General features: G+C 39.3%; 43 protein-coding genes, 2 pseudogenes and 1 riboswitch (1 of these 46 running past the window's edge). Of the genes and pseudogenes, 12 read left to right on the top strand and 33 right to left on the bottom strand.

All coding sequences use genetic code 11. The annotated features are described in order from the left end of the window. The 6 genes from K6V43_RS03835 to K6V43_RS03810 form a co-directional block, all read right to left on the bottom strand. A protein-coding gene (locus K6V43_RS03835; RefSeq protein ID WP_024391769.1) for a type IV secretory system conjugative DNA transfer family protein crosses the window boundary here: on the bottom strand, positions 1–348 show its 5' portion. Its footprint begins 1,140 nt before the window's first position; only the first 348 of its 1,488 coding nucleotides appear in the window; the start codon lies at positions 346–348; the stop codon falls past the left edge of the window. Between the two features lie 2 nt (positions 349–350). Further along, positions 351–2,444 (bottom strand): GAP1-M domain-containing protein, encoded by a 2,094-nt coding sequence (locus tag K6V43_RS03830; RefSeq protein WP_024391768.1) that lies wholly within the window; start codon positions 2,442–2,444, stop codon positions 351–353. After that, positions 2,444–3,652, bottom strand: a complete 1,209-nt coding sequence (locus K6V43_RS03825) for a hypothetical protein (RefSeq protein WP_024391767.1) — start codon at positions 3,650–3,652, stop codon at positions 2,444–2,446. The genes K6V43_RS03830 and K6V43_RS03825 overlap by 1 nt, the downstream gene beginning before the upstream one ends. A gap of 40 nt (positions 3,653–3,692) precedes the next feature. Then, complete coding sequence (locus tag K6V43_RS03820; protein WP_222381776.1) at positions 3,693–5,426, bottom strand: hypothetical protein; 1,734 nt, start codon at positions 5,424–5,426, stop codon at positions 3,693–3,695. Positions 5,427–5,663: 237 nt separating this feature from the next. Continuing rightward, positions 5,664–7,349: an Hsp70 family protein gene (locus K6V43_RS03815; protein WP_172089583.1), complete on the bottom strand. Its 1,686-nt coding sequence runs from the start codon at positions 7,347–7,349 to the stop codon at positions 5,664–5,666. Then, positions 7,350–8,141: a hypothetical protein gene (locus K6V43_RS03810; RefSeq protein WP_222381775.1), complete on the bottom strand. Its 792-nt coding sequence runs from the start codon at positions 8,139–8,141 to the stop codon at positions 7,350–7,352. It lies immediately after the preceding gene. 322 nt (positions 8,142–8,463) lie between these two features. Between K6V43_RS03810 and K6V43_RS03805 the strand changes: the two genes are divergently transcribed. Then, positions 8,464–9,669 carry a hypothetical protein gene (locus K6V43_RS03805; protein ID WP_222381774.1) on the top strand — a complete coding sequence of 402 codons (1,206 nt, stop codon included), beginning with the start codon at positions 8,464–8,466 and terminating at the stop codon, positions 9,667–9,669. A gap of 56 nt (positions 9,670–9,725) precedes the next feature. Here the strand turns inward: K6V43_RS03805 and K6V43_RS03800 are convergent, their stop codons facing one another. After that, the gene (locus K6V43_RS03800) at positions 9,726–12,374 is read right to left on the bottom strand and encodes an LPXTG cell wall anchor domain-containing protein (protein WP_222381772.1); all 2,649 of its coding nucleotides are present in this window, start codon (positions 12,372–12,374) and stop codon (positions 9,726–9,728) included. A gap of 395 nt (positions 12,375–12,769) precedes the next feature. Next, positions 12,770–13,150, bottom strand: a complete 381-nt coding sequence (locus tag K6V43_RS03795; RefSeq protein ID WP_261311770.1) for a GNAT family N-acetyltransferase — start codon at positions 13,148–13,150, stop codon at positions 12,770–12,772. A gap of 185 nt (positions 13,151–13,335) precedes the next feature. Here K6V43_RS03795 and K6V43_RS03790 point away from each other — a divergent pair, with 185 nt between their 5' ends. After that, positions 13,336–13,791 carry a R3H domain-containing nucleic acid-binding protein gene (locus K6V43_RS03790; RefSeq protein ID WP_222381770.1) on the top strand — a complete coding sequence of 152 codons (456 nt, stop codon included), beginning with the start codon at positions 13,336–13,338 and terminating at the stop codon, positions 13,789–13,791. A gap of 49 nt (positions 13,792–13,840) precedes the next feature. Here the strand turns inward: K6V43_RS03790 and K6V43_RS03785 are convergent, their stop codons facing one another. The 9 genes and pseudogenes from K6V43_RS03785 to treR all read right to left on the bottom strand — a co-directional run bounded on the left by K6V43_RS03785 (position 13,841) and on the right by treR (position 23,173). Continuing rightward, complete coding sequence (locus tag K6V43_RS03785; protein WP_222381768.1) at positions 13,841–14,443, bottom strand: hypothetical protein; 603 nt, start codon at positions 14,441–14,443, stop codon at positions 13,841–13,843. A gap of 415 nt (positions 14,444–14,858) precedes the next feature. After that, a complete protein-coding gene (locus K6V43_RS03780; protein ID WP_222381766.1) occupies positions 14,859–16,211 on the bottom strand; it encodes an alanine/glycine:cation symporter family protein in 1,353 nt (450 codons plus the stop codon). Between the two features lie 106 nt (positions 16,212–16,317). Continuing rightward, positions 16,318–16,407, bottom strand: a riboswitch (glycine riboswitch). Positions 16,408–16,514: 107 nt separating this feature from the next. After that, a complete protein-coding gene (gene msrB, locus K6V43_RS03775; RefSeq protein ID WP_222381764.1) occupies positions 16,515–17,453 on the bottom strand; it encodes a peptide-methionine (R)-S-oxide reductase MsrB in 939 nt (312 codons plus the stop codon). A 51-nt stretch (positions 17,454–17,504) separates the two neighbouring features. Then, positions 17,505–17,819, bottom strand: a complete 315-nt coding sequence (gene trxA, locus K6V43_RS03770; protein WP_024391759.1) for a thioredoxin — start codon at positions 17,817–17,819, stop codon at positions 17,505–17,507. A 200-nt stretch (positions 17,820–18,019) separates the two neighbouring features. Further along, positions 18,020–18,791, bottom strand: a pseudogene (locus K6V43_RS03765) (GNAT family N-acetyltransferase). A gap of 23 nt (positions 18,792–18,814) precedes the next feature. Beyond that, positions 18,815–21,148: an endonuclease MutS2 gene (locus K6V43_RS03760; protein WP_222381763.1), complete on the bottom strand. Its 2,334-nt coding sequence runs from the start codon at positions 21,146–21,148 to the stop codon at positions 18,815–18,817. A 394-nt stretch (positions 21,149–21,542) separates the two neighbouring features. Next, positions 21,543–22,091 carry a CvpA family protein gene (locus tag K6V43_RS03755; RefSeq protein WP_105127257.1) on the bottom strand — a complete coding sequence of 183 codons (549 nt, stop codon included), beginning with the start codon at positions 22,089–22,091 and terminating at the stop codon, positions 21,543–21,545. Then, positions 22,088–22,405 carry a hypothetical protein gene (locus K6V43_RS03750; protein ID WP_024404041.1) on the bottom strand — a complete coding sequence of 106 codons (318 nt, stop codon included), beginning with the start codon at positions 22,403–22,405 and terminating at the stop codon, positions 22,088–22,090. The genes K6V43_RS03755 and K6V43_RS03750 overlap by 4 nt, the downstream gene beginning before the upstream one ends. A gap of 54 nt (positions 22,406–22,459) precedes the next feature. Next, complete coding sequence (treR, locus tag K6V43_RS03745) at positions 22,460–23,173, bottom strand: trehalose operon repressor (RefSeq protein ID WP_105127256.1); 714 nt, start codon at positions 23,171–23,173, stop codon at positions 22,460–22,462. A gap of 233 nt (positions 23,174–23,406) precedes the next feature. Here treR and treP point away from each other — a divergent pair, with 233 nt between their 5' ends. The 4 genes from treP to K6V43_RS03725 all read left to right on the top strand — a co-directional run bounded on the left by treP (position 23,407) and on the right by K6V43_RS03725 (position 28,594). Next, complete coding sequence (treP, locus tag K6V43_RS03740) at positions 23,407–25,407, top strand: PTS system trehalose-specific EIIBC component (RefSeq protein WP_222381760.1); 2,001 nt, start codon at positions 23,407–23,409, stop codon at positions 25,405–25,407. 78 nt (positions 25,408–25,485) lie between these two features. Continuing rightward, positions 25,486–27,111 (top strand): alpha,alpha-phosphotrehalase, encoded by a 1,626-nt coding sequence (gene treC / locus K6V43_RS03735; RefSeq protein WP_222381758.1) that lies wholly within the window; start codon positions 25,486–25,488, stop codon positions 27,109–27,111. An 84-nt stretch (positions 27,112–27,195) separates the two neighbouring features. After that, complete coding sequence (locus tag K6V43_RS03730) at positions 27,196–27,846, top strand: TetR/AcrR family transcriptional regulator (protein ID WP_222381756.1); 651 nt, start codon at positions 27,196–27,198, stop codon at positions 27,844–27,846. Beyond that, positions 27,830–28,594, top strand: a complete 765-nt coding sequence (locus K6V43_RS03725; RefSeq protein ID WP_222381754.1) for a CPBP family intramembrane glutamic endopeptidase — start codon at positions 27,830–27,832, stop codon at positions 28,592–28,594. Before K6V43_RS03730 ends, K6V43_RS03725 begins: the two co-directional genes overlap by 17 nt. 162 nt (positions 28,595–28,756) lie before the next feature. Here K6V43_RS03725 and K6V43_RS03720 read toward each other — a convergent pair whose 3' ends face one another. The 3 genes from K6V43_RS03720 to K6V43_RS03710 all read right to left on the bottom strand — a co-directional run bounded on the left by K6V43_RS03720 (position 28,757) and on the right by K6V43_RS03710 (position 33,385). After that, a complete protein-coding gene (locus tag K6V43_RS03720; RefSeq protein WP_496108335.1) occupies positions 28,757–29,875 on the bottom strand; it encodes a LysM peptidoglycan-binding domain-containing protein in 1,119 nt (372 codons plus the stop codon). Between the two features lie 427 nt (positions 29,876–30,302). Beyond that, positions 30,303–32,021 carry an alkaline phosphatase gene (locus K6V43_RS03715; protein WP_222381750.1) on the bottom strand — a complete coding sequence of 573 codons (1,719 nt, stop codon included), beginning with the start codon at positions 32,019–32,021 and terminating at the stop codon, positions 30,303–30,305. Between the two features lie 380 nt (positions 32,022–32,401). Beyond that, positions 32,402–33,385 carry a Gfo/Idh/MocA family protein gene (locus tag K6V43_RS03710; protein WP_222381747.1) on the bottom strand — a complete coding sequence of 328 codons (984 nt, stop codon included), beginning with the start codon at positions 33,383–33,385 and terminating at the stop codon, positions 32,402–32,404. Positions 33,386–33,470: 85 nt separating this feature from the next. Between K6V43_RS03710 and rnhC the strand changes: the two genes are divergently transcribed. The 4 genes from rnhC to K6V43_RS03690 all read left to right on the top strand — a co-directional run bounded on the left by rnhC (position 33,471) and on the right by K6V43_RS03690 (position 38,780). Beyond that, positions 33,471–34,361 (top strand): ribonuclease HIII, encoded by an 891-nt coding sequence (gene rnhC / locus K6V43_RS03705; RefSeq protein ID WP_222381744.1) that lies wholly within the window; start codon positions 33,471–33,473, stop codon positions 34,359–34,361. 13 nt (positions 34,362–34,374) lie between these two features. Then, positions 34,375–35,004: a signal peptidase I gene (gene lepB, locus K6V43_RS03700; RefSeq protein WP_222381741.1), complete on the top strand. Its 630-nt coding sequence runs from the start codon at positions 34,375–34,377 to the stop codon at positions 35,002–35,004. A gap of 470 nt (positions 35,005–35,474) precedes the next feature. Then, a complete protein-coding gene (gene recD2 / locus K6V43_RS03695) occupies positions 35,475–37,967 on the top strand; it encodes an SF1B family DNA helicase RecD2 (protein WP_222381738.1) in 2,493 nt (830 codons plus the stop codon). 117 nt (positions 37,968–38,084) lie between these two features. Then, complete coding sequence (locus tag K6V43_RS03690) at positions 38,085–38,780, top strand: hypothetical protein (RefSeq protein ID WP_024404023.1); 696 nt, start codon at positions 38,085–38,087, stop codon at positions 38,778–38,780. A 737-nt stretch (positions 38,781–39,517) separates the two neighbouring features. Here the strand turns inward: K6V43_RS03690 and K6V43_RS03685 are convergent. The 5 genes from K6V43_RS03685 to dinB all read right to left on the bottom strand — a co-directional run bounded on the left by K6V43_RS03685 (position 39,518) and on the right by dinB (position 44,293). Beyond that, positions 39,518–40,402, bottom strand: a complete 885-nt coding sequence (locus K6V43_RS03685; protein WP_222381735.1) for an LPXTG cell wall anchor domain-containing protein — start codon at positions 40,400–40,402, stop codon at positions 39,518–39,520. 451 nt (positions 40,403–40,853) lie between these two features. Beyond that, entirely contained in the window at positions 40,854–41,774 is a 921-nt protein-coding gene (locus K6V43_RS03680; protein ID WP_222381732.1) for a PfkB family carbohydrate kinase, read from the bottom strand. A 97-nt stretch (positions 41,775–41,871) separates the two neighbouring features. Beyond that, positions 41,872–42,498 carry an NAD(P)-dependent oxidoreductase gene (locus K6V43_RS03675; protein WP_222381730.1) on the bottom strand — a complete coding sequence of 209 codons (627 nt, stop codon included), beginning with the start codon at positions 42,496–42,498 and terminating at the stop codon, positions 41,872–41,874. 265 nt (positions 42,499–42,763) lie between these two features. Next, positions 42,764–43,183, bottom strand: a complete 420-nt coding sequence (locus K6V43_RS03670) for an Rrf2 family transcriptional regulator (RefSeq protein ID WP_222381727.1) — start codon at positions 43,181–43,183, stop codon at positions 42,764–42,766. A gap of 42 nt (positions 43,184–43,225) precedes the next feature. After that, complete coding sequence (dinB, locus tag K6V43_RS03665) at positions 43,226–44,293, bottom strand: DNA polymerase IV (RefSeq protein WP_024391744.1); 1,068 nt, start codon at positions 44,291–44,293, stop codon at positions 43,226–43,228. 237 nt (positions 44,294–44,530) lie between these two features. On the opposite strand from dinB, the gene pflB reads away from it, so the two are divergent. After that, entirely contained in the window at positions 44,531–46,876 is a 2,346-nt protein-coding gene (pflB, locus tag K6V43_RS03660) for a formate C-acetyltransferase (RefSeq protein ID WP_024396948.1), read from the top strand. Positions 46,877–47,038: 162 nt separating this feature from the next. Here pflB and K6V43_RS03655 read toward each other — a convergent pair whose 3' ends face one another. Together K6V43_RS03655 and K6V43_RS03650 are read right to left on the bottom strand one after the other, a co-directional pair. Beyond that, on the bottom strand, positions 47,039–50,008 hold the full coding sequence (locus K6V43_RS03655; RefSeq protein ID WP_222381724.1) for a DEAD/DEAH box helicase family protein: 2,970 nt from the start codon (positions 50,006–50,008) through the stop codon (positions 47,039–47,041). A 25-nt stretch (positions 50,009–50,033) separates the two neighbouring features. After that, on the bottom strand, positions 50,034–50,939 hold the full coding sequence (locus tag K6V43_RS03650) for a DNA-binding protein (RefSeq protein ID WP_222381722.1): 906 nt from the start codon (positions 50,937–50,939) through the stop codon (positions 50,034–50,036). 318 nt (positions 50,940–51,257) lie between these two features. Here K6V43_RS03650 and K6V43_RS03645 point away from each other — a divergent pair. Further along, positions 51,258–51,377: pseudogene (locus tag K6V43_RS03645) on the top strand (putative holin-like toxin); the annotation flags it as partial. Positions 51,378–51,615: 238 nt separating this feature from the next. Here K6V43_RS03645 and K6V43_RS03640 read toward each other — a convergent pair. The 6 genes from K6V43_RS03640 to K6V43_RS03615 form a co-directional block, all read right to left on the bottom strand. Further along, positions 51,616–52,413, bottom strand: a complete 798-nt coding sequence (locus tag K6V43_RS03640; RefSeq protein WP_222381719.1) for a DUF2971 domain-containing protein — start codon at positions 52,411–52,413, stop codon at positions 51,616–51,618. Positions 52,414–52,437: 24 nt separating this feature from the next. Further along, positions 52,438–52,863, bottom strand: a complete 426-nt coding sequence (locus K6V43_RS03635; RefSeq protein WP_222381717.1) for a hypothetical protein — start codon at positions 52,861–52,863, stop codon at positions 52,438–52,440. A gap of 2 nt (positions 52,864–52,865) precedes the next feature. Further along, a complete protein-coding gene (locus tag K6V43_RS03630) occupies positions 52,866–54,092 on the bottom strand; it encodes a restriction endonuclease subunit S (RefSeq protein WP_222381714.1) in 1,227 nt (408 codons plus the stop codon). Further along, positions 54,085–56,190, bottom strand: coding sequence for an HsdM family class I SAM-dependent methyltransferase (locus K6V43_RS03625; RefSeq protein ID WP_222381711.1), 2,106 nt, complete (start codon positions 56,188–56,190; stop codon positions 54,085–54,087). Before K6V43_RS03625 ends, K6V43_RS03630 begins: the two co-directional genes overlap by 8 nt. 221 nt (positions 56,191–56,411) lie before the next feature. Then, entirely contained in the window at positions 56,412–57,221 is an 810-nt protein-coding gene (locus K6V43_RS03620) for a LysM peptidoglycan-binding domain-containing protein (protein WP_222381708.1), read from the bottom strand. Between the two features lie 84 nt (positions 57,222–57,305). Next, positions 57,306–57,518, bottom strand: coding sequence for a phosphopentomutase (locus K6V43_RS03615; protein ID WP_261311768.1), 213 nt, complete (start codon positions 57,516–57,518; stop codon positions 57,306–57,308). Positions 57,519–57,671: the final 153 nt, after the last annotated feature.

Below are 57,671 nucleotides of genomic sequence, written 5' to 3'. Positions count from 1 at the left end.
GCTCCCAGACGGTGCAATTAATAATTGATGAGTGAATATATGTTCTCCAAAAATTGAAAAAGGGATTTTTTCCTGAGTTCGTGGATTTTTTATCTTCCCCAGCTGGTATTCTCCTTGTGCTAAGATTTGCTTATCATTATTTGAAACGTACTTGGGTAGTAATAGTGCTCTATAATCTCGCACCCCTTCGCTATCATAACCAATTTTATCTCCAAATAAAGCATATCCAGATTTCTTAGCACTAAAAGAAGTCTTAGATTTTAAGTCATTAATATTATCATTTAACTTATGGGCTAGTGAACTACTTAATTTTGCTGTCCCCCATAACAAACCCCATCCAAGCCCCATTCTTACCTCCCAAAGATTGAAAAAAGTTTGAATTTATTCGCTTCAGAATTAATATTTTTCAAGGAAACAAAATACCTATAAAATTTATTTGAAACCTGAATTTTATCTTGCTTAATTTTTCTATCTATTTCTTCAAAGTTTCTTTTGAGTTTTTTATTACTTACAAAAGCCAATGTTTGTTCCTCTGAAAAGTCCTTATTTTTATGGAAAAATTGTAAATATACAAAAAAAAGTTCATTGTGCCCTCTATTAATTTGGTCTAAAAGACAAGTCACCAAGTGAGAATCAACATTACAAATAGTAGATATAATTTTATAATAGCTTTCAATATCAGCAGGTGATTTTACATCCTTAATCAAACAATCTAAAATATCCGTGCAAAATTTATCAAGTATTTCATGCGGTAGAGTCTCACTTTGTAATTTCTGAATTGTTTTTCTTAAAATAGAAAGCCTTTCTTTTTGAGATTTTGCTAGTAACAAAGCTTTCCTCACATATGATAAATATAGCTGAGTTGGCAACTCGAAATGTACATGTGTAGAGTACCAATTTATTATTAAAGTAATCAAACTGTCATTATTTATTTCACATAGTTGATCAACATATGCATGAATAAGTTTATTAGTTAAACTAGAGTCCCACTGATCATTAATTGCTTGTTCAACGAATATTAAATTGTATTCATCAAACTGCATTAAGATAGTTTCTATTTTTTTCTGGCGTGTAACATCTAAATATTTAACCGATAATAATGCCTCGTTAATATTAGAAATTAAATACGACTTAAACAGGTTTTGAAATAACTCAATGTCATTTACATTATTTAGTATCTTTAACTTTAACTGTTGACTAAACAATATAAAGTCGTCACAAAGTTCCTTTATTAAATAGGAGTCATATTGATCATCCCTCTCAGATGATTTCAACAATAATAAATAATCATTAAAAAGAGAGATTTTTGACTCTTTATTCTTATTTCTAATATGAGATACTATATCTTTCCGATAATTCGTAGTCAAAACGTCTGATAATATAGGACTTGCTAAGAGTTGCTCAAAAAATTTAAATTGTGTATGTGGCTTTCCATAAACAGAAATCGCTGACATTGAGTCTTTAAAAGTAGCCAGATTAGGTTTATTGTTTAGGTATTCATAGTAGGATAAAATGGTATCAATATCTTTATTCATACTTAGATAGTTGAAATTTTCGATTAGTAATTTTTCGAAACTCGCCAAGCCATTCGTGTTATCTAGCAAAGTAGCAACAGCCCAATCAGAATATCTGTAATTTGCACGAGAGGTAGTCGGAAATACTTCTTTCTGCATATCAAAAACATGAAAAAACATTGAATTATTTGGACGAAAGTCAGTTCCTTCAGGAATTACTCCTACAATATCAAAACGTTTATTCTGAATAAAAGATTCATTTGGAGAGTATTCGAAAGTCGAAAAACTGAGCTGTTTTGCCAAAGTTAATGGAAGTGAATAGAGAATAGCTGCAATCCAAAGTGGAATATTCTCAAATTCATCTATGATAATAACTGTTTTGTTTTGATTATTTATTTGCTCATCCAATACAGCGGATAGTAACCGTGACAGTATCTCTTTATTATTCTCTAATTTAATAAACTCTCTTACAATATCTAATTGAAGTGAACCATTTAGCAACTCTATATTATCAGATAAATAATCTGGAATTTTTGTATTATCAACCTCTTCAACGTCCATTGAAGTCCGAAAAGTTGGACTTTCAAATTTTTCGATAGGATATTGTCTTAGTTCATCAAGGATTACCCAATGATTCAAAAAATTACCTGGTCTTGCATTACTAATTAAGTACTCTTTTCCTAAATATCTCTTTGAAAAGAAGTTATACTTCCCATCAAAAAAATATGCAAAACTGTACGGTAATGATACCTCTTCTTTCGAAGCATCTGTAATATCCGATACATTTACAGTATTCGGTAATTTAAACTTGGAAAAATAACTCGTATCTCTTAGCTTATCCTGTGGAAAATGTTTATCATAACTATAAATACAATGACCTTGGCCTTTGACTCCAAATCTTGCAACTGTATAGATTAACTGATGCCCCATCACTGTCCTCCTAACCATGCCATAAATCTTGATTTCAGACTGTTGTGTTCATTGCCTTTCATAAGCCATATTAGTGGCAACTCCACAAGAAAAGAGTCAATATCCTCATCTTCTCCAACCTCAAAATTCAATCCTCTGGAAGATAGAATAAAAAACTTAATATTGCTATACTCACTTCTTAATTGACTCAAAAGTGCTACTTCTCCAATATTATTCAAAAAATTCTCTGTAACGTTATTAATGAGTTCAATTCTCTCAATACTTTTATCTTTTGTGAAACCGATTTTTATAAACTCTTCATCAAAAATATCTGAAAAGTCTTTCAAAATAACATCCACTTTTGTCAGTATGACGGCTATCGGTATCGAAATTTTTGCACCTTGAGAAATACTTCTTGATGAGCGAATTATTTTTGTCAAATTCGAAACAATCGAGGTCACATCTTGATTTCGAATTCCCGAATACTCAGATCTAAGTTCGGGACTAACTCGCGACTTTACCCCTGAGAGTTGTAAAATATCAATTAGAAGAAAAATCCCTTTTGCATTATTAAAGTAAGCATGACTTGCGAGTGTACTACTTGAGTAGTCATCAAATTTTTCTCCTGCTGCATCATAAATTGAATAAACCTCCTCTTTGGATGAAGAACGCTTTACTTTAAATATAATACTCTCTCTGCTATCATTTGCAGTTCCATCTAATCGACCATTCCTTTTCAAACTTTCTATTCGTTGCCTACGCTTTGATTTTTCTTCACTTGATTCAATATAACTGACAGCATCTCCTTCAAAATACTTATGACCATATCTTTGAATATCATCTGTCATTAATGTAAACAACTCGGTTTTTCCCACACCTTTGCTTCCTGCAATAACAAAAGTCTTATAATTCCCTCTAAATATTTCTTCAGGGATTTCTGTATGTTCGCTATTTTCAAAACAATTTTTACAAATTGCAATCAAAGGCTTCCCGTCTTCAGAGAAAATTCCCATAGAATTGATATTGTTTTCACTCACCACTGTAGAAAATTTAATACTTTCACCTTCACAAAGCTGATCAGTTACTACATCTTTTAATGGAAACTCTATACCTGCCCCAACAATTACAGGCCTAAATACTCTCATCTTTGAAGGGGAGTAGTAAGTAATATCTTTAATCCTATTTTCACAGTAACATTTTGGACAAATAAACTGTACTTTATCTTTCATATGATTCTCTTTCTTAAAATATTATCTAAAAAATTAGGTCTTACGTTACTTCGAAGTACTTGGGACTTGAATAAGATTCCCCATTGCTAAAGAATAATGTATATTCTTTAGATTGAATTTCAGAAGATAATAATCTAATTTTCTTTTTAAATAATTCCTGTGAACTATCTAAATAAAACGGTCGTAATCGTTTACCATCTTCTGGACTACTCACATTACCTTCAACTAAAATTACTTGAAAATTTTGTATTCTAGAAATTTCAGACAATATCTCTGTATCTAATTTCAGCCTTAAATCGTAACCCATTCCAAATCTATCCGTTAATACCACGCTCAGATTATCCATATTAAATTTCAGAAGTTCAACTGACTTAATAAATTGTGAAAAACTAGTTCCGATACATTCCTGACAAAGTTGTTCAATTCTAGGGTAATCTGCAGTAGTTCTATATATTTCAAGTAACGTTTCTTGAATATTATCTCTACTACTAATATTTTGAGTTAAAATTTTTACTAATTCTTCAGTTTTTCTGACTGCCTGTTTTGCAGTCAATTCTTCTTGCCGAACTATATTTTCAAACATCTCATATTTATTCGAAATAGTTTCCAGCTTAACTAAAGCATCGTAATAATACTTACGCGAAAATGACTCATAAAATGACTCAAACGTATTATTTTTTGCATTTTGAACCTTTTGGCGATTAATATCGCTTATTCTAGCAGTTTCAAACATGCCTAATTTTAGAAAAACATCTAATAAATACTCATCTAACTCAACTGAATTAAACTTTTTATTCCGACTTCGACAAATGGGACAACACTTCCTTTGATCATCTGGAATCATTCTCCCACAAATACAATGAAAGTAATCGATTTTTTCAAGTTTACTTACTTCTAATTCTTTCCCTGTTTGTATCATAAATAAAGAAGAGACAAAACACTCTACTTCTTCTTTATTATTAGAAAAATTTGACCAATTAAAGATAATCTTTAATGCTTCATTTTCCAAACAATCTTTTTTTATTATTTTTCGGATTCCATCGAATGATATTGCTGTATCATATTTTTCTTTTGATTTTGAATTAATAAAATATTTATCTAGCTCAATTAAAAGATTATCGTATATTTTAAAAGTCGTGTTATCAGATTTACCATTAATTTGAGCTCGAAGATAATCTAACCTAGTACGAATTTCATTAAAGCTACTTTCTTTTGAAAACTGAGTTGCTGGAAATTCTAAGTCTTTTATCTTAATGTGATTTCGATAGTTTAAAAAATCATATACATCTAAAAAATTCTGTAAATCATTTCGATTTAAACGTTTTTGAAATTGAGGTACCTTATATTCTTTTAAAACACTCTCTGCCCTAATTTCTTTTTCTTCACGCTCTGCATCCAGTTCTGCCTTACTTTTCTTAGTTCCTTCTAGTCTAATCTTTAGATTAGTTATCATTTTATGAAGAGCTGTATTACTTATTTGACCCTGAAAATTAATAGAAAGCAATTTATTTAAGTCACTTTGACTCAACGGTTGGATAGAAAAATTGCTAGCCTGAATCAGAGAGACTTCCAATTGATGAAAAGATTTAGAATAAGCATTTCCTATAAACGATATGTATTGATTATCTGTTGCATTTTTTATAAATTCTCTTAACACTACTGTTTCTTTTTGAAACGGTAAGGACATGCACCTATCCAAAGCCTTTTCTCTATCCAACACATAACCGAGATTACAGTATAAATAGTAGTCGACTAATTGACAAATATTTTCCATTATCCCAATCTTTCCTCCTAGTCCAATGCTCCCAGCATAAAGAAATAATCCCTAATAGAACTACATGGGCAACATTGGAAAAATTATTTCAATAAACATCTTTCACTTTGGTGACTGCATTTTTATTTGGAAAGTCACCTTTAATAACTTGTCTTATGTACTATCAAAGTTAACAACTCTCAAAGATTGACTACAACTATCACACCTTAAAGGAGAAAAAACTGCTATGTAATATCATTAAATTTCATCAACGATATTCATTGTATTAATATGTTCGATTGCTTCTTCAATCTCTTCACCTGTCATTAGTCCCTTGATTTGGATCTCTGCACTTGCTTCCCGACCATCGGTTAATTCTTTGGCGTATGCATTAATTATACCTTGATCATTTAATGTTAATGTCACTTCAATAGGACTTCCAATAGGTAACCCAGCAGGCATAGTTAATAGTAACTCTCCTATCATTTGTTCCGCCATATAATCTTTATAATCTACAACATCCTTCATCTCATCAGATTCGATTATCTCAATTAAGACTTCAGATTGTGATTCATACCGTGTCCCAGCCCCTATAGTTCCTGTAATATATCCACCTATAAGTGGACTATTTTTTATAATAATATTTTGTATTTTCAATTCATTGCCATGAAATAATTTGACCCCATAAGTTTTTGTTGCAGCGGTTACAATTTCCTTGTCGTTTAAGTTTCCAAAACTTGCAACAGACGTGTTTAATTTATCATAAAAACTATCTTTATTCCTTAATACCTCTTGTTGCTCCTTAGTCAAGTCATCCTCATGTAGTTCACCAGAGGCTAACTGTTCAACAATTCTTTGACCTTTTATATAAGCAAACACAGCCCAAATAGCAGCACCTTTAGCTACTGCTTGATCTGGATCATGTGTTTTAGGCTCCAAACCATATTTCAATTGAAGTGCTTCTTTTATCATTGGCATCCGAGTAGATCCGCCCACTAATAGAATTGTATCTATACTAAAACCTTTTCCACTTGCAATTTCAATTAATTGATCCGTAATTTCTAATGTTCGTTCTAACAAATCCTCTGTCATTTCTTCGAAATCTTGACGAGTAATCACTGGCTGAGCTTTTTCACCATCAAAGTTCAATTTTGCCTTTGTTGTATCTGAATTAGTTAACTTTACTTTAACTTCCTCTGACTTTAAAAGAAGTTGTTTCTCATCCCCTGGAGTAAATTTATAATCTGGGTGTACTTCCATAAATTTCTCATATAAGAATTCAAAAATACGTTGATCCCAGTCCTTACCGCCTAACTGACTGTCTCCTTCAGACGCAACCTCTATAACCTCTTGATCAGAAATAGACATGATTGTCGCATCAAAAGTCCCCCCACCTAAATCATAGATTAAAAATGTCTTATTATCTTCACCGTTACTTTGCGTATAGTCAAAAGCAGCCGCTAGAGGTTCTTTGATTATTTCTAACACTTGTAACCCCGCCAATTCCCCTGCAGTTTTCGTAGCCATTCGCTGAGCCTCATTAAAATAGGCTGGGACAGTAATAACAACTTGTTCCATCTCAACCCCTAAGGAAGATTCATCAACTGAGCGTTTCAGTTCTTTTAACACCAGTGAGGATAACTCTTCAGGACGATATTTTTTGGATCCAATGGTAAATTTTTCCTTCACATTATTTGGCAATTCTTCGAAAGAAGTACCCATATAACGCTTAAAAAATTCAACGTAACCAATAGGATCCATTTCGGCTTCTTCTTTAGCAGCTTGACCTACTACAATATTGCCATCTTCTGCAAAGTATATTGCACTTGGTGTAATATCTTTACCATTCCTATTTTTTAATATAACTGGTTTGTCATAAGAATCAACATATGAAACCGCTGAATAAGTTGTACCTAAATCAATACCAAAAACTATCTTTTCCATTTATTTCTCCTCCGTCGCTGTTTCTGCATATTTATAGACATCTACAACTTGCTTTTCGATGACTATACTTCCCTTCTCAAGACCTGAATTTCGAACCATTGCCACAGTTAGGTGTAACTCTTTCTGAGATGTGTAAACATCATTATATTTTTTGTCAGATATGGTATTAAATACATCTCCAACTTCACCTGTAAATATATGTAATTGGTTACTTTCTAATAATTCGTCAATATCTTCTATAGCACTCTCAAGAATAGCAACAAAATCTTCATTTTCAATTCCTTTTTTCTTTTTGTAACTTGTCAGTTCATCTACTAAATTTTTTCTAACTTTCCAAATGGACCGAAAAATCGGCAATTTTATTTCCTCAAACAATCCTGATTTATACAATGATAATTCATCGTGAAGATTTGAATTTATTTCTTGTAATCTAAGTAATTTAGCAAAATTCTGTTGAGTTTTTAGATTTGAACTAAGCAGCTGAGATAACTTATTTCCTAAATCAGTGATTTGCTCATTTTGTGAAATAAGTATAGAATCTATCAATTTGTTGATATCTTCCTTATCACCACTCGAAAATTGTGAATTTAGGATGTCTTCAACTCTATCCTTAATGATAGTTTGATTCGATAAAACTTCTAACATTATATCTTTTAACGACAAACTACTTAAACTTGTCTCTAAAGTCTTCTCAAATACAGTACCGGTTTCTACCTCTGAAATTGCCTCCTCCTCATTGAAAATCAAGTTTTGATCAGAGATATTATAATCATCAAAAGTTTCTCTTACCATTATTCACTCCTCATAATAAATAATAACCGCATTGCTAAAAAATTTTCCTTAAAAATATAAACAGATACTTTGAAAAATATAAGCACTGATACACATTCCTAGAAAAGTATCGCAAATAATACTACAACATTATCATTTCCTTGCATAATTGTCCTTGCTTTTTTAAAAAATGAATGTTGTTTTTTAAATAAGCAAAATTATCTATAAAACGGACAACTTTCCATTTTTCAAAAAGAAAGTTTCCAGCATATAAATACATGATTTATATGGTTATTTTTGGTAAACTTAATATAGGATTCTATGAAAAAGAAGGTAAGTGGGTATGAGACATTTAACTTTTAGCGAAATCTTACAGACTATCTTATCCATAAATAAAACAAATAATAAAACTACTGGGTGGGTAAAACAAGAAGCTACCGTCAATAGTATTTTCCAAGTCATTGGGGTTCCCGGTAAGGCAGATGAGGAATTTTATGTAAATACTTCCGATTGTTCAAAATACTTTAATGGCAGAAAAAATATTCCTAATAAAATTCGTAAATTCATTGCCAAGCAGCCATTTACTGAACTTGCGGAGACATTTGCAGACAAAATTAATCACCATCCGGATATCCCTGCCACAGCGATTGCAACAGCACTATTTGAACAAGCAAAGCAAGGTGAAATTTCCTCGCTCATCCCTACCTGCACCGATGATATTCGCTATCAACAAGAGCAAACATTAAACCAACTGTTCTCTAAAAAACTATATGCCCAGTATATTTCTACAACAATCCTCTTCTCCCTCCTTTATGTTTCAAATATTGACACCACTCCTTCTGTAGATTTTCCATCTCAAGAGATACTTCATTTTAATAGTGATGTGGAAGAGTGTATTCAACTTGGGCAATATTATAAGAGTTATGAACGAGATGTCATTATTTATCCAGACATCGAAACAAAATTGTTTAAGGTATTGGTAACTCGTACCTTTGAGGCTCCACTTCCCAATCCCGTTCACAAATATAAAGACAAGTATCTGGTTAATTTTTTATATTCAACTCCCACACTGCGAAGCAATCTCCACTTTGTTAGTCTGAAAATTAATGGAAAGGACTACACTGATGCTACTCAGGTAATTGATGAAACTCTCGACAGTGATAATCACAGCTTTCCCTATAAGCGTTCTATTTTACTAGAAAATATTGAACCAGCAAATACATATAAAGTAGAGTTGCAGACTAAATATTTTGCAAGCTTTCCAGTGAGATTTGGCAGTTTTCGTCTGCATGCTCCAGCCAAGCGATTTAAAGTTTCCGTCTGTATTCGAACAATCGAGAAACGAAAACTATCTTTGACAATGAAAACATTTGGTAGTTACAACAAGCATGTCTCAAACATTCATCATATTGAACCAAATGCTACATTGGCCTATTTTGAAAACATAGATTGGACTTTCCCATCATCAGGCTATGCCTATATTGTGAAACCTTGGAATGAATATTGGCTAGATTTCTTACCAGATATAGAAAAAAGTACAGAGACTTGATGTCCTGTACTTTTTATTATGAGGAATCCACGAATAATGGTGATTATTCAAAGAGGTTAGCCATTTCTTCTACGTTTTTTAATCGCAAATGCTAAACCTGCCAACCCTAGCATCATAAAACCTGTCATTTCTGATGCCGATGTTGCTTGTCCTGTATTTGGCAAGGTTTTGGTGCCTGATGAAGATTTCTCCTCTTTCTTAGAATCCGTAGCTGATGTAGCTGCTTTTTCTTTTGTATCTACTGCTAACTGCTCCGTTTTCTTATTATCCGTTGGTTGCTTATCTCCACCAACCGAAATATTAGAATTAGATGTTGAATCTTTTTCTTTATCTTTTGGAGCTGTGACTGTGCTACCATTAGACTTATCAGACGGTGGGGTTATCTTCTTAGTATATCTAATGATATAAACTCCGTTCTCCTTCGCCTGCTCATACGTCACGAGCATCTCTGCTTGGGTAGGATCAACCAACTCATATCCATCGATTGCTGGAGCTTCGTTTATAGCCGGAGTTCCGCCATTAGAAACGCTCCAGCTTATATCTTGATGGATAATATTACCTTCGGTATCAACGAAACGGAATGTTACACTAATAGGTTCTCCAACTGGTTGCTCAGATGGGATGTCAACTGAATTGCCTCCCTGAGTGTTCCCAGAATCCATAACATATTCAAAATAGTATAAATTCTTACGTTTAGCCTGCTCGTAGGTCACAGTTTGCTCTGAACCCACAACAAGCTTCCAACCATCAAAAGTTTTCGGTGCCAGAGTGACACTCTCACCAGGAGTAATGGTAAATGTCTCCTCCTTGAAAGGAGTAATTTTTTGACCTGGTTCAATCTGTGTTTCTCGGTAGACAACCTTAATCGTAATTGGTTGGTCTACAGGGACAGTTGGTTCTGCTTTTGATGCAGCAATGTTAGCCATTGCTTGTTCAAGTTTCTGGGTAATTTCCTTACGGTAAGAGATTTGATAATCCCAGTATTCGGGTCCCCAACCAATAGCATTGATAATATCTTGATCTGTCAATACTTTGCCTACTGGTTTATCAAATAAAGGTTGCTCCAATACTAATTCCGAATGGAGTACAGATAAATTTCTGTCCGCAAATATTCTATCTAAATCATTCGCTTCATAAGTAATATCATCAACTCCCAACTCTTTCTTATAGACTTCAAAAGCTTTCAAGACAGTGGCATGGAAGGTGTCAAAAACTTGCTGATATTCCACACGTTGCTCAGGTCTAATTAAGGAGTCAATAGAAGGAGCTTTGTCATAGTATACCTTAACAGTCTTATTCGCAACTAGTCTGAAAGTACCACCTTTCCCATACGTCCATGAGTCAAAGCCCTCAGTCTTACCTACTCTATAACCTGATATTACTGGAAAATCAAATGTCACTTCCGTTCCTTCAACTCCGCTCTGTTGAATGGTTTGGAGAACTTGACCGTCTTGGTCTACTAATTGGATAGTATAATTTACTGTATTGGTATCGGTAGAGTTGTTACCATTTGTAGGTTCTTCTACAGAATCTAAAACATATATAAAATTCCAATTATTGTCAGTTGTGTTGACTAAATCTTCGTAACGAACTATACTACTCATCCCATCAACCAGACGGTATCCCGGGAATTGTTTTGCTCCAACGGATATTGATTCTCCTGGTTTTAGAGTATAAGTTGTGGTATCTAGCATTTTTAGGTTACTACCAGAATCATCCAGAGTTTCATAATGAGATACTGTAATTTGTTTTGCATTTTCTTCTTCAATTGGTTTATTCGGTACTTCTGGTTCTGGAGTTGGTTCCTTATCCTTACTCACCAAGTCAAAGCGATAATAGTTTTCACCAGCCGCTACTTTCTCATAAGTAATTTCATAGTACTGCGGACTATTTTCTGCCAAATCTGCGAAATCACTCCATACTGGAATACCACCTTTATCAGCAACCCATCTTTCATATAACTCTCCAGGTTTAATTCTATCTGTATATCCATCATAGTATTGACCATCTACATACCATTCAACCGTATAGGGGAGTTCCTGTTGTTTTGGAATTGGTTCTGGATTAAAAGTATCTTTTTCCATCCAAAATTGAACCCATGCAAATCCGGCAGAACTCACTAAACGTGAAGCATCGTCATAAGTAAGCTCGTAAGTTGGGGCAGTGAATTTATCGAGCTTGTATCCGTCGACTGTTGGTGGAGTTACAGTCTTTGTTTCTCCAGGGTTGATGGTAATATAATAGTCGGATAATGGACCGTCAGCTTCAGAAATTGCAACTACTGCTACTGAAATAGGCTCCTGTTTCGTATCTTCTGCCGGTTTTGGCTGCTCAACCACTTCATTTTGTTTATACACATAACTCAGAATACCATCACCACCATCCCATGTGGGTGGAGAATAGGTCGTATGAGACAGTGTATAACCTTCGTATTCTGGTGTAGAAGACGTAATTTCTTCTCCAGGCTGAACCTCAATATAATCCCCATCACCATTTAAACGGAACGAACTTCCATCTGTGTTGTGAGCATGATGCCATACTACTACACCAATAAGATCATTAGATGTATTCGTATAGGTTTCTGCATAGGCAATAGTATTCTCAGAATCTAAAGTAGCTGCTGGTAGCACTACCCCACAACCCACAAGTACCGTTGAGGCCATCAACTTGATACCCAATTTTGCAAACTTCTTATTCTTTTTCATATCATTCAACGACTACCTGTCGCCCTCCTTTTCGGTAATGATGAGCATATTCTAATAGAAACGATTAATTTGATATCTATTAGCATACATATACTGCGTTATTGTATCATTTTCATACATATTTTTCCTTTATTTTCTAAAAAAAAACATTTCTCTTAATAAGAGAAAGTTTCTAATTTTTTCCTATCCAATTCCAAACAAAATTAGTAAATCAACTGGTCTACATTCGTTATTCTAACAACAGTATTCAGGTATTGATTTACCCCTAACTAAAAATAGTTCATTCAAGCCTTCCGTCTCCACACCATGCGGTATTCTAGCTTTTCTACACCTAAATTGACTATCTTTTTAACTCCGTCAAATCGGAAGCCCACTTTTTCATAGAAAGAAATGGCTCATGCGTTCCCCTCCAGTACCCAGAAGGAAATAGTTTCGTAGCTCTGCAATTTTTCCACAGCCGCCTGCAAAAGCTGATAGCCAATCTTCTGATCATCATAGTCCGTCAAAACATAGAGGGCGTAGAACTCCCCTGATCCTTGCAAATCCTTCTGATTAGATGAGACATAACTGGCAAAACCAATAACCTTTTCATCAACAATTGCTACTAGGATATTTTTAGGAAAGCGAACTGCCCAACCTTGATAGCGTTCCAAAGTATAGACATCCTTTAAAAATTCCCGAGGTAACAATCCAGCATAAGCCTCCTGCCAGGACTTCCAATACACATATGCTTTACCCTGAATTCCACATTCCGTTTCCATTGGTTTAATCATCATCTCATGAACCTCCCTATTTTTCCTCTAATATACATTAAAAAGTGGGGTCCTGTAGTTTTAAATAATTGGTTAGAAGCCATTTCGAAAAAAATCAAAAACGCAAAACCAGCTCAAATCGTCGAAAAACCAAAGCCGTCGGACAATGTTCGGCGAATTAAAGCCAAAGATAACAGGAGGAAAAAATAATGAATCGCGAAGAATCGATTGTTTTTGCGCAGAAATTTTTAGAAGATATTTTGAGTTTTTATGGAGTAAACTTGGCGGTTTATTCGACTTATGAAGATGAGGTTATTCAACTTTCTGTTCCGTCGAGTGAATTGAATTCGATTTTGATTGGTCGAAACGCGGATAATTTGCGATCGATTCAACATTTGATCGCTTCAGCTTTAACAATTCGAAATGCTGAGATGGTTCGAGTGAATGTGGATGTCGCCGATTACAAACGCCAGCGCGCAGATAGAATTGCTGCGAAAGCTGAAGGTTGGATTTCGAAAGTCCGAGAGAGTGGACAAGATTTTAAAGTGAACTTGAACGCCGCCGATCGTCGCATTGTTCATAAAGTTGCACAAGATTATTCTGATATTGAAACGCACTCCGAAGGTATTGGTCGCGAGCGATATTTGATAATTTCGAAAAAATAATTTAATCTGAAAAAGGTTAAACCCCTCGAACGAGGGGTTTGTTGATGAGTTAGTAACGAGAGTTCCAATTCTCATCTATTAATGATGGAAGGTTTAGGTCTGGGGTTATCCGATTTAACATAGTCTGATATTCTTCCTCGGTGTCTGTGATAACAACATGGCTGAGGTCCCATACAGCATCTTTACTAAAAACATATTCCTTCAATTCTAGCTTAGAATCATAATAGAATTCATCCTTTAAATAATAAGGAACCCCATCTATCATCCATACACCTAAGAAACACTTGTGTACTGATGAATTGTAGATTATCCAGAACTCAAAATAGTGTCTGTCATCCTCCCTAGAATATTCACGGTCGAGTTTTTCTGTGAAATCTCCCTTGGTTGAACCAATATATTCATTATAATAAGGGTCATATTCCGGATGGTCTGTATTGTCAACAATAGTGCCATCATAGACAATAGTTCCATCATCAGCTTCGGAATCGTCCACTACCTCTTCTGTTGAAGAAATTTCAGATGATTCTGTGGTTTCTTCAATAACTTCTTCCGTTGAAGGTTCTGAGACTATTTCTTCCGTTTGACGACCATTGCAAGCAGCAAGCATCGCCAGAGAAAGCAATGCAACGATAGTTAATGAAATCTTTTTCATATATACCTCCAAAATATAATAATTCCTAATATTTTTCACAATCCGTTAATTAACACTTATCCTATTTGCACTTATTCTTACGAGAGCACTAGAGACGATAAGTTACTCGCTACTTCTAAATTTTGTCAACCAACGATTTATCCGATGATAAGGGGAACAAAATAGCTCCGATAACAAACATTTATCAGATAACTGTTCCCTCCATCTCAGTAAAAGACCGTTCTACACTAAGAATCAACAGAAAATAACCTTCATCTACCATATCAGCACACTTGCACTATCACTTTATCATTTTCATACATATTTTTCCTATATTTTCTAAAAAAAAACATTTCCCATAAAAAGAGAAAGTTGCTAAAACCAAAAAGAAATAATCCGTCGTATTTCTCGATCTATCTACCAAAGAAAAAGACAGTCATGCGACTGTCTTATCTGATTTCTTCTTCGCAAAATACTGGCGCGTCTCCGTGATAATTACAGGAGAAAGAGCCAGCAAGGCAATCAAATTAGGTAGGGCCATCAGGCCATTGACTATATCAGCAATCGTCCAAATCAAATCCAACTTCATGAAGCCACCGAGAGCTACCATCAATATGAAGACTAGACGATAAGGTAAGATGGATTTTGTCCCGAAAAGAAATTCGATACAGCGCTCGCCATAGTAAGACCAGCCTAAAATTGTAGTAAATGCAAAGAGAACCAAGCTAACAGTCAAGGCAATGGTCCCTGGATTTCCAAAAACAGTTGCAAAGGCTGCTTGAGTCAGTGGGGCCCCCTCAAGGCCTTCTACAGTCCACTGTCCAGTTACCAAGATTGATAAACCAGTTAAACTACAGATGATAATCGTATCAATAAAGGTGCCTGTCATAGAAATCAAACCTTGCTCAACGGCATTGTCTGATTTGGCTGCTGCGGCTGCGATAGGAGCAGAACCTAGACCCGATTCATTTGAAAAAACACCGCGCGCAATCCCTCGCTGAATTGCTTCCTTGACCGTTGCCCCTGCAAAACCGCCCAAAGCAGCTGCAGGAGTGATAGCTGATCCAAAGACCAACTTCAAAGCAGGAATGAGCAGTTCTACATGTGTCGCTAAAATAATAACGGTTGCCAAAATGTAGAGAATGGCCATGAATGGAACGACTTTGGTTGATACTTGGGAAATCGTCTCGATGCCACCAAAAATGATGACAGCTACTAGAATGGCCAGGAGGACACTAATAAGTTGCGGAGACAAACCAAAACTCGCTTCTAATGAAGAAGTGATGGAATTGACCTGTGAAAATGTCCCTATCCCCAAAAGAGCAACCAAAACACCAGAAATAGCAAAGAAGATTGCTAGGGGTTTCCATTTCTGTCCCATCCCCAAGGTGATATAATGCATAGGCCCTCCAGCTGCATGACCCTCAGCATCCCTAGTTCTGTACTTGATTGCTAGAAATCCTTCCGCATACTTCGTTGCCATACCAAAGAAGGCCGCCACCCACATCCAGAAAAGGGCTCCAGGACCACCTGTAGTAATAGCAGTTGCCACCCCGACAATATTTCCTGTCCCGACAGTCGCTGCAAGAGCCGTACACAATGCCGCAAAACTCGACACATCCCCTTGACCCGACTGGTCACTTGAGAAAATCAAGCGAAAAGCTGTGGGTAGTTTACTTAGTTGAAACAATCCTAAACGAATGGTGAAATAAACACCTGTACCTACTAAAAGCAATAGCAGTGGCGGTCCCCATACAAAGTTGTTGATGGCCTTAAATAGTTCTAACATGATTCCTCCGAAAAAAATAGGTCTAGATAAAGCTTTTGGAAAAACGAAAAGAGGCTGAATAATTCAACCTCTAGATGTAACGCGAAAAATATAGGAAAACCCTACATTTATACGCTCTGTCCTTTTACCTGAGAGTTTCAGTAGATAATCTACCTTGCCCCTTCGGTGCCATGATGGTCTCTCCAGAGTTCCGTCCTGTGAACAGTCAGCATCCTTCCTATTCACTATCAACCGGTTATTCACTTTTATCTTGCCTATATTTTAAACCTATTTTAAGAAAAAATCAATAGTATTTTCAGAAAATTAAGAAAGAATATCTAAAAACAGTCCATATCCTGCTTCTTCCATTTCCTCTTTCGGTATGAAACGAAGGGCTGCTGAGTTGATACAGTAACGGAGACCGCCTTTATCACGCGGTCCGTCATCAAAGACATGACCTAAATGAGCATGACCAGCCCGACTGCGGACTTCGATACGGTTCATGCCATGGGACTTATCTTGGAAATAAGTCGCAACTTCTTTGCTAATTGGTTTGGTAAAGGAGGGCCAGCCGCAGCCTGAATCGAATTTGTCTGTCGAGAGAAAGAGGGGCTCACCAGTCGTAATATCGACGTAGATGCCAGCTTGGTCACTATTCCAAAACTCATTTTCGAAGGGTTTTTCCGTCGCAGCTTCTTGAGTGACTTGATACTGGAGATCGGTCAAGCTGTCTTTTAAGACTTGCTGGTCTGGCTTTTGGTAGTCTGCAACATCAATCAGAGGGATTTTTGCCTGCCCAAGATCGATATGGCAGTACCCTTGGGGATTTTTCTTGAGATAATCCTGATGGTAGTCTTCGGCGGGGATGTAATGCGCGAGTGGCTCCACTTCAACGGCTAGGGGGCGTCCGCCAAAGAGTTGGGACTGCTCCGTCATGACCTGCTCGATGGTCGGCAAATCAGCCTCATCGGTGTAATAGATACCAGTCCGATACTGGCGACCCTTGTCAGGCCCCTGCTGATTGACAGAGAAGGGATCAATGACGCGGAAATAGTAGAGGAGAATTTCCCGCAAATGGATACGAGTCTCATCATAGGCTAGATAGAGCGTCTCTGCGTGGTCTGTTTGTTTGAGGAGTTGATAATTGGTCGTCTCCACCTGTCCATTGGCATAGCCAACGCTGGTGTCAAGAATACCTTCGATCTGGGAAAAGTAGCCTTCCATTCCCCAGAAACAACCGCCTGCTAGATAAATTTCTTTCATGTGAGATTCCTTTCGATGCAGAAAAAGGTTGAGTTTCCTCAACCTACATGATTAACCAATCTCTGCCAAGATTGCTTTGATTTGGTCTTTGGTGTGAACACCAGCAACTTGTTTTACAACTTGTCCATCTTTTTTGAACAAAAGTGTTGGGATAGACATGATACCAAACTGACGAGCTGTGTTTGGATTTTCATCTACATCCATTTTATAAATACGTAATTCGTCTTCGTCCACTTCACCATCTAATTGTTCTAAGATTGGTGCTTGCATACGACAAGGACCACACCATGGTGCCCAAAAGTCAACAAGGACTACGCCTTCTTGTGTTTCAACTTCAAAGTTTGCATCTGTAACAACTTGAACCATACAATTCTCCGTTTCTATTTTTTGTACTTTTATTCTACACCAAAAGAAAATAGAAAGCGAATTTTTGCTACGAGAAAAAGGGGGAGATAGATGTATCTAGAAAATAGTGACTTGGAAAAACGTATTGGTCAAGCCAAACTAGACCAGAGGAAATCACGTCCCAGATTCATTTACAAAAATAGAAAAAAGTTGAAAATATTTCAACTTTTTTCTGTTAAATCCACCACATAGGTTAATTCTTGATAAACATCTTCTATGTCAAAGAGATCCAAGTCTGCTTCCTCACTAACTACATAGACACCCTCTCTTAAATAATAAGGAAGAGCTTGCCCTGCTTCATCTGTAAAGGCCAATTTGGCATTGGGAAGATCTACACCAAAACAGACATAAGGTGTGTCTTTTGGGGTACCGATGACTAGGTAATCTGAACAAACCATACAGTTGAAACTTGCTACGCAAGTCCTATCTCCAACCTCAAACGGTTCCCCAAACCGTTTGAGCCACCCCACTTCTGATACAAGTGATTGGCTGCATCTCCCTCTCGGGTAAAAATGGCTAATTTCTCGACAGCCTGTTCACGCAATTCCTGCTCTGCTTTTTCATAAAGCGCCTGGGCAATGCCCTGCCCTTGAAAATCAGGGTGGACTGCTAGGTTAGTAAAATAAGCTGTTCGCTTACTTGGTGCGTAAATATAAGACTGGCTGCACTCTTCCGTGTAAATATCGATGTCGATTAGACCAACTTAATAGCAGAAACTTGCTACGCAAGTCCCATCTCCAACCTCAAACGGTTCCCCAAACCGTTTGAGCTATCTACTTCAACCACCCATTCTACACGATAATCATAAACGTCTGTCATTAGTTCGGGCTTCTCTGTTTCCCTATCATCAAAGAATGGAGAGAAGAGGTAGCTGAGCGCCTTACAGTAAACCCAACCTTTTTCATCACTGGTTTGATATTTTCTGATAATCATAAGAATCTCCCATCGGTTGATTGCTACTTAAACGTCACAATGGTACAGCCTGAGCCACCTGCATTTTGTGGGGCGTAGCCGAACTCCTTGACTTGCTTGTTTCGGCGGAGGTACTTGGTCACCCCTTCTCGGATAACCCCTGTCCCAATACCATGAACAATATCGACTTGTGCCAAATTGTTGAGAAGGGCTTGGTCGATAAATTCATCCAACTCCATCATAGCCTCTTCGTAGCGTTTACCACGGAGATCTAAGCGAGCTTTTGGTCCTCGTACATTGGCGCGTTTGACTGTGTGAACCTGGCGTTTCTTAGGCTGCTCTGCCTTCTCCGCCTTGACTAACTCAAACTCATCTTTGGCCAAGGTCATCTTAATCAAGCCAACCTGAGCTTCCCAACGTCCATCTTTAAGCTGATTGGTCAAGGTCCCACGTTGTCCATAAGCTGTAACGATAATGTCATCGCCCACCTTGGCTTCCCTCTGAATTTTAGCTTTTTTCAAGACTTTGTTCTTAGACAGATCCACCACTTCAGGCGCCAACTTTTTCAGCTCTGCCTTGGCTTCGATAATCTGGTGGGGCTTAAGACTGGCTGCAGCATGAAGATTTTTAAGAATGTCCTCGCTTTCTGCCAATGCCATATCTACAATTTCCTTGGCTTCCAAACGTGCCTTGTTGAGCTCGTTTTCCCGCTCACGAGTCAGCTCGTCATAGAGCTTGCGGAGGGCTCGGTTCATCTTATAATTTTCTTGCTCAACATCACGAATCTTGTCTAGGCGACGACGGCTTTCAACTGTTTGGCTTTCCAATTTCTCGATAATGCGATTCACATCGCTATCTGTATCAGTCCAAGACTGGGCTGACTGGATAATAATATCAGACAGACCTAGACGGCGAGCAATTTCAAAGGCATTGGAGCGACCAGGAACACCCTGCATAAACTTATAGGTCGGACGCAAGCTATTGCTATCAAACTCCATGCTGGCATTTTCAATACCAGGGGTTTCGATCCCATAAGCCTTGAGCTCAGGGTAGTGAGTGGTTGCCATGGTCTTGATCCCCCGCAGACGAAGGTCATCCAAAATAGCCATTGCCAAAGACGCACCTTCCTGCGGATCGGTCCCAGCTCCCAACTCGTCAAAGAGAATGAGGGAATCTTGATCCGCCTCCGCTAAAATCTGCACCGTGTGGGTCATGTGACTGGAGAAGGTTGATAAACTCTGCTCAATCGACTGTTCATCACCAATATCCGCAAAAATTTCTTTGAAGATAGCTACCCGACTGCCCTTATCAGCCAAAATAGGCAATCCAGACTGAGCCATAAGGTGCGTTAATCCCAAGGTCTTGAGCATGATGGTCTTACCACCTGTGTTGGGACCTGTTATCACGATAGCCGTCAACTGACTACCAAAATACAGGTCATTTGGTACAGGCTCAGCAATGAGCGGGTGTCGAACATTCAGTAATGCTATGTCTTGTTTTTCTGACAAAATTGGTACAATCGCTTGATGATCACGCGCAAAGACATGTTTAGCACGGACGAAATCAAGATGACCGATGATCCAAGCATTATTTCGGAGAATACCACTATGAGGTCGAAGCATATCTGACATTTCCTGCAAAATTCGATTAAGCTCATGGCGTTCTTCTGCATGCAGATGACTGATTTCTTCGTTCAGGGTCACCACTGCCCGAGGCTCAATATAAACGGTCGAACCCGAAGCAGAAATGTCATGGACAACCCCTGCAATCTTATTACGATAGGTATTTTTGACAGGAAGGACATTGCGTCCATTACGGCTTGCCAAAATGCTATCAGACAGCATGTCGCTCTTGTTTTTTAAAATATCCTGCATGACCTGACGTACTTGGTCTTCGGTTTCACGGATTTTTCTACGAATGCGACCCAACTTTTCTGAAGCAAAATCCTCTACAAAACCAGCATCATTGATAGACTGGAGGGAGCCTTGTAAATGTGGAAAAAGCTCAATCTTTTCAAAGAGTTTATCCAGCTGGCTAAGGCTGACATTTTCCAGATTTCCATAAAAATCCAAGAGAGACTTAGAAACTTCCAAAACCTTTTTAACAGCTAATAGCTCAGCGATATTGAGGTCTGTATCCAATTCCAAACGACGCATGGCTGGACCGATGTCACTAGTAGTAGCCAGACTGAAATTGGGATTTTCCACAAAAATCTGCGCTATGTCTGTCAACTCGTCAAAGGCCTGTTGGATACGATGGACTTCCACCATGGGCTCCAACTGGCGTAATTCTTCAAAGCCCTGTTCCGTCAAGAGATAAGGCTCAATTTTTTGTCTTACCTTGTGAAATTCAAGGGTTTCTATAATCTTATTATTCATATGTTCCTACTTAATCTTTTCATTCGCTTTATCTCATTATCAAAACAATATTAGATAAAATATAGTCTTTCCCACTCTCTTTCATTAAAAGAATAACAGTCAACTCATACTCAATGAAAATTCAAATCAGACTTGCTCCAAAGGTTCGGGGAACCTTTGGAGGTTGGAGATAAGGCGAACAAAGTTCGCTACAAAAAAGGCTTGGGGAATATTTAGAGGTTGGAAATAGGCGAACGTAGTTCGTTTCGCTCTGATACAGATAGAACTCTGTTCCTTTTATATTTCAAGGGAACAGGCTGTCAAACTCCACTGGAGCTTGACACTCATCAAATCAACGACGTCTGATTTTGATTTTCGAAGAGTATAAATGATGATAAAAAGGATAAGGTCTCCCTTACCCTGTAATATTACTCAACCAGAGAGATTTTAAAAAACTACTAGTGAATGGCGTGTATTGAATCATGAAATTGGCAAGAAAACTACTGTGAAGCTTCTCTTGCACCACTGTAAGTGGAATAGTAGACAATAAAACCATCACAATTTGCAGAGAAACAAAGGTAACCAAAACCGCTAAGAAACCACTAATAAGATTGGTTAATTGAGTATCCGGATTGAACCCCTCTAAAAGGTGGACGAAAATACCAAGGAATCGGACCAAGATATAGACCAAAATGTAAATAAGTAGAAAAGCTAACCCAGCATAAAAAACCTTATCTAAATTGAATAAATACTTTTCATCAAAATAATAAGTTGAACTACCTTGAGTTGCATTTGCGAAAGGAACCCATAGGTAAAGGAAGGAAAATAACTTTTTATATGTAGCAGTTGCAATCATCATCGCAATGATACTACCTAGACAATAAAAAGCTTGTAAGACCAATCCCCGACTATAACCAATGTAAAAGCTCCAGGCTAGGACAAGAATTATTGCTATTGAAATCATGCTTTGTCCTCTAGTTCATCTAAATCAACCAAGGTCATATTTTCTTTGGTCACCTTTTCCTTCGCTTTTAGACTTGCTAACTCAGCCTCTGTTTTTTCAAAGGCTATTTCACGAGTCAATTGGACAGAGAGAGCATTGATTGCCAAAAGCAAGGCTAAAGTTTCCGAATCAGCAGTCGGCATCTTTTCTTTTATCGCTTGATATTTTTCTTGAACAACTCGCTCGATTTCCTCCATAAAAAGGTTATCATGTTCGGTTGTTAACGTTAGCTGTTTCTCACCAAAAGTAAATTTATATCGATTCAAATTTGCCATATTACACCTCAATGATTATTATATCCTAAAATGAGGAATTTTGCGAATATCATATTAGAGTGAGCGTTTTCGACGAGCAAAGTCCACAAAACGGAATTTATCTATTTTATGCTTACTTTCTGTATATTGAAATTGTTGCGTATCACTTAAATATACTCTGGATTTTATCAGAACAAGATAATCATCTTGAGTTTGCATCAATTCACGTTCTTCCCAACTTGTTGGTTCAACTGTAATTTCTTTCTGAGCGTAAGCAATGTCCAATTCTAAAGTATTTTCCAAGTATTCATATATAGACCCTTTAGCTGTCTCTTTATCCATAAAATGCACAATTGCAGCAGATAAATAATCAGTATCTACAACAGAAACTTTTCCATCTATTGAACGTGTACGTACAATTTTCCATACTTTGCTAAATGGTTCAAATCCTGTTAATTGAGACAAATTACTATTGACAGTAACCAATTCTAAATCAATAACTTCCGTCACTGATTGTAATTGCAAGGCATCCGATAGTTCTTGATAAGAAGTGAGCCCAGATACAGGAAAATTCAATAATTCTTGTTTCAAAACAAGTGAACCTCTTCCTTGAACCTTTTGAATCATGCCCCGCTCCGTTAAAATAGCCAATGCTTTTCGAACAGTGTCACGGCTAACATCATACATCTCTTGTAGTTGTTGTTCAGTTGGTAAAGATGTTTCAGCAGGGTAGACATTTGTTCGTATTTTTTCTTTCAAGTCATTATAAATTTCTTGATATTTTTTCATGAGATACTCCTATATTAGTCTGTTTTACATCATACAACTAGAATATTATAACAGATTTTTTAAAAAAATGAGTAAAAACGCTTGCATTATTTTATGAAATCGTATACAATATCTCTTGCAAAGGTAGTTGTCCGTACAAATACCGGAGATTTTTATATAAATTGGTAGTTTTCTAATTTATATATAGAAAAAATTTAGGTTGGTAGCTCTTTAGCTATCTAGAAGGAAATACTATGGGAAAATATCAACATGAAGCCCAGGAACTCTTGAAAGCCATAGGCGGAAAAGAAAATGTCACCGCAGTAACACACTGTGCAACTCGTATGCGTTTTGTTTTAGCTGATGAAAGCAAAGCAGATGTTAAAACAATTGAAATCATCCCTACCGTAAAAGGTACATTTACAAACGCAGGTCAATTCCAAGTTATCATTGGCAACGATGTGCCGGTTTTCTATAATGATTTCACCGCCGTATCTGGTATTGAAGGCGTATCTAAAGAAGCGGCTAAATCAGCGGCTAAAAGCAATCAAAATGCCATTCAACGTGTCATGACGATGTTAGCTGAAATTTTCACACCAATTATTCCAGCTATTATCGTAGGTGGTCTTATCCTTGGTTTCCGTAACCTCTTAGAAGGCGTTCAGATGGAATGGTTGGGCCAACAAGTTATTGATGGAGTCAAGCAATTCATGCCAGACGGTTCTCCACGTTATAATACGATTGTAGATGTTTCTCAATTTTGGAGTGGTGTCAATCATTTCTTATGGTTACCTGGTGAGGCAATCTTCCACTTCTTACCTGTAGGAATTACTTGGTCTGTTTCTCGTAAAATGGGAACAACCCAAATTCTCGGTATTGTACTTGGTATCTGTTTGGTTTCTCCTCAATTACTGAATGCTTACGCTGTACCAAGTACAGATGCAGCAACTATTGCTAGTGATTGGGTATGGAATTTTGGTAGTTTCACAATCAACCGTATCGGTTACCAAGCTCAGGTTATCCCAGCCTTACTTGCAGGTCTATCACTCTCTTATCTAGAAATTTTCTGGCGTAAACGCATTCCAGAAGTTGTTTCTATGATTCTTGTGCCGTTCCTTTCTCTTATTCCTGCAATTATTCTAGCACATACTGTCCTAGGACCAATTGGCTGGACAATCGGTCAATGGATTTCGACAATTGTTTTAGCTGGATTGACTGGTCCTGTAAAATGGCTCTTTGGTTTAATTTTTGGTACTCTTTATGCTCCATTGGTTATCACTGGACTCCACCACATGACGAATGCAATTGATACTCAATTGGTAGCTGATACTGGCGGTACTGGTCTTTGGCCAATGATTGCTCTTTCAAACATTGCACAAGGTTCTGCGGTTCTCGCTTACTATTGGAGAAATCGTAAAAATGAGCGTGAAGCAGAGATTTCTCTACCAGCAACTATTTCTGCCTACCTCGGTGTAACCGAACCTGCTCTCTTTGGTGTAAACGTTAAATATGTATATCCATTTGTCGCTGGTATGATTGGTTCCGGTCTTGCGGCTCTAGTTTCAGTTACTTTCAATGTCCAAGCAAACGCAATTGGTGTTGGGGGACTGCCTGGCATCCTTTCAATCCAAGGTCCTTACTGGTTACCATTTACTTTTGCGATGGCTGTGGCGATTGCAGTACCATTTGTATTAACTCTCTTCTTCCGTAAAGCAGGTATTTTAACTAAAGCAGAAGACGAAAAACTGCAAGCTGCACAAGAAGTTGCTTCTGCTCCTTCGACTGTTGCTGACACACCAATCCAGCTTATTAGTCCGCTAACTGGTGAAGCAAAAGACTTATCACAAGCTACTGATCCAGTATTTTCATCTGGTGTGATGGGAAAAGGAATTGTAATTGACCCGAGTGAAGGCAAGCTTTTCGCTCCTGTAGACGGGGAGGTCTCTGTACTCTTCCCAACTTTCCACGCGATTGGTATTACAACTTCAACTGGTGTTGAACTGCTGATGCACATCGGTATGGATACTGTTGGTTTAGAAGGAAAAGGCTTTACAGCCCATGTCAAACAAGGTGACAAAGTGAAAGCTGGCGACCTTCTAATTGACTTCGACATCGCAGTCATCAATGCTGCTGGTCTAGTCGCTGAAACACCTATCGTTGTGACAAATCAAACTGACTTTGACACACAAGTTATCGGAAATCTTCCTCGTACAATCACACAAGGCGAGACCATTCTGACAATTACAAATAATTAATCTTCTAGGAGGGCGCAAGATAGCTTGCACCTCCTATCATTGCTTATTAACCAAGAAAAACAAGAAAGAGAGAGCGAAATGACAATAGACAAGCGTAAAGTAGTTTATCAAATCTACCCAAAATCTTACAAGGACACAACTGGAAATGGTGTCGGAGATCTACGGGGGATTATCGAAAAACTTCCTTATCTAAAAGAGCTAGGCATTGATATGATTTGGCTCAACCCTTTCTATCCAAGTCCACAACGAGATAACGGCTATGATATATCAGACTATACCGCAGTAAACCCTGATTTTGGTACAATGGAGGACTTTGAAGAGATGGTAGCCGTTGGTCAGGAATTAGGTATTGAATTCATGCTGGATATGGTCCTTAACCACTGCTCAACAGACCACGAATGGTTCCAAAAAGCCTTGGCTGGCGACAAATACTACCAGGACTTCTTTATCTTGAGAGACCAACCCACTGACTGGGTTTCTAAGTTTGGTGGAAATGCCTGGGCTCCTTTCGGAGACACTGGAAAATACTATCTGCACCTTTTTGACGTCACCCAAGCGGACCTCAACTGGCGGAATCCCCATGTCCGTGAAGAACTCTTTAAGGTGGTCAATTTCTGGAAAGACAAAGGCGTTAAAGGCTTCCGATTCGATGTAATTAACTTGATTGGTAAAGACGAAGTCTTAGAAGACTGTCCTATTAATGATGGAAAACCAGCCTACACAGACCGGCCCATCACCCACGACTATCTCAAAATGATGAACAATGCAACCTTCGGTAGTGAAGAAGGGTTTATGACAGTCGGTGAAATGTCAGCGACTACCATTGACAACTGTATATTATATACAGCACCTGAGCGTGAAGAGTTGTCCATGGCCTTCAACTTCCACCACCTGAAAGTGGATTACAAAGATGGTCAAAAGTGGACCATAAAGGACTTTGACTTTGAGGAACTCAAACGCCTCTTCCACACTTGGGGCGAAGAGATGTCAGTCGGAAATGGCTGGAACGCACTTTTCTACAACAATCACGATCAACCACGCGCCCTCAATCGCTTTGTGGATATAGAAAACTTCCGCAATGAAGGAGCGACGATGTTAGCTGCATCCATCCATCTTTCTCGAGGAACTCCTTACATCTATATGGGAGAAGAAATCGGCATGATTGACCCTGATTACAATAGCATGGATGATTATATTGACGTGGAATCTATCAATGCCTACCAAATGCTTTTGGATCAAGGCAAGAGTCCAGAACAAGCCTTTAAAATTATTCAAGCAAAATCCCGTGATAATTCTCGCACACCTATGCAATGGGATGCTAGCGAAAATGCCGGATTTTCAACAGCTACACCTTGGCTAAAAGCTGGCAAATCCTACCCAACGATAAACGTTGAAAATGAAAAAAATGGCCCAATCTTCACCTTCTACCAAGAGTTGATTCGACTCCGAAAAGAACTCCCTATCATTTCCGAAGGTGATTACCGAGCTGCCTATCATGAAAGTAACAAGGTTTATGCCTTCGAGCGCTTGTTAAATGGAGAAAAACTGCTCGTTCTAAACAATTTCTTCCCAGAAGAGGTTGAAATAGAACTAATGGACAACTACGTAAAGGGAACCGTCCTGATTAGCAACTACCCTGATAGTAATCTAGGCAAAACAATAACTCTCAAACCTTATCAAGCAGTAGCAATTTGGGGGAAATAAGGGTTTGAAACTCTCTATTGTAAAATAGGGAGTTCTATGATACATTATACATACCGATGGTATGTATAATGTTTGGAGAAATTTATGGCAAAAAATAAATACCCAGAAGAAAGCAGGCAACGAATTCTTGACGTTGCAAAAAAATTATTTTTAGACAAAGGTTATGACAAAACAAGTCTTTCCGATATTATTGCTCAGTTGGGCGGTATGACGAAAGGAGCAGTTTATCACCACTTTTCCTCTAAAGAAGCCATTCTCGATGCATTAATAGGTGGGGCCGATGAAGAATTATTTTCGACAGAATGGCAAGGAGATTCCGCTATTGAGAAAATTCAATATGCACTCAAAGTTTCTCTATCAGACTTTGAAAAATTATCATTTTTACAGGCATCACAAATAACCTTAAAAAGTCCCAGTATTTTAGCTCAACAATATGATCTCTCCTACAAGCTTCTTATTCCTAAATTTCAAGAAGTGATGGACCAAGGAATAGTGGACGGGAGTATTCCAACTAATTTTCCAGAAGAAATGACTGAATTATTGGTCATTTATTTCAATCTCGTAATCGGTCTACGAATCTCTGAATTGACTGCCGATGAATTTTGCAGAAAACTCTTATTCTTAAAAGAAATTTTTGAAAAGATGAAGTGTCCTATTATCAACGACACTATCCTTTCAATCGCATCAAATCTTTCTACAAAGCTTGGAGGACAAAAGAATGAAATCCCTTACTAAACTAAGAAGTATCGGTCTTTGTGCACTTGCATTTTGGGGCATGATGACCAGTGGCCTGATTGCTTCCATTCCGCGACTGGTATTTGGGAACAATATATTAACAACTGTACTTTCGGCAGGGCTTTACATATTTATTTATTATATATTTACCAAGTGGCTAGCCTCTCGTCTCGGGATTACTTTAGGAAATTTTCGACTAAACCTTGCTAATCCAGGTCGATTTTGGATTATCTCTGCTATTCTACTTCCGCTCTCTGTAATATTAATATTATTTTTACTAGGCGGAAAAATATCAATAACTGATGATTTCTCAACAACTATCTTAATGGGAGCCATTGCAGCACCAATCGTTGAAGAATTATGTTTTCGAGGTATCATGATGTATCTGTTAGAACAAACTTTTTCACGAAAAGTTGCAATTCTAGGACCGTCTGTCTTTTTTGGAATTGCTCACTTGCTAAATGGTGCAGTCAATCTTGTAACTGCTATACAATTGATATTCGCAGGAACATTGGTTGGTATTTTATTCTCACTAGCCACTTTTCAAACAGGCACAATTATTACGAGTTTCTGTGTTCATGCCTTGTGGAATTTTTCAACCTCTATCATCCAATTTCAAGAAAATTCTTTTTGGTTCGGAGGAGAGTACGGAATTGATGTTTCACCCATAGCTTGTTTAGGATATTCTCTTGTTATATTGTGCACTGTATTAAAACCTCTATATAATAATGACAGAAACATACAATAAACGTCAGACTATTTTAATAATTTTAAAAATATTGGAGTTTCTCATCACACAAAAAAACGCATAAAATCCTGTTAAATAAACATTGATTTTATGCGTTTTATAATGTAATCAATTTCAATAACTTTATTGACAATTAAATATGTTCACAGATGTGTTTTATAACTATCCATTAAATGACACATGAACATGATCATAGTGGTTTTCCGTAATACTTCCACGATCTGGCATGAGGTTCCATGTATATGCTGGTCCATAAATACTAGCATAAGGTGAGTAGAAACGTTGTTTCCAAATGATATAACTAATATTTTTCGATGCTAAATTAGCCACAGCATATGCAGCGACCTGATCACCCAAAGCCGAACTTTGAGGAACCATAAAGTCAATTGCCAATCCTTTACCATGATCCCCTGTGTCACCCGCACGGTAACCTGAGAATGACGTAATCCCAAAGGCATTAGCTACTTCAGCTCGAAATGCTGCAACCTGAGGTTGGAGTCCAACATCATATGAACTAGTGCTTGATGAAGTTGTCGAAACCGTAGCAACTGTTGTTGCAGTTGACGTGGCTGGTGTAGGAGTCACAGGGGCTTCTACTACTGGGGTTTCAGCAACTGGAGTTTCTGCGACAGGTGCTTCCTCTACTGGGGTTTCAGCAGCCGGAGTTTCTGTGACTGGTGCTTCCTCTACTGGGGTTTCAGCAACTGGTGCTTCTGTGACTGGTGCTTCCTCTACTGGAGTTTCAGCAGCCGGAGTTTCTGCAACTGGAGCTTCCTCTACTGGGGTTTCAGCAGCTTTAGCTTCTGTGACTGGTGCTTCCTCTACTGAAACAGATGAAGTAGGTGTCTCTGTTGATTCGAGTGGGATAACTGTATCATCTACTGTAATTTCATTAGCCGCAATATTGACTGTTGCTTGCACAGTATTTTCAGCAACCTCTTCTTGTACTGGTGCTTGAATTTCAATTTGCGTTACTTGATGATTTTGATCAACCGTAGTAGTCAAAACTGTATCAGGGAAAATCAAATTCACATCTGCAATTTGGTTAATCTGAGCTAAAATATCCAAATCAATATTCATAGCCTCGGCAATCGCACTTAGGGTATCACCATATTTTACAGTATAGGTTAATTTTCCACCTTTATCTTCGATTTCTTGGCTAATTTCACTTACGCTACGAGGAGTCCAGTCCAAAGCAAGAACAGCAGGAGCTGTAAGTCCAGTAGCAAATAATGATAAGGCCAACGAAGATGTGTAAAGTACCTTCTTATTTGCCTCCAAAACAGGTGTTTTTCTCTTGCGACGCATATATTGTGGTTTATTCGTTCTCTTACGTTTCATTTTCTATTCCTTTACTTTTCTGATGGTACTATATTACCTAAATCAAAACTAAAAAACAAGGCACAAATTTGTCTTTTAACAAAATGTTTTCACTCTGTAATCTAGGAACAGATTCTGTCATGAAATTGTCACATGAACTTAAGAAACGAAGAGATTTTGGAATAAGGACTGAACTCGCCCAGACCAAGAGTGTTCCCCTCACTTCCTAGTATCTAGGTCCGGACTTTCTCTGGTCGCTTGTAAATTTCAAGGTAATTAACTGAAACAATTCCCCTAAAGCTGTTTAATTCTCCAGACTAATCAAGCACTCCACTAAAATGTTGATCCCGAGTCTGACTAGTAGCCTGTGCTTGAGCATAAGCTAACATTATTCATTTCCTGAAGCAGGAGGAATGAGGCCAACACCAACAGGTTTCTTGGTTTCTGTTTCCATCTGGTCTTTCGGACCTGCTACCTCTCCATTAAAGCCCATTGCTTCTCCCAAGCGAACTGCGACATCCGTATCATCAAATTCCCCGTCAAACATATAGGCCCCAGAACCCATAGCATAGACTGGTACTTTTTCACCCGCATGGGCCGTCGTTGTCCAAGCTAATCCCGCTTTTTTATCTAAAATATGGGTAGCTGTAATGGAAACTGGATCATAGCCACCATACTGGACTTTTTGTTCCTCACTTGCCTTCTTACTTTCTTCAAAAGTAGTTTTGAGTTCCTGGTATTCCTCTTGCGAGCAAATCAAGCGATTGCTCTCCTGTTGCGCCTTATAGGCTTCAACTGTTGCTTCTGTACCTATTTCTGCTGGAGCATCAGGATCAAGAACTAGACCGAAGAATGCTGTAATCTGAGATGCAAATTCTTCAAATGAAAGATTTGGATTGGTCTCAAGAGCACTTTTTACCTTCTCTTGGAAAGCAACTTGTGAACCTTTTTGATTTGTTAAGAGGTCAAAATAGGTCTCATACCCAGTAGAACCATTTCCTATGGTGAAACCACCTGTAGAATGGTCTGCAGTTACCACAATCAAGGTATCGTCTGGATGTTCATTGTAAAAATCCACTGCAGACTGGATTGCTTCTTGAAACTGAATGACCTCTTCCATTGTGGTCACTGCGTCATTGGCATGCTCTGCCCAGTCTATTTTCCCTGATTCTGCCATCATAAAGAAACCTTCTGGATCATTTGACAGTACTTCAATACCTTTGTCCACGATATCTTTCAAGGTTTGGCTATCACTGTTTTGGTCAATAGCATATGTCATGGCACCATCATCCTGCAAGTCCTCAGCTACCATATACACTTTCTTTGAATCTGCTGTAATTTGCTCAGCTTCTTGTTTGGTATCTGCGATAGTATAGCCATGTTCTTCTAAAATGGTATATAGGTCTTTTTGATCTTTTTCCTTCCCTGTTCGATGCTTGAGAGAACCTCCACCAAAAAAATCAAAGTCTGTCTCTGCCATTTGCAAGCCAATATCATAATATGAATTACGTGATTCTACATTAGCATAAAATGCAGCAGGTGTTGCATGGTTTAAAGTCACGGAGGAAATGATACCGACAGCTTTACCTGCTCGCTTAGCCTTTTCTGCCACTGAATCTGCAGATTGACTAAAGTCTCCAGAAAGCCCCACCGTATCCGTTTGAGTTTTTATTCCTGTCCCAAACGCAGTCGCTGTTGAAGCTGAGTCTGGAATAAAAGAGTGGCAGTCGAATTGAGTCTTCATACCAACAACTGGCATCTCTGTAAAATTCATCCTATCTGGGTAAATTCCTCCCTTATTGGTCTGGGTATAGCCTAGATAATTCTCTGCAGCTGTTACCGGAGTAACCCCCATTCCATCTCCGATGAAAAGAAAAACATACTTGGCCTGATTTTCATTTACCTTGGAATAATCCTCTGTTTTAGCCCTACTAGTATCATAAAGGGCTACTGTTTTTCCATTCGCTGTCTGCTCAGCTAAAGCTGCATCATTAACAGCTTCAGTATCTAATTTTACACTTGCTTGGTTACTGCAAGCTGCTAAAAGAAGCACTGAAGTAGCCAACAAGATCCTTGCACATTGAAGATAGGTAGATTTCTTTTTCATTTAAAACTCCTTGGTATTATTCAGACTTAAGTCCAAAATTAGTCTAACCCATTTTCATCAAATTCCAATGAAAATTACGTAAAATATCTAAGTATAGATTGTAATTTCTTTGTAAATTCTTATCAATGGTCGTTTACAAATTATTCACTAAAGAAGTAAGAATTCTACAATTCACAAAAACGCATAGAATCATGTTGCCTGTAACATTGATTTTATGCGTTTGATTATATGATTACTACACAAGATTTCTGTGTATTTGTATATTTCTAGATTGACCTCCCCATTTTCTGAAAAAGTAATACCAGCAAATGGCTAATCAGAAACTATTTATGAGGCTCCCGTTTACTGGCCTGAACCAAAATACAGATTCGAATTCGTTACTACACCTCTTCAGGATAAACCAAGCCCCATTCTTTGCGGAGTTGGGTCATAATGTCCATGACATCTTGGGTGTAGGCTAGGTGCATGGTATTTTCGATGCCTGCGACAGCTTTTTCCATATCCGCCACTTCATAAGAAAGAGCCTTGGCTGTCTCGCCCGCTTCGATTACCTCTTGACTACCATCTTCTGTGTAGGTAATGACTGCCTTCTGACCACGAGGATACTCGTAGAGTTCGATATAGCCCTTGTCATAGGCAATCGTTCCACGTTTTGGCTGTTTGGCATGGAGGGTCAGGGCGATGGTCGCCATTTCCCCTACATCATTGCTGAGCAAAATCCCTACCTGCTCGTCCACACCTGTCGGAGCCAATTTTACCTGGGACAAGACCTGGCTAGGCTTTTCAGTCATAAACCAACGGACAAATGACAGAGCGTAGACACCAATATCCAAGAGGGCACCGCCTGCCAAGTTTTTATTGAAAAAGCGGTTGGTCATGTCGTATTCCTTGTAGCTGCCAAAGTTCATCTGAATCATCTTCAAATCCCCAAGCTTGCCACTGGCAACCACTTGGCTCAACTGACGATAGATTGGCATATGGAAAATGGTCATGGCTTCTGCCAGGATAACCTGATTTTCTTCTGCCAGTTGAATGGCTTCTGCTAATTCTTCTGAATTAAGCGTAATAGACTTTTCACAGAGGACATGCTTTCCAGCCTTCAAGGCCTTTCTCAAATAATTGATATGGGTATTGTGCGGTGTAGAAATATAGATAATGTCTACTTCAGGATCCTCAAACACATCATCGATTTCCTGGTAAACTTTCTCGATGCCATATTTTTGCGCAAATTCCACACCCTTTTCATAGGTACGGTTAGCCACCGAATAAAGATTTCCTCCCATAGCCTGCAAGGCCTGAACCAATTCGTTGGCAATGACACCTGTTCCCAGAGTCGCCCATTTATACTGCATTTTTTCAGTCATTATACATCCTCTCTTTCTTTTCCCATTATAGTAAATTCCACCCTTTTCTGCACACTCTAACTAGCATTTGTGTTACAATAAGAACATGAATACCGTTGTACTAAAGGCATCTGCCCAGCAAAAACAAGCCATGATGGCTCACTATGACCGCTATCGGCAGACCAGCAAAAATCCTTACATAGAAGCATTTTTCAAACTGACCGGTGCCAGCCTGTCCATCTACACTTCTGGAAAAGTCGTTTTTCAGGGGGAAATGGCAGAGCAGGAAGCAGGGCTCTGGGGCTATGAGCCAGAAAAGTCTGGACAGACGACCATACCTGGTCAAAACCTGCCCATGATTGGGACAGATGAGGTTGGAAACGGGTCTTATTTTGGAGGTTTGGCAGTCGTTGCAAGTTTTGTCCGCCCAGAAGACCATGCCTTTCTCAAGTCGCTTGGTGTGGATGATTCCAAGAAAATGACAGACCAAAAAATCTGCCAAATCGCCCCTCTCTTAAAAGAGAAAATCCCCCACCAAGCTCTGCTATTGTCACCAAAAAAATACAACGAAGTCATCGAGCAAGGCTATAATGCAGTATCTGTCAAAGTTGCCCTACACAATCAGGCTATTTTCCTACTCTTACAAAAGGGTGTCCAGCCTGAGAAGATTGTCATTGACGCTTTTACTTCCAGTCAAAATTATCAAAAGTACTTGAAGAAGGAAGCCAATCAATTTGCCAACCCCGTCACTCTAGAAGAAAAGGCTGAGGGCAAGTATCTGGCTGTGGCAGTATCTTCTATTATTGCTAGAGCTATGTTTTTAGAAAATCTTGTCCAGCTTGGTCAACTAGTTGGGATGCAACTACCGTCTGGAGCTGGCAGTAAATCCGACCAAGTCGCAGCAAGCATCTTAAAACAATATGGTATGGCTGGTCTCAACCAAACTGCCAAACTCCACTTTGCCAATACGCAAAAAGCACAAAAATTATTGAAATAAGGAAAATAAATTCATGGGAATTAGAAAAGGTACCAATCGTTCTCCATTCATGAAATTCATTGCCGAATGGGGATTCTTTATCTTATTTATCGTAGCTGTGTTCGCCAGTCGATATTATATCTGGAATCCAGTTTCAGTTGACGGGCATTCCATGGACCCGACGCTTCAACACCAAGAAAAATTGATTATGTTGAAAACAACATCAATCGACCGTTTCGATATTGTTGTTGCTAGCGAGACAGACAGTAATGGTGACGAAAAATTAATTGTCAAACGTGTAATCGGTATGCCTGGAGATACCATTCGCTACGAAAACGATGTCCTCTATGTTAACGACCAAAAAGTGGACGAGCCTTACTTAGATGAATATCTCACTGCATTCCAGAAAGATAAACTTCAAGAAGTCTATTCTTACAACAAACAATTCCAGGCCGTTGCACAATCTGCCGAGGCCTTTACACAGGATGCCAATGGTTACGTAGACTTTACCGTGACAGTCCCAGAAGGACAATACTACCTGATGGGAGATGACCGCCTTGTCTCACTTGATAGCCGTAGTGTAGGAACATTTTCCCGTGAAAACATCAAAGGAGAAGTTGTCTTTCGGATGTGGCCTCTCAACCGTATTGGGACTGTCGATTAATACTCTTCGAAAATCAAAATTATCCGTTGTCAAGAGCCTTGATAAGTGAAAAGCTCCGGTGGAGCTTTTCAGCCTGTTACCTTGAAACAAGACAGTAACAGAGTTCTATCATCGGCTTCGTTTCTAGGCTATTTTTGATTTTCAATGAGTATAACAAAAACAAGTTTGGAGCAAAAAGCACAGTACCACTTCTCAGAGTTCGTGTCAACATCCCAGCGCAGTGGTTGATTGGCAGATTTATTCGTGTTTTACACTCAAAATCTGACCTATATGGCTGATGCGAACGGGTTCGCTTCATTTCCAACCTCCAACAGTCACTACTCTGACTGTTGGAGCTGTGCGGGTTGGGAGTAAAATAGTCCAGTGGACTATTTTAGCCCGAACCTGCATATTTGGAAGTGAGGGGAACTCTTTTTGGTCTATGCGAGTTCTTTCCCACTCCCTTTTCACTATTTTAGGAACTATTTTCTATGAATGAAGTTTATTTTACCGGTACTATTGACCGGATTATTTTTGAAAATCCTAGTAATTTTTATAAAATCCTTCTCCTTGAAATCGAGGAAACTGACGCAGAATATGACGACTACGAAATTATTGTGACCGGAACGATTGCCGATGTCATCGAAGGAGAAGACTATCGTTTCTATGGCAATCTGGTCACCCATCCCAAGTATGGTCAACAGCTGCAAATTTCGCGTTACGAACGCAGCAAGCCCACTTCTGCCGGACTTGTCAAATATTTCTCCAGTGACCATTTCAAGGGAATTGGACGCAAAACGGCTGAAAAAATCGTTGAGCTCTATGGCGAAGATACCATTGATAAGATTTTAGCTGAACCAGAAAAATTGACCCAAATCACAGGCCTATCAAGCAAGAACAGGCAGGCATTTGTCGAAAAACTCCGCCTCAATTATGGAACCGAGTTGATCTTGGCAAAACTAGCCGAGTATGGCATTCCCAATAAATTGGCCTTTCAAATCCAAGACCAGTATAAGGAAAAAACACTCCAGATGATTGAAGAAAATCCCTATCAACTGGTTGAAGACGTCCAAGGGCTCGGTTTCACCATTGCCGATAGGATTGCGGAAAACCTGGGAATTGCCAGTGATTCACCCCAACGCTTTCGAGCTGGCATGCTCTTTAGTCTCATTCATCGCTCCATGGAAACAGGCGATACCTATGTGGAGGCCAGAGACTTGCTGGAAGCTACCCTTGAACTGCTGGAAAAATCCCGCCATACAGAGCTGGACCCTGCCGCAGTTGCCCACGAGTTGACGGGACTGATTGCAGACGACAAGGTACAGCAAGAAGGCACAAAGATTTTTGACAACAGCCTCTACTTTGCCGAACATGGTATCCATAAAAACCTGACCCGCCTGATGGGGAAAAATGGTTTCAAGCCCTTCCCACGCGCAGACGTTGAGGCTGCCATAGCAGAGCTTGAAAGCATGTCTTCCCTGACCTACGATGACATTCAAAAAGAAGCCATCGTTCAAGCCATTACAAATCCGCTTTTCATTCTGACCGGCGGACCAGGGACTGGAAAAACAACGGTTATCAACGGTATTATCGCGGTCTATGCCATCTTGCATAAGATTGACCTGACTCGCAACCGAGAAGAATGCCCTGTCCTCCTAGCCGCTCCAACTGGACGAGCAGCCAGACGGATGAATGAATTGACAGGTTTGCCTTCCGCCACCATCCACCGCCATCTCGGTCTGGTAGAAGGACAAGAAGAATCCTACCGTGATGATTATTTGGAGGCCGACTTTATCATCGTGGATGAGTTTTCTATGGTAGATACTTGGTTGGCAAACCAGCTCTTCCAGAACATCTCCTCCCAGACCCAAGTTCTGATTGTCGGAGATGCGGAGCAATTACCATCTGTCAGTCCCGGTCAGGTCCTAGCTGACCTCTTGAAAATTGACAAGCTTCCGAGCATCACTCTGGAACGCATCTACCGTCAATCCGATGATTCGACTATTGTTACCCTAGCCAGCCAAATCCGCCAAGGAGCTCTACCTAGCGATTTCCGTGAGAAAAAGGCTGACCGCTCCTATTTTGAAGCGCAAAACGAACAAATTCCAGCCCTGATTGAACGCATTGTCGGCGCAGCTATCAAGTCAGGTATCCCTGCAAACGAGGTACAAATCCTCGCCCCCATGTACCGTGGGGCCGCAGGCATTGACCAACTTAACACCATGACCCAGGCCCTGCTCAATCCCCTAGAAGACGGAGAGCTGGAATTCCTCCACAACGAGCAAGCCTTCCGCCAAGGCGACCGAGTCATCCACCTAGTCAACGATGCCGAGGCCAATGTCTTCAATGGTGATTTGGGCTACATCACCGACCTTCTGCCTGCCAAGTATACCGACTCCAAGCAGGACGAGATTACCATCAACTTCGATGGTAGCGAGGTCACCTATCCCCGCAATGAGTGGTACAAAATTACCCTGGCCTATGCCATGTCCATCCACAAGTCCCAAGGTAGCGAGTTTCAGGTTGTCATCCTTCCCATCACCCGCACCAGCCACCGCATGCTCCAGCGCAACCTGGTCTACACCGCCATCACCCGCTCCAAGAGCAAGCTCATCCTCCTAGGCGAAATCTCCGCCTTCGACTACGCCGTCAAAAACGCCGGCACCCTTCGCAAAACCTACCTGGTCCCACGTTTCCAAGGGGAAATAGCAGAGCAGGACAGCAAGGAAAGCCTGACTGAAAACAATGAAAGTAAAACATCCATAGCCACGCCAACCCAGCCACCTGCTCAATCGGATAAGCCAAAACAAACAGAGCCAGTAACAAAAAACAGCCAGCAATTGTCCCTTCTTGACCAAGACCAGCCAGAAAAAGCAAGTCCCCAACCCAGAGAATTTATTCTGACTGTGGACAACCTGCTAACCATCGATCCCATGATTGGTATCCAGCAAACAGATATCGAGGAGTTTTTCAGCTCTAAGTAACAAATATATTTCTTTTGTTACAAAAATATTACAAATATTACAAAATTATGTTGACGGACTTGTTTTTATTTGCTATACTCTATTTATAAATGGAATGTATAAACGGAGGTCAGTCAAATGAAAAAGATATTCAACTACTCAGTATTGTTGCTTTCTGTAACCTGCCTTTTAACAGCTTGCGCATCAAAAACGCAAGAAAGCCAGGTAACTCCTTCATCAAGTAAAAGTGTAGAGCTTACAACAAAAACCAGCGACACCCTCTCGAGCTCTACCTCAATAGAAGCTACAGCCGAAACAAGTACTTCAGCAGGACAATCTCAACAAAGTGAACAAACACACAGTTCACAAACACAAGAAAACGTACTAAGTAGCCAAACTACCCAGACACAGCTACAGACATTGCCAGCTACAGGTATTCCAAATGAATTAGTTGGAAAATGGCAAGGGACTAGTCTTCAAGCACGGAATATAGAAGTTACTGTCAACTCTGATGGTACCATAACTACTTATGAAGATTTTCGTCTAAGCGAAGACGAAGAAGGCGACTACCTCATTCAAACATATACTGCATATATTACCGATTTGGTAGAATACTCTCCAAACCACTATATTATTCGCGGTGCCGAAGGCGAGTATTCTGCCCTCCTTCCAGGAATCACTGGATTAGGGGGCCGTATCGCACCGGGATTTATCCTAGAGGATGGACAATTCAAAGTCATTATGTGGGGAAATCCTGCAGATCCAGAAGTAGAAGCTACATATGATTTCATATCAGAACCTCATATCTATACTGTACTTAGCAAGATTGAATAAATATCCCTCATGAATCAATGGAGCACATAAAAAACAGGCTAAGCCTGTTTTTTATGTGCTCCAATAACAGATCCCAACATGATTCTGATGCTTAATGTACATCAAAATTAGGATATCTCAAAAAGTTATGGGACAATTGGAGATTAAGTGGATAGGCAAATAGCCCTGTACCCGCTTCTCAGAGTTCGACCTTCCACCCCTCATCTTTAATTCCTATTACTTTTAATTGACTGAAAGCCTTTCGTTTACCAAAGTTCTTGTCAAGGAATGACTGTATTGAAATAAAAAATGAAGTAGCTAGGCTCAAGTCCAAAGCCACTTCTCAAAGTTGCTGATGGGAGTGGGACAGAACTCGACCAATCTAAAAAGAATTCCCCTCACTTCCAAGCAGTTGGCTCGGGCTAAAATAGTCCACTGGACTGTTAAGACACAAACTTCATTTGTTTTATTTCCTACCTCTAACAATCTCCCAGATTGTTAGAGCAATCAACCACTGCGCTGAGATGTTGACACGAACTCTGTGAAGTGGCCCTGGGCTTTTTCCCCAGCCTCAGACGTTTCATCGAAATGAAAAAGTAATAGAGCTTTATCATCGGCCTAACGTCGCAAACACACTTCTCTATACTTCCAACCTTCAACTATCTCCCAAATAGTTGAAACTAGGTTACTTTTGATTTTCGAAGAGTATAATACTTCTCATAACATCAGAAAAGAGGGCCTCACGACCCTCCTATGCATTATTTTCTTTTTTTCAAAAGCGCTGCAGATCCCAGAAGCCCCAAACCACCAAATAATGACAGTAAGGTTACTGCATCACCGGTTTCTGGAAGTGAAGCTTTAGCAGTTTTTGCTTCTGCAGTCTTTGTTTCAGTAGCCTTATCTGCCTTAACAGCAGGTTTTTCTACTTTTTTATCGACTACTTCTTCTTGCTTATCAGATGGGTTTTCCGTTGATTTTTCTGTCGAAGTTTCAGAAGGAGTTTCTGTTGGCACTTCAGCAGTACTCAATGTAGAAGGGTCTATAGAAGGAAGCTCTTCAGCTGTAGTACCTGGACCATTTGTGTAGAGATAATAGTCACCATCTTTACCACCAATTTTAACAGTTGGTAAAGCTTCCGCAGTTGGGGCTTCAATAGGTGTATTTTTAAAGTACAAACCATTTTCATCCAATGCAATTGCAACCTCATCCAATACTGGTGCTGTTACTCCTTCACCATTCACATGAATATCAACCGTACTTGGATCTAAAGTTGGTAATTCGGAACTTGAAGTTACTCCCTCGCCATTTGCATATACATAAGGCTCTCCATTTTCAAAACCAAGTTTAACTTCAGGTAACTCCGCTGTTACTCCTTCACCATTCACATGAATATCAACTGTACTTGTATCTAACTCAGGCTTGTAATCAGAATTTAAAACACTGCTACCCTTTGCAGTTAATTCTCCAGTATCTAGATTAAAAGCCGGAACTGGATCAGCATAAGCACCTGTTCCATGTGCTGTAATATTTGCAACTTCGACTTCTTCAGCTGATACATTTACAGCTCCAACAACAGCAAGGGCTGCTAAAGACAGTAAGCCAACTGAAGTTGCCTTAAATAGACATGTTTTTTTCGCTGACATATGATGCCACCTTCCTTTTAAAAAAATTATTTACATTATTATTAACACCTAAAATGAAGTAATTTTTTCAATAAAAACATTAAGCATTCCACACAAGTATAACTTTCTATATCATTATATACCTTGGAGAGTTTTCTTGTCAAATATTTTGATGCATTTAAATCTTTGTTTTTTGATCTGCTATAATGCTTTATTTTTTGAATATAAACATCCCTATTAATATTTCCACAAGTATGATCATTACAGAATAAATGAGAAGTTCTTCTAATTGTCAACTTTTTTCATTTTTTCTCAGTCCAGATTACTTGATATTCATCGATAGCAGAAAATCTCCTTTTATATATGCAAATTGCATATTATTTCTTATTTAGGATAGTAAAATCAATTCAAATAATTTAGAAAGATGATTATAAGTTTGGAGTCATTTCAAAATGGATGAGAAGTTTAGTTTCTAAACCTCTTCAAAAATTATCTGATCAAAGATCGCTTCAAACTGTTCAGACAATACCTCTGGAAAATAATTCAAACAATTAGCTGTCGCAAAGGCTGCCGCTTCTTTCAAAAAGATTTCTGGATCTTGATTTTGACTAATTCCCTTGACAAGCAAGCCTAGGTAGAAATCCCCTGCCGCAATGGGATTGCGTGTTTCTTTCTTTGGTGACTGGATACGAAAGAAGCGTTGACCAATTTTTGCCAGACTACCTCTGCCTCCCATGGTAATAATGATGTTCTCATGAGGGGTTACATCTTTCAGAATTCGTAAAATATCCTCAGGACTTTCCTCATCTAACTCTGGATATATTTCTTTAAGCTCTTCATTATTGATTTTGATAAGGGCTGGGCGAGCTTGATAAGCTGCACGTAAAGCAGGTCCACTGGTGTCCACTATGGTCAGAACCTCTGGGTATTTTTCAATAAACTGCTGAATATAGTCATCCGGCATCCCCTTCATCAGACTGCCTGAAAAGACTAGGATGTCGCCAGCTTGCAGGCTATTTTCAATCTGCTGAGTGAATTGGTTGAGCAAATCCTCTGTTAGTTCAAAACCTTTTTCATAAAATAGTACTACATCGCCTGTACTAGTTTCAACATAGATATTACACGTCCGAGTATTCTGGCTATTTTCAACCACGCGCAGAGCATTTCCACTATCAGCATTAAGCTCCTGAATATAGCGACCAATTTGTCCTCCCAAAATAGTATGAATGATGTAGTCTGTCACACCGTTTTCACGGAGGGCATAGGCCACGTTGAAGCTTTTTCCACCAGGATAATCCCTCACTTCAGTCGGTCTCAGGGGAATATTCCTTTCAATTTTTTCAACAAGTAGCGTACGGTCCAAAGCTGGATTGGGACAAATCAAGTGAATCATGGCGGTCTCCTTTTCTATTTTTATATTATTATACTATATATAAACGAAAAATAAAAAGATAATTCCGAAGAGAACTATCTTTTTAAGGTCCTTTATTTTATGCAAATACCGAAATACGTTCTTGCTTGTATCCACCTTTTTCAGCAATATCAACCAAAGCCACCGCATAGTCGGTATAACTAATATAGCTTTCACCTTGGGCATTGACTTGGAAAACCTCGCCAACAAGGGTATAGGTACCTGTCTTTGGACCTTCCGCATCAAAATCGGCTGCAGGGCTGATATAGGTCCAATTGATAGCTGTTGCCTGGCGGTAAATGTCTAGACCAGCACCCATAGCCTCAGCGATTGGCAGGTATTCCGCAGGGAAATCTGGAGTATCTTTCAGCATAGCTGTCTGGCTCTCATCTAAATAAAGACTGCCTGCACCACCTACAATCAGCAAACGTGTTGGAGTGTCGTTTAACAATGAAACTAAATGATTGGCCAATTGAGAATGTCCTGGTAGAGTTTCTGGCGTCCAAGCACCAAAGGCATTGACTACTACATCAAATCCCGCCAAGTCTTCCTTGGTCAAATCCAAAGCGTCTTTTTGGATCACTTCTTGAGCCACACTCTTGTTTTCAGAACGGACAATAGCCGTCACCTGGTGACCACGTTCTACTGCTTCCTTTGCAATAGCTTGACCTGATTTCCCATTTGCAGCAATAATAGCAATTTTCATAATAGTTACCTCACGATTAGCTGTAATGTTTTTGTTTACAACGATAGTATAACGCAAGTTTGTTGTAATTTCAATAATTACAACTTTTTAAATTAAAAAAATCATCAAACTGATTAATACTCAATGAAAATCAAAAATAGCCTAGGAAACGAAGCCGATGATAGAACTGGAGTTCATCAAGGCAAGTTGACAACGGATAATTTTGATTTTCGAAGAGTATAAATTAAAAAAATCATCAAACTGATGATCTTTTCATTAAATATAATTATAGTTCCGCCAGTAAATCAGCAATGGTCGACTGTGCAACTTCTCTTTCCAAAGCTGCCTGCGCATCTTCTAAACGATGATCTAAGAGGGGATGGATTTTCCTCCCTACTCGACAAGAGGGATTAGGTTGCTCATGAAAAGCAAATAATTGCCCCTTTTCTCCGAATAATTCAACAGCCTGATAGACATGCAATAGGGTGATTTGTTCTGGTTTTTTAGCCAAATGTGCCCCACCGACACCGCGTGCCACTTCCACTAAGTTAGCTTCTTTTAACTGGGATAAAATATTTCGGATAACAACAGGATTAACACCAACACTTCCAGCAATACTGGCACTAGTCTGTTTTTCCTTCTCCCCCTCTAAAGCTAGCAAAACTAAGATATGGCTAGCAATGGTAAATCTACTTGAAATTTGCATCTTTTCTCCTTTTTCTCAGTCTATCACAGTCCGAATCAGAACTCAAGCCTGAAAGTTTGTGACTGTCACTCCTAACAACCGGATACCTTTTTCAACTTGTCCAATCTCTTCAATCAATTGGCGAACCTCTTTTTCAATGATATCTAACTGGTCGGTGTATTCATCAAGACTATGGCGTTTGGTCAGTGTAGAAAAATCACCATAACGCACCTTTAACACAATTGTTCGGCCCTTTTTTTCATTACGCTCCAAGCTACTAGCAACCCGTTGACAAAGACTGGTTAACTCTTTCAGTACATCCTCATCTCGATAAAGTAATTTCCGATAGGTTCTTTCCTTACCAATAGATTTGCGCACTCGATCCACCTTAACAGGAGAATTGGAAATTCCCCTCGCCTTACGATAGAGGTCAAACCCGAAACGACCGAATGTATCAATCAAAACCATCTCTGGTACATCTAACAGATCCTGCCCTGTGTAGACCCCCATATCATGAAGTCGTTCTACAGTTTTCTTCCCAACACCATGAAATTTTTCAATCGGCAAGGATGCCAATACACCCACAGCCTCTTCTGGTAAAATCAAGGTCAATCCATGTGGTTTTTCCATATCCGAAGCAATTTTTGCCAAAAATTTGTTATAGGAAACACCAGCTGAAGCTGTCAGATGCAACTCATTCCATATGTCGTATTGGATGAGTTTGGCGATTTTAACTGCCGAGCTAAGGCCTAACTTATTTTCCGTCACATCTAGATAGGCCTCATCAATGGACATGGGCTCCACCAAATCAGTATAGCGATGAAAGATTTCTCGAACCTGTCGCCCAACTTCTTGGTATTTTTCATAATGACCAGAAATAAAAATAGCCTGCGGACAACGTTCATAGGCTTCTTTTGAGGACATAGCCGAATGAATCCCAAAGGCACGCGCCTCATAATTACAAGTCGACACTACGCCTCTTCCGCCAGACAGCCTAGGGTCTGCCCCAATAATAACAGGCTTTCCTTTCAACTCAGGATTGTCCCTTACCTCAATGGCAGCAAAAAAAGCATCCATGTCTACATGAATAATTTTTCTAGATAAATCATTGATTAAGGGAAATACTAACATGGTTACTCCTTTACAATTTAGATTATACCGCAATCAGCTGCTAATGAAAAGAAAGCTACTCTGAACAGATTATCCAAATGACTCTATTTAAACATCTTGCACGTACCTATATCTACATGAAAACGATTGAAAGAATTTTCACAAACTTTCACGAGTCTGAACCTTGAAGTAAGTGCTTTCAAGTGCTATAATAAGACCATACCGGTATTAACCGAAATGTTCAAAAGGAGAACCCTCATGTCAACAAAAGTAAAAACAAAAAATGTTACTGAAGACATTTTCGCCCAAGCCTGGGAAGGCTTCAAAGGTACAGATTGGCAAGATAAAGCAAGTGTAACTCGCTTCGTTCAAGCCAACTACACTCCATATGATGGAGATGAAAGCTTCCTTGCAGGCCCAACTGAGCGTTCACTTCATATCAAGAAAATTATTGAAGAAACAAAAGCTGGTTACGAAGATACTCGTTTCCCAATGGATATCGACCGTGCGACTTCTATCGCTGATATTCCAGCAGGTTTCATCGATAAAGAAAACGAACTCATCTTTGGTATCCAAAATGATGAGCTCTTCAAACTTAACTTCATGCCACGTGGTGGTATTCGTATGGCTGAAACAACTTTGATCGAAAACGGCTATACTCCAGACCCACTCCTTCATGAAATCTATACAAAACACGCTACAACTGTAAACGATGGTATCTTCCGTGCTTACACAGCTGACATTCGCCGTGCTCGCCACTCACACCACGTTTCTGGTCTTCCAGATGCATACTCACGTGGTCGTATCATCGGTATGTACGCTCGTTTGGCACTTTACGGTGCAGACTACTTGATGGAAGAAAAAGTAGCTGACTGGAATGCCATTACTGAAATCGATGAAGAGTCAATCCGCCTTCGTGAAGAAATCAACCTTCAATACCAAGCTTTGCAACAAGTTGTACGTTTGGGTGACTCATACGGTGTAGACGTTCGCAAACCTGCAATGAACACTAAAGAAGCTATCCAATGGACAAACATTGCTTTCATGGCTGTATGTCGTGTTATCAATGGTGCTGCTACTTCACTTGGTCGTGTTCCAATCGTTCTTGACATCTACGCTGAACGTGACTTGGCTCGTGGTACATTTACTGAATCTGAAATCCAAGAATTTGTTGATGACTTCGTATTGAAACTTCGTACAGTGAAATTTGCTCGTACAAAAGCATTCGACGAAATCTACTCTGGTGACCCAACATTCTTGACAACATCTATGGCAGGTATGGGTAACGATGGTCGTCACCGTGTTACAAAGATGGACTACCGTTTCTTGAACACACTTGACAACATCGGTAACTCTCCAGAACCAAACTTGACAGTTCTTTGGTCAGACAAACTTCCATATTCATTCCGTCGTTACTGTATGGCAATGAGCCACAAACACTCTTCTATCCAATATGAAGGTGTAACAACAATGGCGAAAGATGGTTATGGTGAAATGTCATGTATCTCTTGCTGTGTATCTCCTCTTGATCCAGAAAGCGAAGACCAACGCCACAACATTCAATACTTTGGTGCTCGCGTAAACGTCCTTAAAGCCCTTCTTTCAAGCTGGAACAACGGTTACGATGATGTTCACAAAGATTACAAAGTATTCGACGGTGTTGAACCAAATACATCTGAAGTATTTGACTACGACCAAGTGGTTAAGAACTTTGAAATTGCCCTTGACTGGTTGACAGATACATATGTTGATGCCATGAATATCATCCACTTCATGACAGATAAATACAACTACGAAGCAGTTCAAATGGCATTCTTGCCAACTCACCTTCGTGCTAACATGGGCTTTGGTATCTGTGGTTTCGCAAACACTGTTGACTCATTGTCAGCAATCAAATATGCACAAGTTAAACCAATCCGTGATGAAGATGGATTTATCTACGACTACGAAGTAACTGGTGACTTCCCACGCTATGGTGAAGACGATGACCGTGTAGATGATATTGCGAAATGGCTTATGGAAGCATTCTTCACTCGTTTGAACAAACATAAATTGTACAAGAATGCTGAAGCTACTGTGTCTATCTTGACAATCACTTCAAACGTTGCTTACTCTAAACAAACTGGTAACTCTCCAGTTCACCGTGGTGTATTCCTCAATGAAGATGGTTCTGTGAACACTACTAAGGTAGAATTCTTCCCACCAGGTGCCAACCCAACTTCTAAAGCTCGTGGTGGTTGGTTGCAAAACTTGAACACCCTTTCTAAACTCAACTTCAAACATGCCAACGACGGTATCTCATTGACTACTCAAGTTTCTCCAAAAGCACTTGGTAAAACATTCGACGAGCAAGTAAACAACTTGGTAACAATCCTTGATGGTTACTTTGAACAAGGTGGTCAACACGTTAACTTGAACGTTATGGACTTGAACGACGTTTATGAAAAAATCATGGCTGGTGAAGATGTTATCGTTCGTATCTCTGGATACTGCGTAAACACTAAATACCTCACTAAAGAGCAAAAAACTGAATTGACTCAACGTGTCTTCCACGAAGTTCTTTCAATGGATGACCACGCTGCTGAAGTTTCAGGTCAAGCTTAATCAAACAAACACGAAAGGACTTGCACATGCAGGTCCTTTTTACTATGTCTAAAAATCTTCTAAGTGCTGCGGAAGGATAGTAAATCTTCGGAAGGATGCACCGCAGATTTTCGGAAGGATACAGAACCAGTTCATAAAAAAATCCCTGTTCAACAGGGATCATCATTTGTCATCCTTCAAACTTCTATAAACATCGTCTATAAAAAGCTTGGCAATTCTCTTTTTAAAATCATCGTTATTAAGCAGGACTCCAAAAAAATCTTGATTTTGCATATAACCCTCAGTCAAAGCATTGTCAATCTCATCCTCAAAAGAAAACTCGAAATCTTCACGAGAATTTACCTTAGCAGACTGCTTGAGTTTCTCATTTTTCTTCATGAGTTCACGAATAGAAACTGCTCCGCTAACACCGATTTGAGGGTCAATCGTCAAATCAAGTTGCTCATTGATTTCATCAATAATCTCTGAAAGACGTTTTTCCTGTTCTTCATCAATAGGTCCGATTTTAGGTTTATTAAGCGAAAGAGTGTATTCCCCTTCCAAGTCAGCTACGGTATGGACACCTGTTTGCTTATGCTTCATGTAGTCAACTACGATCTTATCCGCAATGGTAAAATCTGTCCCTCCGAGTGTTACATCAATTTCCTTAACAAGTGCTTGAATATAGTTATAACGTTCATGCAAAACCTCATTTTGATAGGCAGTCGCTTGAATCAGGAAAGTGTACATTCGAAGAAAACCTCGGAAAACTTTTTTGATTTCCAGCTGCTCCTTTTCATCAAATTCCTGAACACGACTGTAACCTTTATTCAACAATGCTGTCATTTTTTGTTTGTCCCGACTAGAGCGTTTCTCTTGATAAAGGAATTGATTAAACTCATGGATAACATCACTGTCAAGAATGCCATATTCGTCTATCTTACGCACCAAGTCAAATACATCACTTGGCGTAATAGTTTCTGATAAAATCGTTTCCTTATAGTAAGGAGCAAAAGCCTTGTTTATATCCTCATAGGTATTTTTAAAGTCTAGTACAAAAGTTTTCTTATTGTAGCCTCCCACAATACGATTGAGGCGAGATAGAGTTTGTACAGCTGCTACATCTCGTAACTTTTTATCTACATACATAGCCACCAATTTCGGTTGGTCAAAACCTGTTTGGTATTTATTGGCCACAATCAAGACCTGATAATCATCTGTATCAAATCTCTCTTTAAGCTTGTCTTCCGCAATTCCGTTCATCAGAGCCTCAGTATAATCCTGATCATCCATACTCACCTTACCTGAAAAAGCAACTAAAGCTCCAATACTGGTGATATGATGCTCTTTGAAATAACGTTTAAAGGACTTTTGATACTTGACTGCTGCTTCACGACCCGATGTAACAATCATAGCTTTACCTTGACCGCCCAACTCAGCCATAATGTCATGACTGATGAAATGGTCCATGATGATTTCAACTTTCTGGTCAATATTTTCATCCGATAACTCGATAAACTTGGCAATCTTTCTCTTGGCAAGACCTGTTTTAAACTGAGGATCCTCCTCAACAGCCTTGTTCAATTTATAGTAAGTCTTGTAAGTAGTATAGTTATTCAAGACATCCAGAATAAAGCCTTCCTGGATAGCTTGTTTCATAGAGTAGACATCAAAAGGACCTTTTGAACCATCTGGTAGGGTTTTTCCAAACAACTGGAGAGTTGTGGCTTTAGGTGTAGCTGTAAAAGCGATAATCGAAATGTTATCTTGCTTTCCTGTCCGAGCGATTTCTTGTTCGATGGCATCCGCCACTGAAACTTCCTGTACCTCTTCAATCGTCCCGTCTTCAACATCTGTTTCTGTCAAAACTTGACTGACAGCACTCATATAGGAACCCGTCGTCGAACTGTGGGCTTCATCAATCAGAATGGCAAATCTTTTCTGGGCAGTTGGACCAGCTGTCATCCAATCAGACTTATTGATTTGGGCGAATTTATGAATGGTTGTTGCGATAATCTTGGTATTTCCAGCCAAGGCATCCGCCAAGTCACTGGAAGTCGCCTTGTCATCCATCACCTTGATAACCCCAGGCTGATGCTGGATAGCCTGAACAGCGTCCTGTAGTTGTCTGTCTACAACAATCCTGTCTGTCACAATCAAGACCGTATCCACAATATTTCGGTCTTCTTGGTCGTGCAGACTGACCAAACTATGTGCCAACCAAGCAATCGTATTGGTCTTGCCAGACCCTGCCGAGTGTTGAATCAGGTAATTTCTATCGGTGTGATTGACCTTCATATCCTCTAGGACACGGTTTACTGCCCGTCTTTGCTGGTAACGCGGGAAAATCAGCGTTTTCTTGCCTTTTTTATCCCGATCAACCTTCAAAAAGATAAAGCGTTCAATCAACTGAAGAATACTATCCTTTGTTAGCACTTCCTTCCAAAAATAGGCTGTGTCTGGACCAGACTCATTGTGCGGATTTCCAGCCCCCTGGTCAACCCCTTCACCTTTCCCCATATTGAAGGGAAGGAAATAGGTATCTTGCCCCTTGATTTCGGTCGTCATGTAGACTTCCAAGGTATCTACTGCGAAAGAAGCTAAAACGCCCGCATTAAACTTAAACAAGCGATTTTTGCTATCTCGCTTTTTTAACTGACGAACGGCATCATCTACCGATTGACCGCTGGAATTAAGCTTCAACTCAATCGCAAAAATAGCTAGGCCGTTCAGAAAGATAACCAAGTCTACACGTTCCTTATCCTTGTAGACAACCTCTTCCATAACTGTAAAACGATTTTGCTCATACCGCTTGACTGCCTTGGCATTAAAGGAAGTGGCAGGCTTGGGATAGACCAGTTTTAGTTGTTTATTTTCAATATAAACCCCTGACTTCAAGGCGAAGAGAAGACCTCCCTTGATAATTTCTTGGTTAATCAAGTTGAGAATAACCTCTTTGTCCAACTTCTTCAAGAGATAGTCCATCTCGTCTTCTTGGGTTGCTCGCAGAAACTCCCACAAGATGTCTGTATCCATTGCCAAGCGTTGATTATACTTGCTCTGCGGTCTGTGAGTAAAACCATTTTCTATTTCTAAATCCGTGATAATCCACTGCTGAAAATCATAACGTTCTGTAAGGTCAAAATGAGCCATAGGTATTCCTTATTCTTCCTTGTACTTACTCTACATCATCGAGGGAGAGGATAGACAGATACATATCCAATCTCTCGTTCAAATAGCGGGCAAACAAATCTTCCATTGCTGACAAGCTTCCCTTAGCATGGAAGTCATCAAAGGCTTGATAATAGGCTAATCGGTCTGAAAATTTAATATCAATGGGAGGGTAGCCAGCCTTCATCAGCTCCAAGTTGACCAAGAGCCGACCAGTACGACCATTTCCATCAATAAAGGGATGAATACTTTCAAAGGCAATGTGAAAACGAGCCATCTTGGTTACGATGTTTTCCTGACTTTGAGCATAGTCCACCAGCCACTGCTCCATCAAGGGACGAATCATAAATGGCTGGGCAGGTTCGTTTGCAGCACCCATGATACGGACGGGCACCTTTCGATAGACACCCCTATCATCCTTCTTATCGGACAAAACCAGATAATGAATATCCTTTACAACCTGCTCCGTCAAGGGCGTATCTTCTGCCACCAAGGTCTGCACGTATTCAAAGGCCTCCCTATGACCAATAGCCTCAAGGTGATCCTTCAAGGGTTTCTGGTCAATGGTCAACCCACGCAAAACCATGTCCGTTTCACGCAGAGTCAGGGTATTGCCCTCAATGGCATTAGAATTATAAGTGAACTCCACTGTAAATTCTTCATTGAGCCGCTCAACCTCTCCTCTGGTCAAGGGACGAAGCGTCGCTAACCTTTCCATCTTTTCATCAATCAAGGGCAGGAGGCTTTCCACCCTTTTATAACGACCATCAACTGGCTTTGGGGTATCTTGGGGAATCTTCCAAAAACGTCCCTCACGGATAGCCCCCTTCACCTTTCCCTGACTACACAAGTCACGAACACGGCGGTCTGAAATCCCCCAAATCTCCGCCGCCTGCTTGACAGAAATATACATAGTACACCTCTCCCTTCTAACCGAAACAGTCTTGTTCCTATTACTATTATAGCACAGTTCGGAAGGATAGACGACAAACGGAAGGATGTTTAGCAGATTTTCGGAAGGAAAGGGATAGCGTAATAATTTTGACAGAATAATCAATCATCAAAAATTCATCTATTTCCTATATAGGTATGCTATAATTATTTATGCAGAAGAGTTTCCCAAATGGGAGGGGAGGTTTTATGTTTCTGAAGCATAATAACTTCTCAAAGACGGTGGCTCTAATTTCTGAAAGGTAGGTGGTGCCTATGGGCAACTCATCAAAATCTAACAGAAAGGAGCAGATTGTTGTCCGTTTACGAGACGATGCAACTGATGCTGGGATTCGGTAGTTTCCTACTTTCCCTTATTGGCTTAGTGATTATCATCGTAAAAATGAGCAATAAAAAATAACCGTCTAAACTTTGACCGGTTGACGATTATTTTTTAGTAATTATAAAACTAGTCACCGTCTTAAACGGTTCTGCATTGGGTAGTTGTGAGTGCAACTACCCTTTTCTATTCTCATTATAACCTAACTAGGAAAAATAGTCAAACGAGGTCCTATTTGGCAGTCAGAGCTCCTAATTTAACTGGTGCTTATTCTAATACGGTTTGGAAGGCTAGAGGAGAAAGGAAGGATAGGTCTTAATTATTGAATTTGTAAAATACTTTCAGTGTATTTTACATTTGGTGCGTATTTATCTAGAATCATTTGCAACATTTCTTTCTGAGCATCTGAGCACTTAGGACCTGTCAGTACCGAGAGTTTTTCAAATATACTTTCATTCAGTTTAATGTCAATGTGTGACAGTAAGGGCTTTTCTTCTCTTGCTCTACTCATCATTTTTAGATGAGCTTCCATATCGCGCCTATCTAATATCTCCATATGATCTTTAATTGTCCAGGGAGTCAACATTACCTTGAACCTAGTTTCCTTTTGAAAATCCCATGCTGTTGGTTTGAAAATCCCAATTTGGGTGTAATCAACCCTCTCTTCATAATTCTTTTCATCATATTCATACCTTGAATAGACATTCGGAATTAGAAAGCTCTCGTCATCTGTATAAATCACTTCTTTGTAAATTGGTTTATACGGTGGATTACTTCCCATTATTTCCATTTTTTCTGGGATAAGCGAACTAGAAATTTTATCCTCTTTATCATCAAATTTATACTCAATTAAATCAAAAATATCATCTACACTATCAAATTCAATGCCTATTCGAATACCAGTCATATCTCTAGAGTACATACTCCACTGAGGGATTGATTCTTCTTGTATTTTTGTCCAACAAGAAACATAACAATATTCTGCTAAGAAACCATAATCGCTAGTTTTTGACTCATATAAATCATCCACCCGCCCCAAACTGGTAAAGCGTAATGTTTTGTACTTTAAAATATATAGTAATGTATCTAACGATGTATAATGATAAATTTTAGTCAATCGCTATTCTCCTTTTAAACTTTACTAGTAACCTCGGTAAGCATGAAGTCTATCTGACAGCTCCTCATTGAGTTTTATGAATGTCATTAGATATTCTTCAGTTATCTCAAATTGTACTCCCGATTTTTTACACTTTGTTGCTATTACTTGTTCGTCATTAGATGATGTAATCCTGAAACCATGTATAATACGATTTCTCATTTCAATAATTTCTGAAAATAAAATAGCGATTTCATCTCCAACTTTTTTAGTAATAGTTGTTGCTATAATCGGTATCAGTCTTCCCGATTCTTTATCAATCAATTCACACCATGAATATGTTAAGTCTGTATTTAAAATATTTTCGATCACAAAACCATTATTAGAACTGAATACGCTAAGTGCGGTTCCTAATAATAATCTATATCTTTCTGAAGGTAACGACTGTCTAGTTAATGAATCATCATACATCCTCACACCCTCCTTTTCCCTGTCACGTAATCATAAATCAGTGTTTGACGTTGTTTGTTGATGTTTTCAATTTGTTCTTTTTTGATAGCAATCATTTGGTTGATTTGAACCACTTTTTCATTAAGAAATTTTACTATAGACTTCTGTTCATTTTGAGATACTGGAAAAGGAATTTTAATCTCCTTTATATATTCCCAACTTGCTCTTGGCATTTTACTCCCATAGGTTGATGAATTAACATCATTCACAAAACTATCACTTTGAATTGCCCAATATAAAAATTCAAGATCCAGTATAGAATCTTTAAATATTATAAACTCTGAACTAGCAGTCCCATCAAATTCAGCTTTCCAAAATTTTCGCAAATATGGTCTCAATTTCCCAAATAAAATATCCCCTTGTTTAAAACTGATATTTTCAGTTAAATCTACCTCTGATTCTGTTTCAATATATAATCCCGTTCTAGGAGTAATATTTTCCAACCCTACGTATGAATCTGAATTTTCCGTTAAAATTTTTTCGTTCCTAGTCTGAGCAAGATATCTCAATTTTCTTTCTTCCCAATCACTTGGAATAACACTTATCCATTTATTATCAACTTCTTTAAAGGAAACGGTTTTATCCAGTCCTTTTGTGACGGTTTCGTAAATCAGGCTTTGGCGGTAGTCTTCCAAGGTCTTGATTTGCTCCTCCAGAAGGTTTTTGACCTTATCCAGCTGAGCGACTTTTTTATCAAGGAAGTCAGCAATTTTTGATTGTTCTTCTATACTTTCTGGAAAGGGCAACTTGATATTTTTCATATATTCCCAGCTGGCTCTTGGCATCTTACTTCCATACGTTGAAGAGTCAACATCATTAATAAAACTATCACTTTGGATCGCCCAAAACAAAAAGTTTAAATTCAAAGAACTTCCCTTGATAATGACAAACTCTGAACTGGCTGTTCCTGAAAATTCCGCTCTCCAATATTTTCTCAAATAAGGTCTCAATTTCCCAAATAAAATATCACCAACTTCAAAAGTAAGATTTTCAGTTAGGTCCACTTCTATTCCTGTCTGAACATATTGCCCTGTTTGGGACATAATATTTTCTAGGCCAACATACTTTTTGTAGTCAGTTGTAACAGATTTCTCCCCACGAAGTTCGACCAGATATCTTAACTTCTTTTCAAACCAGTCACCGGGAATCTCTCTTATCCACGGATTACCGCTATCTTTCATCCTAGTCATGTTTGAGGTCCTCCAAGAGTGCTTGTAGTTGGTCTTCTAGATCATAGAATTGTTTGAGCAGGTCTTCTGCCTTTTCTGGGGCTTGATATTGGTAGAAGTAGCGGGTAAAGGGGATTTCTGCTCCCAGCTTGTTTTCCTCCCACCAGTAGTGAGCATCTGGGACATGGGGATAGACTTCCCGTTCAAAATAAGCTTCCACTTCTTCCGAGAGCTTGACAATCTCAGAATCCTTAGTAGTCTTGTCATAGACGATACCGTCCGCAATCTCACCCAGCTTGTCTTTCTTCTTGGTTGTGATAACCTCAGCAGTCTTATCCATCTCACTCATAGCAAGGGCTAGAGTGTTGAGATTGGCTGGGGTCAGCTTGACTTCTGCCAAGAGTTCTTTCAGTGTGGCTGTAAAGGTCTCAAAGTTTGGATAGGTAGCTTCCGACAGACCTTGACGGAGGGCTTGGAGGATTTCCTCTTGCTTTTCCCTACCTTCTTCTAGTTTTTGCAGTTCCTTATCCTGTTTGGCTGTGCGTGGCTCCATTTCCAGTAATTCTTGGTACTTGTACTCATCAAAGAGCTTGGCAAAAAACTGGACCGACTGGACACTTTCCAGACTTTTCTCTGTAATTTCTCCACGACGTTGTAGGGGCTGCATGACCAGGTATTCTTTATAAAGAAATTCCTTGCTGTCAAAGATTTTCACACGGTCATTTTCCTCAAAGTCATAGTACCACTTGAGAATATCCTTGATATTGTCCTGTGACAGTTCACGGCGTTTTTGCCCCAGCGATTTCCGCAGTGGAACAAATTCATTGGTCGCATCAATAAACTGGACCTTGCCTTGTCTTTCTGGACTCTTATGTTTATTGTAAAGCCAGATGTAAATCCCGATTCCAGTATTGTAGAAAAATTGCCCTGGTAGAGCGATAATCGCTTCTAACAAATCATTTTCTAAGATATAACGGCGGATTTGGCTTTCCCCAGATGTCGTTCCACCTGAGAATAGGGGTGAACCGTTTGAAATGATAGCAGCTCTGCCATTTTCCTCCAACTTAGCCAAAGCGTGTAGGTGGAAGAGCAACTGAGCATCACCTGTGGTAGGGGTGTTGACGAAACGACCTTCCCTGCCTTCTGTCGACTCAAAGAGAGCCTGATCCTCCTTGACCGCTTGCTCCACTCCGTCATCCGCATCCTTACCTCCCCAAGACTGACCAAAAGGAGGGTTGGCAATGACAAAGTTCATCTTCTTGTCATAAAATGGATCTGGATCCTTGAGCGTATCCGCCTTAACAAAGTAATCCGACTCTTCCTGACGAATCAGCATATCCGCCTTGCCAATACCGTAGGTTTCAGCTAGATACTCCTGACCAAACAAGCGAACGTTGACCTTGGAATTGAGCTGTTGAATATAGCTTTTGGCAGTTGCCAGCATACCACCTGTACCTGCCGCCATATCTAAAACCTTAATCTCTTTATTGTCAACAAAAAGCTCTTCATCTGCCTCCATCAAGAGCAGGTTGACCATAAGAGCAATGACTTCCCGTGGTGTGTAGTGAGAACCTGCCTCCTCGTTTTCAGAAAAGCGGCGGATAATATCCTCAAACATATAGCCCATCCGCATAGAATCAATGGAACTTGGTGATAAATCAAGTTCCGAGAATTTCTTCACTACTGTAAAGAGACGCCCTGTACTTGCCAAGGTATCCACCTGCTCCTTAAATTTCAAATTCTCAATAATATCCTTGACTCGTTTGGAATAACCATCTAGGTAATCCAAAAAATTATCCTTGATTGCATCAGGTTCGTTCAACAAGTTCTTCAGTGTATGCTTGCTGGTATTGTAATATTTATAACCCGTGATAGACTCAAATATTTTCTCTGGCGTCGAGGGATTTGACTGATATTGAACTAACACTTTTTCCTTGGTCGGTAAAAGGGCAGCTTCCAAGCGAGCCAATACAAACATGGGAATGATGACATCTCGGTATTTATCCGCTCGGTAAGCTCCACGTAGGGTGTTTGCAATAGACCAGACCAAACTGACATCCTTACTGATGTTGACATCATTTGCTTGAAACAGAGGGAGTTTCCCTTTTATATCGACCATAATTTCTCCTAGAATAATCAAAAAATATACTACTATTATACCAAAAAATAGGACCCTACATTCAAATGCAGGTCCTTTTTACTATGTCTAAAAATCTTCTAAGTGCTGCGGAAGGATAGTAAATCTGCGGAAGGATGCACAGCAGATTTTCGGAAGGATACAGAACCAGTTCATAAAAAAATCCCCTCCCAAAATGCAATTTGAGAGAAGGGACTGTTCTTCTAATAATTGTAAATATAAGTGATTTCACCAACAGTATCCGTTGGATAGAACCAACCGCGGAAATTATCCACCCACTGCTGACCATGATAGTTCGCTTCAAGAACTTGAATTTGACCCAACTCATTCACGGCCGTTACATACGCAACATGTCCTAAGTTTCCATCATTCCATGAAATGATTGCTCCAACTTCGGGTACAGATCCAGTACGGAAACCATCACGCGCCGCATTGGCTCCCCATGATGCGGCATCCCCCCACCAGTCACCTGCCCAAGGAGCAACTTTCTGTACTCCCCAAGTACATTGACCTACAGGGTAGTTAATGCCCGGCTCATACTCATAGCCTGGTAGATAATAGCTATTTCTGCTTGTATCAGCTGATTGAGTCCATAGGGTCTGTCTTAACATCAAAATCTGTCCTGGATGCAATGAACTCTCCAGTGTTAATTGATTCTGTGACAACAATTCATTAAGGTCCAATGAAAAAGCTTCAGCAATCCCATAAAAAGAATCGCCTTCTTGAACCACATAATCTAACTGACTTGTAGCAGTTGATTGGTCGAGTTCCACATTTTCTGCTTGAGTTACACCAGGAATATCCAACATTTGACCTGGGGTAATTAGTCCATTAATTTCCATCGCATTGGCCTCTGCTAGCTGATATGGATCAATCCCATACTGCTCCGCAATAGAAAACATGGAATCTCCCTCTGCCACTACATGACTGGCAGCCTCTACACTCGATGCAACTGTTAGCGCAACAAGGACTCCTGCTAAAGACAATAAAGATTTGTAGCAAAACTTTTTCATATGACACCTCCTCATCATGATTTCATTTTACCAATATTTTGACCGGAAAAGATGTCGAAAATATTACAAATAAATGACGATTTATTATTTAGTTTTATACTCCAAATAGTTTGATATGGCTGAAAATGTTTTTGAATTTCGTATGGTTACCTGCTTGTAAAAAGGTGACTTAGCCAACTGCTTGTGGTAGGCCGTTTGTAAATAGCTATCTTCAGAGTATTTACCCCAATAGATTGCATAAGCAGAAATAGACACAATTTCGTCGCCTAACATTAAGGAGTGAATATAGTCAATCATTGTCTGCTTATCCAAACCTTCGGTGAAAAAGAGAACATCCTTTCTCGCCCAATGTCATTAAGTTAAGCATTTAAGCAGCTAAAGAAACTATTCCCGTCTGAGCAGTTGATGACAAGACGGGAATAGTTTTTGTATTTAGGGCGCACAAAAAGG

It is taken from the genome of Streptococcus suis (assembly GCF_019794615.1).
Classification (GTDB): domain Bacteria; phylum Bacillota; class Bacilli; order Lactobacillales; family Streptococcaceae; genus Streptococcus; species Streptococcus suis_AI.
Note: the sequence above shows the minus strand (reverse complement) of the source record. Positions and strands in the feature narration are given on the sequence as shown.

Coding starts and splice junctions, on each gene's coding strand:
- K6V43_RS03725 (WP_222381754.1), top strand. CDS start 27,830: ATGAAATCCCTTACTAAACTAAGAAGTATCGGTCTTTGTGCACTTGCA.
- treR (WP_105127256.1), bottom strand. CDS start 23,173: ATGAAAAAATATCAAGAAATTTATAATGACTTGAAAGAAAAAATACGA.
- treP (WP_222381760.1), top strand. CDS start 23,407: ATGGGAAAATATCAACATGAAGCCCAGGAACTCTTGAAAGCCATAGGC.
- msrB (WP_222381764.1), bottom strand. CDS start 17,453: ATGAAAGAAATTTATCTAGCAGGCGGTTGTTTCTGGGGAATGGAAGGC.
- K6V43_RS03750 (WP_024404041.1), bottom strand. CDS start 22,405: ATGGCAAATTTGAATCGATATAAATTTACTTTTGGTGAGAAACAGCTA.
- K6V43_RS03670 (WP_222381727.1), bottom strand. CDS start 43,183: ATGCAAATTTCAAGTAGATTTACCATTGCTAGCCATATCTTAGTTTTG.
- K6V43_RS03630 (WP_222381714.1), bottom strand. CDS start 54,092: ATGACTAGGATGAAAGATAGCGGTAATCCGTGGATAAGAGAGATTCCC.
- K6V43_RS03780 (WP_222381766.1), bottom strand. CDS start 16,211: ATGTTAGAACTATTTAAGGCCATCAACAACTTTGTATGGGGACCGCCA.
- treC (WP_222381758.1), top strand. CDS start 25,486: ATGACAATAGACAAGCGTAAAGTAGTTTATCAAATCTACCCAAAATCT.
- K6V43_RS03790 (WP_222381770.1), top strand. CDS start 13,336: ATGAATCGCGAAGAATCGATTGTTTTTGCGCAGAAATTTTTAGAAGAT.
- K6V43_RS03815 (WP_172089583.1), bottom strand. CDS start 7,349: ATGGAAAAGATAGTTTTTGGTATTGATTTAGGTACAACTTATTCAGCG.
- K6V43_RS03655 (WP_222381724.1), bottom strand. CDS start 50,008: ATGGCTCATTTTGACCTTACAGAACGTTATGATTTTCAGCAGTGGATT.
- K6V43_RS03785 (WP_222381768.1), bottom strand. CDS start 14,443: ATGAAAAAGATTTCATTAACTATCGTTGCATTGCTTTCTCTGGCGATG.
- K6V43_RS03730 (WP_222381756.1), top strand. CDS start 27,196: ATGGCAAAAAATAAATACCCAGAAGAAAGCAGGCAACGAATTCTTGAC.
- K6V43_RS03620 (WP_222381708.1), bottom strand. CDS start 57,221: ATGAAAAAGTTTTGCTACAAATCTTTATTGTCTTTAGCAGGAGTCCTT.
- K6V43_RS03715 (WP_222381750.1), bottom strand. CDS start 32,021: ATGAAAAAGAAATCTACCTATCTTCAATGTGCAAGGATCTTGTTGGCT.
- K6V43_RS03625 (WP_222381711.1), bottom strand. CDS start 56,190: ATGGTCGATATAAAAGGGAAACTCCCTCTGTTTCAAGCAAATGATGTC.
- trxA (WP_024391759.1), bottom strand. CDS start 17,819: ATGGTTCAAGTTGTTACAGATGCAAACTTTGAAGTTGAAACACAAGAA.
- K6V43_RS03615 (WP_261311768.1), bottom strand. CDS start 57,518: ATGATTGACTATATTCACTCCTTAATGTTAGGCGACGAAATTGTGTCT.
- dinB (WP_024391744.1), bottom strand. CDS start 44,293: ATGTTAGTATTTCCCTTAATCAATGATTTATCTAGAAAAATTATTCAT.
- K6V43_RS03680 (WP_222381732.1), bottom strand. CDS start 41,774: ATGATTCACTTGATTTGTCCCAATCCAGCTTTGGACCGTACGCTACTT.
- K6V43_RS03675 (WP_222381730.1), bottom strand. CDS start 42,498: ATGAAAATTGCTATTATTGCTGCAAATGGGAAATCAGGTCAAGCTATT.
- K6V43_RS03800 (WP_222381772.1), bottom strand. CDS start 12,374: ATGAAAAAGAATAAGAAGTTTGCAAAATTGGGTATCAAGTTGATGGCC.
- K6V43_RS03810 (WP_222381775.1), bottom strand. CDS start 8,141: ATGGTAAGAGAAACTTTTGATGATTATAATATCTCTGATCAAAACTTG.
- K6V43_RS03795 (WP_261311770.1), bottom strand. CDS start 13,150: ATGATGATTAAACCAATGGAAACGGAATGTGGAATTCAGGGTAAAGCA.
- K6V43_RS03805 (WP_222381774.1), top strand. CDS start 8,464: ATGAGACATTTAACTTTTAGCGAAATCTTACAGACTATCTTATCCATA.
- K6V43_RS03650 (WP_222381722.1), bottom strand. CDS start 50,939: ATGTATATTTCTGTCAAGCAGGCGGCGGAGATTTGGGGGATTTCAGAC.
- K6V43_RS03820 (WP_222381776.1), bottom strand. CDS start 5,426: ATGGAAAATATTTGTCAATTAGTCGACTACTATTTATACTGTAATCTC.
- recD2 (WP_222381738.1), top strand. CDS start 35,475: ATGAATGAAGTTTATTTTACCGGTACTATTGACCGGATTATTTTTGAA.
- K6V43_RS03760 (WP_222381763.1), bottom strand. CDS start 21,148: ATGAATAATAAGATTATAGAAACCCTTGAATTTCACAAGGTAAGACAA.
- K6V43_RS03690 (WP_024404023.1), top strand. CDS start 38,085: ATGAAAAAGATATTCAACTACTCAGTATTGTTGCTTTCTGTAACCTGC.
- pflB (WP_024396948.1), top strand. CDS start 44,531: ATGTCAACAAAAGTAAAAACAAAAAATGTTACTGAAGACATTTTCGCC.
- lepB (WP_222381741.1), top strand. CDS start 34,375: ATGGGAATTAGAAAAGGTACCAATCGTTCTCCATTCATGAAATTCATT.
- K6V43_RS03635 (WP_222381717.1), bottom strand. CDS start 52,863: ATGTATGATGATTCATTAACTAGACAGTCGTTACCTTCAGAAAGATAT.
- K6V43_RS03755 (WP_105127257.1), bottom strand. CDS start 22,091: ATGATTTCAATAGCAATAATTCTTGTCCTAGCCTGGAGCTTTTACATT.
- K6V43_RS03830 (WP_024391768.1), bottom strand. CDS start 2,444: ATGGGGCATCAGTTAATCTATACAGTTGCAAGATTTGGAGTCAAAGGC.
- K6V43_RS03685 (WP_222381735.1), bottom strand. CDS start 40,402: ATGTCAGCGAAAAAAACATGTCTATTTAAGGCAACTTCAGTTGGCTTA.
- K6V43_RS03710 (WP_222381747.1), bottom strand. CDS start 33,385: ATGACTGAAAAAATGCAGTATAAATGGGCGACTCTGGGAACAGGTGTC.
- K6V43_RS03825 (WP_024391767.1), bottom strand. CDS start 3,652: ATGAAAGATAAAGTACAGTTTATTTGTCCAAAATGTTACTGTGAAAAT.
- rnhC (WP_222381744.1), top strand. CDS start 33,471: ATGAATACCGTTGTACTAAAGGCATCTGCCCAGCAAAAACAAGCCATG.